This is a genomic window from Pantoea sp. BR_17, assembly GCF_041955125.1.
Lineage (GTDB): Bacteria > Pseudomonadota > Gammaproteobacteria > Enterobacterales > Enterobacteriaceae > Pantoea > Pantoea stewartii.
The window spans coordinates 115,344-173,014 of sequence record NZ_JAVAXT010000005.1 but is presented as its reverse complement, the minus strand read 5'-3'; the positions used below and the strand labels follow the sequence as shown (position 1 = coordinate 173,014).

The 57,671-nt window shown below is 55.1% G+C and carries 53 protein-coding genes (2 of these 53 cut by a window edge); 40 read left to right on the top strand and 13 right to left on the bottom strand.

Going from position 1 to position 57,671, the window contains the following annotated elements:
• Both RAC60_RS10380 and RAC60_RS10375 read left to right on the top strand, forming a co-directional pair.
• Positions 1-30 carry the end of a type II toxin-antitoxin system RatA family toxin gene (locus tag RAC60_RS10380; RefSeq protein ID WP_006120491.1) on the top strand. The gene continues 405 nt to the left of window position 1, outside the view, so the window shows 30 of its 435 coding nt (coding positions 406-435); its start codon lies off the left edge, out of view; the stop codon is at positions 28-30.
• Positions 23-316 (top strand): RnfH family protein, encoded by a 294-nt coding sequence (locus RAC60_RS10375; protein WP_006120493.1) that lies wholly within the window; start codon positions 23-25, stop codon positions 314-316. Before RAC60_RS10380 ends, RAC60_RS10375 begins: the two co-directional genes overlap by 8 nt.
• Before the next feature lie 97 nt (positions 317-413).
• On the opposite strand, the gene bamE is transcribed toward RAC60_RS10375, so the two are convergent.
• The 3 genes from bamE to nadK all read right to left on the bottom strand — a co-directional run bounded on the left by bamE (position 414) and on the right by nadK (position 3,572).
• On the bottom strand, positions 414-761 hold the full coding sequence (bamE, locus tag RAC60_RS10370) for an outer membrane protein assembly factor BamE (RefSeq protein WP_033740942.1): 348 nt from the start codon (positions 759-761) through the stop codon (positions 414-416).
• Between the two features lie 186 nt (positions 762-947).
• Positions 948-2,609, bottom strand: a complete 1,662-nt coding sequence (recN, locus tag RAC60_RS10365; protein WP_058701191.1) for a DNA repair protein RecN — start codon at positions 2,607-2,609, stop codon at positions 948-950.
• Positions 2,610-2,693: 84 nt separating this feature from the next.
• Positions 2,694-3,572 (bottom strand): NAD(+) kinase, encoded by an 879-nt coding sequence (gene nadK, locus RAC60_RS10360; protein WP_006120497.1) that lies wholly within the window; start codon positions 3,570-3,572, stop codon positions 2,694-2,696.
• A 122-nt stretch (positions 3,573-3,694) separates the two neighbouring features.
• Here nadK and grpE point away from each other — a divergent pair, with 122 nt between their 5' ends.
• Positions 3,695-4,276 carry a nucleotide exchange factor GrpE gene (grpE, locus tag RAC60_RS10355; protein ID WP_006120499.1) on the top strand — a complete coding sequence of 194 codons (582 nt, stop codon included), beginning with the start codon at positions 3,695-3,697 and terminating at the stop codon, positions 4,274-4,276.
• A gap of 47 nt (positions 4,277-4,323) precedes the next feature.
• Here the strand turns inward: grpE and ung are convergent, their stop codons facing one another.
• A complete protein-coding gene (ung, locus tag RAC60_RS10350; protein ID WP_058701193.1) occupies positions 4,324-5,013 on the bottom strand; it encodes a uracil-DNA glycosylase in 690 nt (229 codons plus the stop codon).
• 257 nt (positions 5,014-5,270) lie between these two features.
• On the opposite strand from ung, the gene grcA reads away from it, so the two are divergent.
• The gene (grcA, locus tag RAC60_RS10345) at positions 5,271-5,654 is read left to right on the top strand and encodes an autonomous glycyl radical cofactor GrcA (RefSeq protein ID WP_039340033.1); all 384 of its coding nucleotides are present in this window, start codon (positions 5,271-5,273) and stop codon (positions 5,652-5,654) included.
• Positions 5,655-5,862: 208 nt separating this feature from the next.
• On the opposite strand, the gene srmB is transcribed toward grcA, so the two are convergent.
• The gene (gene srmB / locus RAC60_RS10340) at positions 5,863-7,191 is read right to left on the bottom strand and encodes an ATP-dependent RNA helicase SrmB (protein WP_033740936.1); all 1,329 of its coding nucleotides are present in this window, start codon (positions 7,189-7,191) and stop codon (positions 5,863-5,865) included.
• Positions 7,192-7,358: 167 nt separating this feature from the next.
• On the opposite strand from srmB, the gene RAC60_RS10335 reads away from it, so the two are divergent.
• A complete protein-coding gene (locus RAC60_RS10335) occupies positions 7,359-8,108 on the top strand; it encodes a tRNA1(Val) (adenine(37)-N6)-methyltransferase (protein WP_185199094.1) in 750 nt (249 codons plus the stop codon).
• Here RAC60_RS10335 and nadB read toward each other — a convergent pair.
• The gene (nadB, locus tag RAC60_RS10330; protein ID WP_375093563.1) at positions 8,093-9,754 is read right to left on the bottom strand and encodes an L-aspartate oxidase; all 1,662 of its coding nucleotides are present in this window, start codon (positions 9,752-9,754) and stop codon (positions 8,093-8,095) included. The genes RAC60_RS10335 and nadB overlap by 16 nt on opposite strands.
• A gap of 360 nt (positions 9,755-10,114) precedes the next feature.
• Between nadB and rpoE the strand changes: the two genes are divergently transcribed.
• The 11 genes from rpoE (at position 10,115) to acpS (ending at position 19,478) form a co-directional block, all read left to right on the top strand.
• On the top strand, positions 10,115-10,693 hold the full coding sequence (rpoE, locus tag RAC60_RS10325) for an RNA polymerase sigma factor RpoE (protein WP_006120509.1): 579 nt from the start codon (positions 10,115-10,117) through the stop codon (positions 10,691-10,693).
• Between the two features lie 26 nt (positions 10,694-10,719).
• A complete protein-coding gene (rseA, locus tag RAC60_RS10320) occupies positions 10,720-11,373 on the top strand; it encodes an anti-sigma-E factor RseA (RefSeq protein WP_375093560.1) in 654 nt (217 codons plus the stop codon).
• Complete coding sequence (gene rseB, locus RAC60_RS10315; protein WP_006120511.1) at positions 11,373-12,329, top strand: sigma-E factor regulatory protein RseB; 957 nt, start codon at positions 11,373-11,375, stop codon at positions 12,327-12,329. The genes rseA and rseB overlap by 1 nt, the downstream gene beginning before the upstream one ends.
• Positions 12,326-12,790 (top strand): SoxR-reducing system protein RseC, encoded by a 465-nt coding sequence (gene rseC / locus RAC60_RS10310; RefSeq protein WP_039340029.1) that lies wholly within the window; start codon positions 12,326-12,328, stop codon positions 12,788-12,790. The genes rseB and rseC overlap by 4 nt, the downstream gene beginning before the upstream one ends.
• A gap of 219 nt (positions 12,791-13,009) precedes the next feature.
• Positions 13,010-14,809: a translation elongation factor 4 gene (gene lepA, locus RAC60_RS10305; RefSeq protein ID WP_039340027.1), complete on the top strand. Its 1,800-nt coding sequence runs from the start codon at positions 13,010-13,012 to the stop codon at positions 14,807-14,809.
• Between the two features lie 9 nt (positions 14,810-14,818).
• Positions 14,819-15,793, top strand: coding sequence for a signal peptidase I (gene lepB, locus RAC60_RS10300; RefSeq protein WP_375093557.1), 975 nt, complete (start codon positions 14,819-14,821; stop codon positions 15,791-15,793).
• Positions 15,794-15,923: 130 nt separating this feature from the next.
• Positions 15,924-16,604, top strand: a complete 681-nt coding sequence (gene rnc, locus RAC60_RS10295; RefSeq protein ID WP_006120517.1) for a ribonuclease III — start codon at positions 15,924-15,926, stop codon at positions 16,602-16,604.
• A gap of 48 nt (positions 16,605-16,652) precedes the next feature.
• Entirely contained in the window at positions 16,653-17,558 is a 906-nt protein-coding gene (gene era, locus RAC60_RS10290) for a GTPase Era (RefSeq protein WP_033740928.1), read from the top strand.
• 4 nt (positions 17,559-17,562) lie between these two features.
• On the top strand, positions 17,563-18,294 hold the full coding sequence (gene recO, locus RAC60_RS10285) for a DNA repair protein RecO (RefSeq protein WP_039340024.1): 732 nt from the start codon (positions 17,563-17,565) through the stop codon (positions 18,292-18,294).
• 72 nt (positions 18,295-18,366) lie between these two features.
• Positions 18,367-19,098 carry a pyridoxine 5'-phosphate synthase gene (pdxJ, locus tag RAC60_RS10280; protein ID WP_006120524.1) on the top strand — a complete coding sequence of 244 codons (732 nt, stop codon included), beginning with the start codon at positions 18,367-18,369 and terminating at the stop codon, positions 19,096-19,098.
• Positions 19,098-19,478, top strand: a complete 381-nt coding sequence (gene acpS / locus RAC60_RS10275; protein WP_006120525.1) for a holo-ACP synthase — start codon at positions 19,098-19,100, stop codon at positions 19,476-19,478. Before pdxJ ends, acpS begins: the two co-directional genes overlap by 1 nt.
• On the opposite strand, the gene RAC60_RS10270 is transcribed toward acpS, so the two are convergent.
• The gene (locus RAC60_RS10270; RefSeq protein ID WP_033741000.1) at positions 19,475-19,723 is read right to left on the bottom strand and encodes a YfhL family 4Fe-4S dicluster ferredoxin; all 249 of its coding nucleotides are present in this window, start codon (positions 19,721-19,723) and stop codon (positions 19,475-19,477) included. The genes acpS and RAC60_RS10270 overlap by 4 nt on opposite strands.
• 513 nt (positions 19,724-20,236) lie before the next feature.
• On the opposite strand from RAC60_RS10270, the gene RAC60_RS10265 reads away from it, so the two are divergent.
• On the top strand, positions 20,237-20,614 hold the full coding sequence (locus tag RAC60_RS10265) for a hypothetical protein (RefSeq protein ID WP_033740924.1): 378 nt from the start codon (positions 20,237-20,239) through the stop codon (positions 20,612-20,614).
• Between the two features lie 113 nt (positions 20,615-20,727).
• On the opposite strand, the gene RAC60_RS10260 is transcribed toward RAC60_RS10265, so the two are convergent.
• On the bottom strand, positions 20,728-21,567 hold the full coding sequence (locus RAC60_RS10260; protein ID WP_006120655.1) for a MurR/RpiR family transcriptional regulator: 840 nt from the start codon (positions 21,565-21,567) through the stop codon (positions 20,728-20,730).
• A gap of 155 nt (positions 21,568-21,722) precedes the next feature.
• Here RAC60_RS10260 and yfhb point away from each other — a divergent pair, with 155 nt between their 5' ends.
• Together yfhb and tadA are read left to right on the top strand one after the other, a co-directional pair.
• On the top strand, positions 21,723-22,361 hold the full coding sequence (gene yfhb / locus RAC60_RS10255) for a phosphatidylglycerophosphatase C (RefSeq protein ID WP_039340020.1): 639 nt from the start codon (positions 21,723-21,725) through the stop codon (positions 22,359-22,361).
• 72 nt (positions 22,362-22,433) lie between these two features.
• A complete protein-coding gene (gene tadA, locus RAC60_RS10250; protein WP_375093552.1) occupies positions 22,434-22,928 on the top strand; it encodes a tRNA adenosine(34) deaminase TadA in 495 nt (164 codons plus the stop codon).
• Here the strand turns inward: tadA and mltF are convergent.
• Positions 22,925-24,382: a membrane-bound lytic murein transglycosylase MltF gene (gene mltF, locus RAC60_RS10245; RefSeq protein WP_033740922.1), complete on the bottom strand. Its 1,458-nt coding sequence runs from the start codon at positions 24,380-24,382 to the stop codon at positions 22,925-22,927. The two genes, tadA and mltF, sit on opposite strands and share 4 nt — an antisense overlap.
• 270 nt (positions 24,383-24,652) lie before the next feature.
• On the opposite strand from mltF, the gene purL reads away from it, so the two are divergent.
• The 6 genes from purL to glnB all read left to right on the top strand — a co-directional run bounded on the left by purL (position 24,653) and on the right by glnB (position 32,975).
• A complete protein-coding gene (purL, locus tag RAC60_RS10240; protein ID WP_058701199.1) occupies positions 24,653-28,543 on the top strand; it encodes a phosphoribosylformylglycinamidine synthase in 3,891 nt (1,296 codons plus the stop codon).
• Positions 28,544-28,595: 52 nt separating this feature from the next.
• Positions 28,596-28,886, top strand: a complete 291-nt coding sequence (locus tag RAC60_RS10235) for a hypothetical protein (RefSeq protein WP_164482465.1) — start codon at positions 28,596-28,598, stop codon at positions 28,884-28,886.
• A 223-nt stretch (positions 28,887-29,109) separates the two neighbouring features.
• Positions 29,110-30,537 (top strand): HAMP domain-containing sensor histidine kinase, encoded by a 1,428-nt coding sequence (locus tag RAC60_RS10230; protein WP_185199095.1) that lies wholly within the window; start codon positions 29,110-29,112, stop codon positions 30,535-30,537.
• 3 nt (positions 30,538-30,540) lie between these two features.
• Positions 30,541-31,212 carry a two-component system QseEF-associated lipoprotein QseG gene (gene qseG / locus RAC60_RS10225; RefSeq protein WP_033740913.1) on the top strand — a complete coding sequence of 224 codons (672 nt, stop codon included), beginning with the start codon at positions 30,541-30,543 and terminating at the stop codon, positions 31,210-31,212.
• The gene (gene glrR, locus RAC60_RS10220) at positions 31,212-32,546 is read left to right on the top strand and encodes a two-component system response regulator GlrR (protein ID WP_006120648.1); all 1,335 of its coding nucleotides are present in this window, start codon (positions 31,212-31,214) and stop codon (positions 32,544-32,546) included. Before qseG ends, glrR begins: the two co-directional genes overlap by 1 nt.
• A gap of 90 nt (positions 32,547-32,636) precedes the next feature.
• Positions 32,637-32,975, top strand: a complete 339-nt coding sequence (glnB, locus tag RAC60_RS10215; RefSeq protein WP_003848647.1) for a nitrogen regulatory protein P-II — start codon at positions 32,637-32,639, stop codon at positions 32,973-32,975.
• A 44-nt stretch (positions 32,976-33,019) separates the two neighbouring features.
• Here glnB and hmpA read toward each other — a convergent pair whose 3' ends face one another.
• Positions 33,020-34,204: an NO-inducible flavohemoprotein gene (hmpA, locus tag RAC60_RS10210; protein ID WP_375093548.1), complete on the bottom strand. Its 1,185-nt coding sequence runs from the start codon at positions 34,202-34,204 to the stop codon at positions 33,020-33,022.
• Positions 34,205-34,528: 324 nt separating this feature from the next.
• On the opposite strand from hmpA, the gene glyA reads away from it, so the two are divergent.
• A complete protein-coding gene (gene glyA / locus RAC60_RS10205; protein ID WP_033740908.1) occupies positions 34,529-35,782 on the top strand; it encodes a serine hydroxymethyltransferase in 1,254 nt (417 codons plus the stop codon).
• A gap of 127 nt (positions 35,783-35,909) precedes the next feature.
• Entirely contained in the window at positions 35,910-37,058 is a 1,149-nt protein-coding gene (locus RAC60_RS10200; RefSeq protein ID WP_110268117.1) for a 3-phenylpropionate MFS transporter, read from the top strand.
• On the opposite strand, the gene csiE is transcribed toward RAC60_RS10200, so the two are convergent.
• Positions 37,040-38,308, bottom strand: coding sequence for a stationary phase inducible protein CsiE (gene csiE, locus RAC60_RS10195; RefSeq protein ID WP_375093545.1), 1,269 nt, complete (start codon positions 38,306-38,308; stop codon positions 37,040-37,042). The genes RAC60_RS10200 and csiE overlap by 19 nt on opposite strands.
• Positions 38,309-38,463: 155 nt before the next feature.
• Here csiE and RAC60_RS10190 point away from each other — a divergent pair, with 155 nt between their 5' ends.
• From RAC60_RS10190 to RAC60_RS10180, 3 genes are all read left to right on the top strand, one after another.
• Complete coding sequence (locus RAC60_RS10190) at positions 38,464-39,090, top strand: DUF1007 family protein (RefSeq protein WP_006120642.1); 627 nt, start codon at positions 38,464-38,466, stop codon at positions 39,088-39,090.
• The gene (locus RAC60_RS10185) at positions 39,081-40,061 is read left to right on the top strand and encodes a nickel/cobalt transporter (RefSeq protein ID WP_039340000.1); all 981 of its coding nucleotides are present in this window, start codon (positions 39,081-39,083) and stop codon (positions 40,059-40,061) included. Before RAC60_RS10190 ends, RAC60_RS10185 begins: the two co-directional genes overlap by 10 nt.
• A 190-nt stretch (positions 40,062-40,251) precedes the next feature.
• Positions 40,252-41,265 (top strand): hypothetical protein, encoded by a 1,014-nt coding sequence (locus tag RAC60_RS10180; protein WP_375093543.1) that lies wholly within the window; start codon positions 40,252-40,254, stop codon positions 41,263-41,265.
• Positions 41,266-41,311: 46 nt separating this feature from the next.
• Here the strand turns inward: RAC60_RS10180 and suhB are convergent, their stop codons facing one another.
• Positions 41,312-42,115, bottom strand: a complete 804-nt coding sequence (suhB, locus tag RAC60_RS10175) for an inositol-1-monophosphatase (protein ID WP_006120639.1) — start codon at positions 42,113-42,115, stop codon at positions 41,312-41,314.
• 119 nt (positions 42,116-42,234) lie between these two features.
• On the opposite strand from suhB, the gene trmJ reads away from it, so the two are divergent.
• From trmJ to sseB, 5 genes are all read left to right on the top strand, one after another.
• A complete protein-coding gene (gene trmJ, locus RAC60_RS10170) occupies positions 42,235-42,984 on the top strand; it encodes a tRNA (cytosine(32)/uridine(32)-2'-O)-methyltransferase TrmJ (protein ID WP_006120638.1) in 750 nt (249 codons plus the stop codon).
• A 133-nt stretch (positions 42,985-43,117) separates the two neighbouring features.
• Positions 43,118-43,615, top strand: a complete 498-nt coding sequence (iscR, locus tag RAC60_RS10165) for a Fe-S cluster assembly transcriptional regulator IscR (protein WP_375093542.1) — start codon at positions 43,118-43,120, stop codon at positions 43,613-43,615.
• Between the two features lie 89 nt (positions 43,616-43,704).
• Positions 43,705-44,859, top strand: a complete 1,155-nt coding sequence (locus tag RAC60_RS10160) for an IscS subfamily cysteine desulfurase (protein ID WP_375093540.1) — start codon at positions 43,705-43,707, stop codon at positions 44,857-44,859.
• Positions 44,860-44,987: 128 nt separating this feature from the next.
• Complete coding sequence (pepB, locus tag RAC60_RS10155) at positions 44,988-46,274, top strand: aminopeptidase PepB (RefSeq protein ID WP_033740899.1); 1,287 nt, start codon at positions 44,988-44,990, stop codon at positions 46,272-46,274.
• Positions 46,275-46,326: 52 nt separating this feature from the next.
• On the top strand, positions 46,327-47,091 hold the full coding sequence (gene sseB, locus RAC60_RS10150; protein ID WP_172677643.1) for an enhanced serine sensitivity protein SseB: 765 nt from the start codon (positions 46,327-46,329) through the stop codon (positions 47,089-47,091).
• Positions 47,092-47,126: 35 nt separating this feature from the next.
• On the opposite strand, the gene sseA is transcribed toward sseB, so the two are convergent.
• The gene (gene sseA, locus RAC60_RS10145) at positions 47,127-47,969 is read right to left on the bottom strand and encodes a 3-mercaptopyruvate sulfurtransferase (RefSeq protein WP_185199099.1); all 843 of its coding nucleotides are present in this window, start codon (positions 47,967-47,969) and stop codon (positions 47,127-47,129) included.
• A 145-nt stretch (positions 47,970-48,114) separates the two neighbouring features.
• Between sseA and RAC60_RS10140 the strand changes: the two genes are divergently transcribed.
• The 5 genes from RAC60_RS10140 to pilW all read left to right on the top strand — a co-directional run.
• The gene (locus RAC60_RS10140; RefSeq protein ID WP_375093537.1) at positions 48,115-53,010 is read left to right on the top strand and encodes an alpha-2-macroglobulin; all 4,896 of its coding nucleotides are present in this window, start codon (positions 48,115-48,117) and stop codon (positions 53,008-53,010) included.
• 12 nt (positions 53,011-53,022) lie between these two features.
• A complete protein-coding gene (pbpC, locus tag RAC60_RS10135) occupies positions 53,023-55,347 on the top strand; it encodes a peptidoglycan glycosyltransferase PbpC (protein WP_375093535.1) in 2,325 nt (774 codons plus the stop codon).
• A gap of 176 nt (positions 55,348-55,523) precedes the next feature.
• Positions 55,524-55,955: a nucleoside-diphosphate kinase gene (gene ndk, locus RAC60_RS10130; protein ID WP_003848684.1), complete on the top strand. Its 432-nt coding sequence runs from the start codon at positions 55,524-55,526 to the stop codon at positions 55,953-55,955.
• A gap of 174 nt (positions 55,956-56,129) precedes the next feature.
• Positions 56,130-57,299 carry a bifunctional tRNA (adenosine(37)-C2)-methyltransferase TrmG/ribosomal RNA large subunit methyltransferase RlmN gene (locus tag RAC60_RS10125; RefSeq protein WP_375093533.1) on the top strand — a complete coding sequence of 390 codons (1,170 nt, stop codon included), beginning with the start codon at positions 56,130-56,132 and terminating at the stop codon, positions 57,297-57,299.
• Positions 57,300-57,380: 81 nt separating this feature from the next.
• Positions 57,381-57,671, top strand: partial view of a type IV pilus biogenesis/stability protein PilW gene (gene pilW / locus RAC60_RS10120; protein WP_033740890.1) — the 5' portion only. Its footprint extends 441 nt past the window's final position; 291 of the gene's 732 nt are visible here — the first part of the coding sequence; its start codon is at positions 57,381-57,383; its stop codon lies beyond the right edge, outside the window.

Below are 57,671 nucleotides of genomic sequence, written 5' to 3'. Positions count from 1 at the left end.
CAACGCGCCAAAGAGGTTTACAGTGCCTGATATCTCGGTTGAGGTGGTGTACGCCCTGCCTGAAAAACAGTATCAGCAGTACGTAAAGCTGGAAGAGGGCAGTACGGTCGAGCAGGCCATCAAAAAATCAGGTTTGCTTGAGCTGCGGCCTGATATCGACCTTGCCAGCAATAAAGTGGGCATTTACAGCCACCCGGTGAAACTGACGGATATCGTGCAGGAAGGCGATCGGGTTGAGATCTACCGTCCGCTGATTGCCGACCCGAAAGAACTGCGTCGTCAACGCGCAGAACGCGCGGCCAGCAGCAAGAAATAACCGGTCAGATCGAAGAACATGAAAAAGGCGCTGATGAGCGCCTTTTTGCTTTCTGCGGGTTAATCACCGCCGCGATGGCGACGGTCAGAATCAACCGTTAGCCTTCTTGCGAGGACAGGGCAGGTTTATTGTCGATGTTGGTCAGCACACCGCTGCGGTCGAAGGTCAACGTCAGTGTCTGCTGTTTGACCTTCTCATGGCCAGGTTCCTGACGGAATACGTAGTACCAGACATTGCTACCAAACGGATCTTTCATCATCGGCGTACCCAGTGTATAGGCCACCTGCTGCTGAGTCATGCCGGTATGAATCTTGGCAACATCATTGGCAACCAGATAGTTTCCCTGATTGATATCGGGACGATAAACCACGCGCTCTAAAGTGGAGCATCCGGCGGTCATCATCAACATTACCACTGCCGCGGCAGTCAGCGTTTTACAGCGCATCTATACATTCCTTTTCTGGGGCCAAACGCCTTTTACAGGCTGTTCTTCTGCCATCAAATTCTGAACTCTGCCTGCGGCAGGCTTTATTATTCAGGCGACAATAGCTGTCGATGATAATAAACCTTTTCGCTATTGGAAACCTCTACAGAGCATGCATATGACCACGCTGTGTTAAAAAAGTGCATATCAGGCGGCTAAAAGTTCTTTAGCATTAGCCAGCGTGTTGCGGGTGACCTCGCTGCCGCCCAGTAAACGCGCCAGTTCCTGCAAACGTGCGCGCTTGTCCAGCGGCTGCATATGGGTTTCCGTCATTTCGCCGTCAGTCTCTTTGCTGACAAAGAAGTGCTGATGTCCGCAACCGGCGACCTGCGGCAGATGCGTAACGCACATCACCTGTGTTGATTCGCCCAACTGGCGCAACATCTTGCCGACGACGGCGGCGGTAGGGCCGCTGATGCCCACGTCAACTTCGTCAAAGATCATCGCCGGGGTTTCCATCTTGCGGGCCGTAATCACCTGAATGGCCAACGCAATACGTGACAGCTCACCGCCGGAAGCAACTTTGCCCAACGGCTGTAAAGGCTGCCCGGGGTTGGTCGTCACCTGGAAATCAATGCGGCTTGCGCCATCCGCCGTTAACTGATCGGGATTAAACACCAGTTCGATGGCAAAGCGGCCGTGCGGCATCGAAAGCAAATGCATGCTCTGGGTAATTAACTGCTGAAGCTCATCCGCAAAGCGGCTACGTTGTTCGTGCAGTCGTTCCGCGCACTGTAAGGCCGCCTGATAATGTTCGGTGACCAACGTTTGCAGACTTTCCTGATCGCTTTCCTGCTGGGATAACAACTCTGCTTCATCCAGCAATTGCTGATGGAGAGCGGGTAAGCCTTCCGGCGTGACATGGTGCTTACGCGCCAGCGCGATTTGCCGCGAGATACGCTGTTCCAGTTCATAAAGGCGATTGGGATCCAGATCGAGGCTGTCGCAGTAGTGACGCAGTTCGTCGCTGGCTTCGCTCAACTGAATGGCCGCTTCTTCCAGCAGGTTATAAACCCCGCTGACCTTGTCATCCAGTGCGGTAAGCTCTGACAGCATCTGGCGTGCGCTGTACAGCATACTGTTGAGGTTGGTGTCATCGCTGTCCGCCAGAAGCTGAAGTGCCTGCTGGCTGGTTGAAAGCAGCTGTCCGCTGTTGGCCAGGCGTTTGTACTCTTCGTCGATCTGCTCGAACTCACCTGCCTGCGGGGCAAACTCGTTCAGTTCTTTGAGCTGGTACTGCAGTAATTCGCGACGGGATTCACGTTCCTGCGCCTGCTGCTGATGCTGCGCCAGAGTACGGCAGCTCTGATGCCAGGTCTGATACGCCGCACGCATCTCAACCAGCAGCGCGTCATGCCCGGCATAGGCATCCAGCAGGTGTTTTTGATGGTCGGGCTTGAGCAGCAACTGGTGCGCGTGCTGGCCATGAATCTGAATCAGCAACTGGCCTAAATCGCGAAGCTGTGAAAGCGGAACCGCCGTGCCGTTAATAAAACCGCGTGAGCGGCCATCGGCACTGATCACGCGGCGCAACAGGCACTCATTGCCATCATCCAGTTGGTTGTCGCTGAGCCAGCGCTGAGCGGAAGGCGAGGCTTTGATTTGAAAGCGCGCGCATAAATCTGCGCGGTTGGCACCCTGACGCACCATATCGGCATCCGCGCGACCGCCGAGGCACAATCCGAGCGCATCGATAGCAATAGATTTACCGGCACCGGTTTCACCGGTAATGGCCGTCATGCCACGTTGAAAATCAATGTCGAGCTCACGAACGATAGCGAAATTGCTGATGGTCAGTTGTGCCAGCATAGCGTCACCTGTATGAATAAACACATATGGTTTTTCATACAGTATAAACTGGTTTTTTATCCAGTAAAGAGGGTGCGCTCACTTTCAGAACAATTTTTTTGACCAGCCCAGTTTGGAACTCAGCGTGTTGAAATAGCTGTAGTTTTTGGGATGGATAAGATTGAGATGGTTTTCGCTGCGGCGGACCAGCACATCTTCCCCTTCCTGAATAGGCAGCGCAATCTGGCTGTCGCAGCTGATTTCCAGGTCGTTGCGGCGGGCCGAAAAGCGCAGGCGAATGGTGCTGCTGCTGTTAATCACCAGAGGCCGGGCCGATAAGGTGTGCGGAAACATCGGCACAATCGTTATCGCGTCCAGCGACGGCGTTAAGATCGGGCCCCCTGCGGACAGGGAATAGGCTGTAGATCCGGTCGGCGTAGAAATGATCAGGCCGTCTGAGCGCTGTGAAAAGGCAAACACCTCATCAATGTACACTTCAAACTCGATCATGTGGGCGACTTTGCCCGGATGGAGTACCACTTCATTAATCGCGCTGCCGATGCGGGGTGAGCAGTCGGTTTTGCATACCTGCGCTTCCAGCAGAAAGCGGCTTTCCACAAAATAATTGCCGTTCAGCACGTCATCAAGCTGATGGTGCGCGTTATCCGGATCCAGATCCGTCAGAAATCCCAGATTGCCGCGGTTGATGCCAATCACTTTTATGTCATACCGCGCCAGTACTCTGGCTGCGCCTAGCATATTACCGTCACCGCCGACCACGACGGCTAAATCCGCCTGCTGGCCGATTTCTGCCAGCGTGCCAGTCTGGACATCGTCCAGTGAGAGTTCCTGCGCAATCTGCTGTTCGACAATGACACGGTAGCCCTTACCGGTCAGCCAGCGGCACAGCATTTCATGCGTGGTGAGCGCGGTGGGGTGGCGTGGATGGCCCACAATTCCAATGCAGTTAAAGTGTTTGTTCATCGAGTGGGTCTTCCTCATAAGCCAAATCGGCACGATGATGTGACGTGTTCCCTTGAAACCGCCAAACCAATCCCCATAATAAGCCAACCAGCGAAGTGAATGTGCAAAACGCGGAGAAATTCATGAGTAGTAAAGAACAGAACACCCCAAACGAGCAAGTCTCAGACGAAATTCAACAGGAACAACAGCAACCTCAGGACGCGGAGACAGCAGGTGAGGTGGATCCGCGTGATGAGCGCATCGCTCAGCTCGAAGCTGAGTTAGCGCAGTTGCAGAACGGCGTGCGTGACGCGCAGCTGCGTGCACAGGCAGAGATTGAAAATGTGCGTCGTCGTACCGAGATGGACATTGAAAAAGCGCACAAATTTGCGCTGGAGAAGTTTGCCAACGAGCTGCTTCCGGTGATTGACAGCCTGGAGCGTGCGCTGGAGCTGGCGAACAAAGAAGATGAGAAATCCGCTTCGATGGTGGAAGGCATTGAGCTGACGCTGAAATCGCTGCTGGGCGCAGTGCGTAAATTCGGTGTTGAAGTGGTCGGTGAAACCGGCGTGCCGTTCAACCCTGAAGTCCATCAGGCGATGTCGATGATGGAATCTGACGAGGTCGAGCCTAACCACGTGATGATGGTGATGCAACGCGGTTATACCCTGAATGGGCGTCTACTGCGTCCGGCCATGGTTGCAGTGGCCAAGGCGAAAGCCTGATTGTAGCCTCATCTCACAACGGCCGCGCACTGACGCGGCCGTTGTGTTCAGGCTGCCGGGTTAGGTAAAACTGGTGTCCAGTCAACAGGATCTCTGCCGCTTTCTTTTAACAGGGCGTTAGTTTTTGAGAAATGCTGGCAGCCAAAAAAGCCGCGGTGTGCCGAAAGGGGAGAAGGATGCGGCGCCTGCAACACATGATGGCGCTGGCGATCAATGATGCTGCCTTTCTTCTGCGCATGCGAACCCCACAGTAAAAAGATTACCCCTTCACGCTGCGCGTTAATCGCGTCAATCACCCTGTCGGTAAAGGTTTCCCAGCCCAGCCGGGCATGAGAATGCGCTTTGCCCGCTTCCACCGTTAACACGGTATTCAGCAACAGCACGCCTTGCTCTGCCCAACTGGCCAGATAGCCATGACTGGGTTTCTCAAAGCCCGGAATATCCTGCTGCAGCTCTTTATACATGTTCTGAAGGGAAGGCGGAATGGGCACGCCCGGCAATACAGAAAAAGCCAGACCATGTGCCTGATTCGGCCCGTGGTAAGGATCCTGACCCAAAATCACCACTTTCACATCGCCTAACTCCGTTAAGCGAAAGGCATTAAAGACGTCTTTCTGCGGCGGATAAACGGTCACGCCTGCAGCCCGCTGGTTAGCGACCTGTTTCAGGGTTTCAATGAAATAGGGCTTCTCTTTCTCTTCAGCCAGCACATCGTGCCAGGTCAGCTTTGCAGCCATAATCAACTCCCTTGTGTTCTGAACGCTAAGCTTAGCTGTTCAGTATCCAGACATGAAGCCTAAAATTATTTTAAAAATTCAATAAAATTTAGTCCCGCTACGTTTTAAAAATCAATCGCTTAGCAATGTGGCCAAAAAGTGCCCGATTGTACTTGATTCAGGTCAAAACTAACGTTATGAGCGAGTGATATACCAGTTGCTCATCATTGATTTATTGACGGTATTGGTCCAGCCAATGCCTTGCAGGAGAAACTGAGATGATCACAGGTATTCAAATTACCCAGTCACACAATCCGGCCTTAGTGAATTCGTTCTGGCTGTTAGATGAAGAAACCGCTCAGGCACGTTGTCTGTGTGCCGTAGCAGGCTATCAGGACGATCAGATTGTCGCGATTGGTGAGTTAGGGGACATGGCTTACCGTGAAGTACCGGTCGAGATTAAACCCCAGGTGCGCGTGGAAGGCGGGCAGCACTTAAACGTTAACGTCCTGCGCCGTGAAACGCTGGAAGACGCCGTGAAACATCCTGAGAAGTATCCGCAGCTGACCATTCGTGTTTCCGGGTATGCCGTGCGCTTTAATTCGCTGACGCCTGAACAACAGCGTGACGTCATTGCCCGTACCTTTACGGAAAGTTTATAAACTGCCTGTGTGCTGAAATAAAACGCAGCGCCAGAAGGACAAATTTCTATGCGTTAACAGACAGATAGAACATGAGTGTCGTCGGGTGAAATATCCAGCCGGGCAGCTTTATGATGTTTGATGCTGAATGGAGACGAAACCGGGCTTTACCCACCTGAACAATGAAAAATCGCCTCTCAGGAGGCGATTTTTTTAGAAGCGTGCTGTTTTATTCCGCATTCTCACTGCCGGATGAGCTGCCACTTGGCTTGCGGCGTTTACCGACATTTTTAAGATCGCGATGGCGTTTTTTCACCCGCGGTTTCTCTTCTTCTTTGGCTTTTCGCTCTGCACGCTTCGCAAGCGCCTTCTTCGACGGTTTTCCGGTGGTTTTTGGCGAAGGCGCACGCGTGACCGGACGCAGTTCATCAATCACCCGTGCTTTAATCGGCTCGTCAACGTAGCGGCTGACTTTACCCAGCAGCAGATGGTCATGGGCTTCGACCAGCGAAATGGCGATGCCTTTACGACCGGCACGGCCCGTACGGCCGATGCGGTGCAGATAGGTATCCGCCGTGCGTGGCATATCGAAGTTAATCACGTGGCTCACATCCTCCACGTCAATCCCGCGTGCGGCGATATCGGTGGCGACCAGCACGTTTACCCGACCTTCCACCAGACGTTTAATCGCCTCATTGCGTTTAGCCTGGACCATTTCCCCTTCCAGGTAGCTGGTGCGGATTCCGGCATCATGCAGCCAGCTGACCAGTTCATGCAGGCGTTCACGTTTACGCACAAACACAATGGATCGGGTCACTTCCGGCTGCTTTAACAGGTGAACCAGCAGTTTGGTTTTGTGCTCAAGATCGTCGGCGCGGTGATACCACTGCTGAATTTTCTTACGCTCGCGACGGCTGGGATCGGCTTCCAGTTCAACCGGTTCGTTCAGCAGGCGCTCGGCAAAATCTTTAATATGCTCGCCTTCCAGCGTAGCGGAGAACAGCATTGTCTGTTTACGCCAGCGCGTTTCACCCGCGATGGTTTCGATATCCTGGGCAAATCCCATGTCCAGCATGCGGTCTGCTTCATCCAGGATCAGCGTTTCCACTGCGCGGCAGTCAAAGTTTTCTTCTTTGATGTACTGCAGCAGACGGCCGGTGGTGGCAACCACAACGTCCTGATTTTCGCTGAACACTTCGGCGTGGTTCATAAAGGCCACGCCGCCGGTGATAGTGGCGATATCCAGATGCGTATGTTTCGCCAGTTCCCGCGCCTGGTCGGCAACCTGCATCGCCAGTTCACGGGTGGGCGTTAAAATTAAAATACGTGGCGGGCCAGACTTCTTGCGTGGAAAATCGAGCAGGTGCTGCAACGCCGGTAATAAATACGCGGCGGTTTTCCCGGTCCCGGTAGGTGCCGAACCCAGAACGTCGCGGCCCTCCAGCGCGGGGGGAATGGCAGCAGCCTGAATTGCTGTCGGGCGCGTATAGCCTTTCTCCTGCAGCGCTTCAAGCAGGCTTTCGTCGAGTTCAAGTTCGGAAAATGTGGTTACGGTCATGTTCTACCTCAGTTTGGGGCGCTGATTATAGACAGATCGGACATAATCTTCATCTGTTTATCGGTATTGACTGCGTCAGATTACGTCAACGGCGTGAATTCCCCAACCTGGCACGTTACACTTGGCGCCAGCTATACGGCAGAAAAACAGGTGAATGGTCGCTGAGTATGATGCAGGACAAGCCGCAGGCGCGGCCGCAGTTAAAAAAGAACGGGTTTACCTTCAAGCAGTTTTTTGTCGCACACGACCGCTGTGCAATGAAGGTCGGTACTGATGGCATTCTTCTGGGTGCGTGGGCACCGGTCGCCGGGGTAAAGCGCATCCTTGATATCGGTACCGGTTCGGGTCTGATTGCGCTGATGCTGGCCCAGCGAACGCATGCTGATGTGGTGATCGATGCGGTGGAGCTCGATGCCGACGCTGCGCAACAGGCCAGCGAGAATGCCTGTCAGTCACCCTGGGCTGCGCGTATTCATGTTCATCAACAGGATATCGCGCAGTGGGCGGAAAACAGCAATACGCGCTATTCACTGATCGTCAGTAATCCGCCTTACTTTGCACCTGGCGTGGCCTGCTCAACGTCGGCACGCGACAGCGCACGCGCGACCGGTACCTTAAACCATCAGACCTTATTACGTTGCGCAGCGTTACTCATAGAAGAAGAGGGCTTCTTTTGTGTGATATTGCCTGAGACGACAGGGCAGGAGGTGATTGCGCAGGCACAATCGGAGGGCTGGCATCTGCGCTTTCGCTTCGATGTGGCGGAATATGCTCACCGTCCGCCGCATCGTGTATTGCTGGGGTTTTCACCCAGTCCGGGTGAAACCCTGTTTGAACGCCTGGCTATCCGCGATGCCGACCGGCAGTATTCTGACGCCTGGCAAAGCCTGACGCGTGACTTCTATTTGTTTATGTGATCGCCGGGCTGCAGGACGGTCGGTTGCGCTTCCGCCAGCGTATCGGGATAGTCGCGAATAAAATGCAGTCCGCGGCTCTCTTTGCGTTGCAGCGCACAACGCACCATCAGCTCTGCCACCTGTACCAGGTTGCGCAGTTCCAGCAGGTTGTTTGACAGCCGGAAGTGGCGATAGTACTCGTCGATTTCCTGTTGAAGCAGGCTGATGCGGCGCAACGCGCGTTCCAGCCGCTTAGTGGTACGGACAATGCCGACATAATCCCACATAAACAGCCGTAGCTCATGCCAGTTATGCTGAATGACCACGCGCTCATCGGCATCATCCACCTGGCTTTCATCCCATGCCGGTAAACGATCTACGGTCTCCGTTTCAGGTAAGATCCGCATCAGATCCTCCGCGGCAGACCAGCCATATACCAGACACTCCAGGACAGAATTTGAGGCGAGGCGGTTGGCACCGTGCAGCCCGGTATAACTGACTTCACCGATTGCATATAAACAATCGATGTCGGTGCGGCCATGCCGATCGACGACCACGCCACCACAGGTGTAATGCGCGGCGGGCACCACAGGGATTCTGTCCTTTGTCAGATCAAAGCCAAAGGTCAGCAGTTTTTCGTAAATCATCGGGAAGTGGGAACGGATGAAGGCCGGCGGCTGGTGGCTGATATCCAGATACATGCAGTCTACGCCCAGCCGTTTCATTTCATGATCGATGGCGCGGGCGACGATATCGCGCGGGGCCAGCTCCGCGCGTTCGTCGAAGTCAGGCATAAACCGCGAACCATCGGGCCGCACCAGCCAGGCGCCTTCGCCGCGCAGGGCTTCCGTCAGCAGAAAGTTTTGCGCCTGCGGATGAAACAGGCAGGTAGGGTGAAACTGGTTAAATTCCAGGTTAGCGACCCGGCATCCTGCTCGCCAGGCCATCGCAATGCCGTCACCAGAGGCGACATCGGGATTCGTGGTGTACTGATAAACTTTGGCCGCGCCGCCCGTGGCCAGCACGACGGCGCGCGCCTGGCAGGTTTCGACCCGTTCGCGATTGCGGTTCCAGATCCAGGCCCCCATTACCCGGCGGGGGCCCGGTAAGCCCAGTTTGTCTGACAGGATCAGATCCACCGCGTTAGTGCGTTCCAGGATGCGGATATTCGGATGACGCAACGCCTGGCCGACCAGCGTGGTTTCCACTTCCCGGCCGGTGGCGTCGGCGCTGTGCAGAATACGGCGATGGCTGTGGCCGCCTTCTCGCGTCAGGTGGTAACGCATTTCACCGCCGGCCTGAGGATCGGTATCAAACGCCACGCCATGATCGATCAGCCACTGCACGCAGTGCCGCGCATTGCTGGCGACAAATGAAACAGCCTCACGATCGCACAAGCCCGCCCCGGCAATCAGCGTGTCTTCAACGTGAGAATCCACGCTGTCAGTTTCATCAAACACTGCCGCAATGCCGCCCTGCGCATACAGCGTTGAGCCTTCATTAACCTGCGCTTTACTGAGCACAGTGACCCGGTAATGCGAGGCCAGCCGCAACGCCAGTGACAGTCCCGCCGCACCGCTGCCCACAATAAGCACATCACACTGATAATCTGAGGGGGAGAATATTGTCATAGTGTTTAATTTACTAAACAAGAATGACCCGAGCATAAGCCTTTGATGGTTTTTTGTGAAGTATTTTGAACACGCAAGCAGGCGTAATAGCGGGCTAAATCTAATTTATGAGATATATCAAATGGTTAGTTGTTTAACCGTTTAAAATCCGTTTTTCATACCAAACTTAATCGAATACAAGGATTTAAAGATGAAAAAGCGGCTGTCATAGGTTACTCTGCCTGCGATTTGCGCGTGTTACATTGAACGAAAATCAACAAACTGTGTAATCCTGCAGCAAAGCGGCCGAAAATGAACTTTTCGCCACGTAATGACTCAAAGCGCATGCTTGCTCAATAGCTGTGTGCTGGCAGTTCCTTAACGCATAAGAAAGTATTTGGGGAGACTTTACCTCGGATGAGCGAGCAGTTAGCGGACCAGGTTCTGGTTGAACGGGTTCAGAAGGGGGATCAAAAAGCTTTCAACTTACTGGTGATCCGTTACCAGCATAAAGTCGCGAGCCTGGTCTCACGGTATGTGCCTTCAGGCGATGTGCCTGACGTCGTTCAGGAATCATTTATTAAGGCGTATCGGGCACTGGATTCTTTCCGTGGCGATAGCGCGTTTTACACCTGGCTGTATCGGATTGCCGTGAATACAGCCAAAAACTATCTGGTTGCTCAGGGACGCCGTCCGCCTTCCAGCGATGTTGATGCAATTGATGCGGAAAATTTCGAAAGTGCGGGTGCGTTAAAAGAAATTTCGAACCCTGAGAACTTAATGTTGTCTGACGAACTGAAACAAATCGTCTTTCGTACCATCGAGGCGCTTCCTGAGGACTTGCGAATGGCAATTACCCTCAGGGAACTTGACGGTCTGAGCTATGAAGAGATCGCCGTCATTATGGATTGCCCGGTGGGCACGGTAAGGTCACGTATTTTCCGTGCACGTGAGGCTATTGATAATAAAGTTCAACCGCTTATCCAACGTCAGTGATAACGGCTACTGGAAGGGTATTAGGCATGCAGAAAGAAAAACTTTCCGCTTTAATGGATGGTGAGGCTTTAGATAACGCGCTGATTTCAGCCCTGTCTAAGGATGCAGATCTACAAAAAAGCTGGGAACGCTACCATCTGATTCGCGATATCATGCGTGGCGATGTTGGTGAACACCTGCATTTTGATATTTCTGCTCGCGTTGCAGCTGCCATCGAAAACGAGCCACAGCGTAATGTGACGTCCCTGATTCCTGAAGCACAGCCCGAGCCTTCTCGCTGGGAAAAAATGCCGTTCTGGCACAAAGTTCGCCCCTGGGCGGCCCAGATTACGCAGGTCGGCGTCGCAGCCTGTGTTTCCCTGGCGGTAATTGTGGGTGTTCAGCACTATAACCAACCCACCAACGGCAGCGTGGAAAGCTCTGACTCACCGGTATTCAACACCTTGCCAGTGATGGGCAAAGCGTCACCTGTCAGTCTGGGTGTCCCCTCGGATATGTTTGGTTCAGGCAATGCCTCACAACAGGTGCAGGACCAGCGTCGCCGCGTGAACGCCATGCTGCAGGACTACGAACTTCAGCGTCGTCTGCACGCCGATCAGCTGCAGTTCGAAACCAATGCGCCAAAACAAGCGCAGGCCAATGTACCGGGTAATCAGTCATTAGGAATGCAGCAGCAGTAATGAAGCCGCTATGGTATGCCGTTAGTCTTCTGACGGGCAGCCTGTTGTGGTCCACTGCCGCCCCAGCGCAGGTTTCTGCGTCTGGGGCGTTATTACAGCAGATGGAGCAGGCAAGTCAGACGCTCAACTACGAATTCGCCTACATCAACGTTTCCCGTCTTGGTATGGAATCGCTCCGTTATCGTCACGCAGTAATCGACGATCGCGTCTATGCACAGATTCTGCAGATGGACGGTCCGCGTCGCGAAGTCATTCAGCGCGGCAACGACATCAGCTATTTCGAACCGGGTATTGAGCCTTTCTCGCTTCCCGGCAATCACATCGTCGATGCGTTGCCATCGATTATCTACGCCGACTTTGCCAAGCTTGATGCGGCTTATGACTTTATTACCGTCGGCCGTTCCCGCATTGCCGATCAGATGTGTGATGTGGTGCGCGTAGTGTCGCGCGATGGCACGCGCTACAGCTATGTTGTATGGCTGGATGTGGATACCAAGCTACCGCTGCGCGTGGATCTGCTGGATCGTGACGGTGAAACGATGGAACAGTTTCGCGTGATCAGCTTCGCGGTGGATGATGGCGTACGCAACCTGATGCAGGGCCTTGAAAAAGCCAATCTGCCGCCGTCGCTCTCATTAACCAAATCAGACAACGCGACGCTGGACTGGGAGCCCGCCTGGCTTCCCGCAGGGATGACGCTCGTTTCCCAAAGCCGGCGTATGCTTCCCGCGTTAAATAAATCCCTTGAATCCCGGCTGTACAGCGATGGTCTGTTTAGCTTTGCTGTAAACGTTACGCCGGCAGATAAAAACAGCGTCGCACAGACATTGCGCACGGGACGTCGTACGGTGGAAACCGTAATACGCGATAATTACGAAATTACGGTCGTTGGCGAGTTACCGCCTGCGACGGCCAAACGTATCGCGGACAGTGTTAATCCTGGGGCAAAAAAATGATGAGAGAATGGGCCACCGTGGTGGCATGGCAGGATGGTATCGCCACACTGCATACCGAAGCCAAAACCTCCTGCAACAGCTGCCAGGCACGCAAAGGCTGTGGCAGCCATATGCTGAATAAGCTGGGGCCAAAGAATGCGCATGTGATGCAAATCGCCAGCAGCAAACCCCTGGCTCCGGGCCAACGTGTCGAACTGGGCATCAAAGAGAGCAGCCTGCTCGGTTCGGCACTGTTGGTATACATGACGCCGCTGTTTGGCCTGTTTCTGTTCGCGGGGCTGTTCCAGGCCCTGTTCGGCAGCGACCTGGCCGCCGCCTGCGGCGCGCTGTTAGGCGGAGTTGGCGGCTTTATCGTCGCCAAAGGCATTTCCATGAAATTTGGCGATCGTGAGGCCTTCCAGCCGGTTATCCTCAATATCGCCTTGCCCCCAGATGCGCTTCGTGTTGAAAGCGAAGCCTGACCCCTGCTTAAGCCGCACCTGTTGCGGCTTTTGTCTTAAGCCTGACGCGCAAAAAACTGTTTCGTTTCCACGACGTTCCATTCTTTTATGCGCGGCCTTAACAGTGTAATATGCGTCGTCATTAATGAGGCTGACAGGATTGTGGGTTAAGAGCGATCTTCCTGAATGTGTCTGTGCTCAGGTTTCTAACTGATTCTCTACGTGAAGATATCTCTATAAATGAAGCACATAAGAAATTTCTCCATCATCGCCCACATTGACCACGGTAAATCCACGCTTTCTGACCGCTTGATTCAGATCTGTGGCGGATTAACTGACCGCGAGATGGCCGCGCAGGTTCTGGACTCAATGGACCTTGAGCGTGAACGTGGTATTACCATCAAAGCACAGAGCGTGACGCTCGATTACAAAGCCCAAGACGGTGAAACTTACCAGCTCAATTTTATCGATACGCCGGGACACGTTGACTTCTCATACGAAGTTTCCCGCTCACTGGCCGCCTGTGAGGGTGCGCTGCTGGTGGTGGATGCCGGACAGGGCGTTGAAGCGCAAACCCTGGCTAACTGCTACACCGCGATTGAGATGGATCTGGAAGTCGTGCCGGTGCTGAATAAAATCGATTTGCCTGCCGCCGATCCTGAACGTGCTGCACAGGAAATCGAAGATATTGTCGGTATTGATGCCACCGATGCCGTGCGTTGCTCGGCGAAAACCGGTGTCGGCGTACCTGAAGTGCTGGAGCGCCTGGTGCGCGATATTCCGCCGCCAGAAGGCGATCCGGAAGGGCCGCTGCAGGCACTGATTATCGACTCCTGGTTCGATAACTACCTGGGTGTTGTCTCGCTGGTTCGTGTGAAAAACGGCACCATGCGTAAAGGCGATAAAATCAAGGTACTGAGTACCGGCCAGGTTTATAACGCCGATCGACTGGGCATTTTCACGCCGAAACAGGTTGACCGCACTGAACTGAACTGTGGCGAAGTCGGCTGGCTGGTCTGCGCCATTAAAGACATTCTGGGCGCGCCGGTGGGCGATACCCTGACAACAGCACGTAACCCGGCGGACAAAGCGCTGCCTGGCTTTAAAAAAGTTAAGCCACAGGTTTACGCCGGTCTGTTCCCGATTAGTTCTGATGACTACGAAGCGTTTCGTGATGCGCTGGGCAAGCTGAGCCTGAACGATGCTTCTCTGTTCTACGAGCCAGAGAGTTCAACCGCGCTGGGCTTTGGCTTCCGTTGCGGCTTCCTGGGTCTGCTGCACATGGAGATCATTCAGGAACGTCTGGAACGTGAGTACGATCTCGATCTGATCACGACCGCACCGACGGTGGTGTACGAAGTGGAAACCACGGGCGGCGAAGTCATTTATGTGGACAGCCCCTCGAAGCTGCCACCGCTCAATAACATTGAAGAGTTGCGTGAACCGATTGCGGAGTGTCACATGCTGCTGCCGCAGGAATACCTGGGCAACGTCATTACGCTGTGCATCGAGAAACGTGGCGTTCAGACAAATATGGTTTACCACGGCAATCAGGTTGCGCTGACCTATGAGATTCCAATGGCTGAAGTGGTGCTCGACTTCTTTGACCGTTTGAAATCAACATCGCGCGGCTATGCTTCACTGGACTACAATTTTAAACGTTTTCAGGCCTCTGACATGGTGCGCGTCGACGTGCTGATTAACTCAGAACGTGTTGATGCGCTGGCGCTGATTACCCACCGTGATAACGCACCTTATCGTGGACGTGAGCTGGTTGAGAAAATGAAAGACCTCATCCCACGTCAACAATTTGATATTGCGATTCAGGCGGCAATCGGCAACCACATTATCGCTCGCTCAACCGTCAAACAGCTGCGTAAGAACGTCCTTGCCAAGTGTTACGGCGGTGACGTCAGTCGTAAGAAAAAGCTGTTGCAGAAGCAGAAAGAGGGTAAGAAGCGAATGAAGCAGGTCGGTAACGTTGAACTGCCGCAGGAAGCATTCCTCGCCATTCTGCATGTCGGAAAAGACAGCAAATAAGGATCTTAAATGGCTAATATGTTCGCGCTAGTCCTGGCGATAGCGACATTGATTACTGGTATTCTCTGGGTGATCGATCGTATCAAGTTGGCACCACAGCGCCGGGCGCTGCAGGCGGCGGCACAGGCGCAGTCAGGCGACACGCTCGATAAAAAAACGCTGGCAAAAATGGCACCTAAGCCGGGCTGGATTGAAACCGCTGCCTCCGTATTTCCGGTGCTGGCCGTGGTATTCTTTGTGCGCTCATTTGTGTATGAGCCTTTCCAGATCCCGTCAGGCTCGATGATGCCCACGCTGCTGATTGGTGACTTTATTCTGGTCGAGAAGTTTGCTTACGGCATTAAAGACCCGATTACGCAAACCACGCTGATTCCTACCGGGCATCCTAAGCGTGGCGATATTGCGGTCTTTAAATACCCAAAAGATCCCAGCCTGGACTACATCAAGCGCGTGATTGGCCTGCCGGGCGATCGTGTAACCTATGATCCCTACAGTAAAACGCTGACTATTAATCCGGCCTGCGATAATGGCAAGCCTTGCAGCAAAGCGTTGCCCGTCACCTACAGCAACATTGAGCCAAGCAAGTTTGTTCAGACGTTTAGCGGGTTTGATGGTAACGAAGCCGGTAACGGGTTCTACCAGGTGCCGCTGAATGAAACCATGCGCGGTGGATTACGTCTGGCCATGCGCAAAGAAACGCTGGGCAATGTGACGCATGACATTCTGTTGGTGACGGAAGCACAAAGCCAGGCGAGCATGTACTATCAGCAGCCCGGCCAGCCGCAGGCGAGCTGGGTTGTGCCGCAGGGGCAGTATTTCATGATGGGTGATAACCGTGACAACAGCGCCGACAGTCGCTACTGGGGCTTTGTTCCCGAGCGCAATCTGGTCGGTAAAGCGGTCGCCATCTGGATGAGCTTTGAAAAACAAGAAGGCCAGTGGCCAACCGGCGTACGACTGAGTCGTATCGGCGGTATCCATTAAGCCAGCCTGAGAGTCAGGCAAAATAGGGTGGCCTCCGTCATGGGGGCCACTGCACACCAAACAGAATGTGTTGGATTCTCAGCCCTGTTTGGTATGCAGAGTGACAGACGCAAAACAGAACTGGAATCGCATGAACCCCATCCTGATTAACAAGCTTCAGCGCAAACTGGGCTACACTTTTACACATTCTGAACTTTTACAGCAGGCGTTGACGCATCGCAGCGCCAGTAGCAAGCATAACGAACGCCTGGAGTTTTTAGGCGATTCGATTCTGAGCTACGTGATTGCAAATGCGCTCTACCACCGTTTTCCGCGTGTGGATGAGGGCGACATGAGCCGCATGCGCGCGACGCTGGTGCGCGGTAATACGCTGGCAGAGATGGCGCGTGAATTCGATTTGGGTGAATGCCTGCGTCTGGGGCCCGGCGAATTAAAAAGCGGCGGCTTCCGTCGTGAATCTATTCTGGCGGACACCGTGGAAGCGCTGATTGGTGGTGTCTTCCTCGACAGTAATATTCAGACTGTCGAAAAGCTGATCCTTGACTGGTATCAGACGCGCCTGGACGAAATCAGTCCGGGTGATAAACAAAAAGATCCGAAAACGCGCCTGCAGGAATACCTGCAGGGCCGTCATCTGCCGCTGCCAAGTTACTTAGTGGTGCAGGTTCGTGGCGAAGCCCACGATCAGGAATTTACCATTCACTGTCAGGTGAGTGGCATGGCAGAACCGGTGGTGGGCGTGGGCTCCAGCCGCCGTAAAGCTGAACAAGCAGCGGCTGAACAGGCGCTGATTAAACTTGGTCTGGAATAACAGTATTATCCCGGCGTCGCAACCGGCGCTGAAAACCTCAGGACTCGAATGAGCGAAAATGTTACATACAGCGGCTTTGTCGCGATAGTTGGCCGGCCTAACGTCGGTAAATCCACCTTACTGAACCAGTTACTGGGGCAGAAGGTTTCAATTACGTCGCGTAAGCCGCAAACCACCCGTCACCGCATTATGGGCATCCATACGGAAGGCGCTTATCAGGCGATTTACGTGGATACGCCCGGCCTGCATATGGAAGAGAAGCGGGCGATCAACCGCCTGATGAACCGTGCGGCCAGCAGTTCTATCGGTGACGTTGAACTGATCATCTTTGTGGTTGAAGGCACGCGCTGGACGCCCGACGACGAGATGGTGTTAAACAAGTTGCGCGATGGCAAAGTGCCGGTTCTGCTGGCGATCAATAAAATCGACAACATCCAGGATAAAAGCGTCCTGTTACCGCACCTGCAGTTCCTCAGCGAGCAGATGAACTTTATTGATATCGTGCCGGTTTCGGCCGAAAGCGGTAAAAATGTCGACACCATCGCCGCCATCGCCCGCAAGCATCTGCCGGAATCTGACCATCACTTCCCGGAAGATTACATTACCGATCGCTCACAGCGCTTTATGGCATCCGAAATTATCCGTGAAAAGCTGATGCGTTTCCTCGGTGCGGAACTGCCTTACTCGGTCACAGTCGAAATCGAACAGTTTGTGTCTAACGCGCGTGGCGGTTATGACATCAACGGTTTGATTCTGGTCGAGCGCGAAGGGCAGAAAAAAATGGTGATTGGCAATAAAGGCGCCAAAATCAAAACCATTGGTATTGAAGCGCGTAAGGACATGGAAGAGATGTTCGATGCCAAAGTGCATCTCGAACTGTGGGTTAAAGTTAAATCCGGCTGGGCAGATGACGAACGTGCGCTGCGTAGTCTGGGTTACACAGACGATCTCTGAATAAATGGAAGGCTGGCAACGCGCCTTTGTGCTGCATAGTCGTCCTTTCAGCGAAACCAGTCTGCTGCTTGACCTGTTTAGTGAAAGTGAAGGCCGTGTTCGTGTCCTGGCAAAAGGAGCACGATCACGGCGTTCTCAGTTAAAAGGCACACTTCAGCCTTTTACCCCGCTGCTGGTGCGCTGGAGCGGTCGTGGTGAGGTGAAAACGCTGCGCAATGCCGAAGCGGTTTCGCTTGCTCTCCCCCTCAGTGGTATCACGCTTTACTGCGGCCTGTACGTCAACGAGCTGTTGTCTCGGGTACTGGAACAGCACATCCCCTTTTCCGACCTGTTTTTTGACTATCTGCAATGTATCCAGACGCTGGCCGCCGCCGAGGGTTCACCCGAACCTGCACTGCGTCGTTTCGAGCTGGCGCTGTTGGGGCACCTTGGCTATGGCGTGGATTTCCTGCACTGCGCAGGCAGTGGTGAACCGGTCAGTGAAGACATGACCTACAGCTACCGGGAAGAGAAGGGCTTCATCGCCAGTCTGGTGCTCAATCAGCGCAGCTTTACAGGTAAACACCTGCAGGCGCTCTCCACGCGTGAATTTCCCGATGCGGATGCCCTGCGCGCGGCGAAGCGCTTTACCCGCATGGCGCTAAAACCCTACCTGGGGGGCAAACCGTTAAAAAGTCAGGAGCTTTTCCGTCAGTTTACACCGAAAAAAAAGCCCGATATTGCCGGCGAGCCCTGATGCGGGTCGTAGCGGAATCGCATCAGGGCGCGTTACACTCCATACAATGACCATAATGAACCGAGGATTGTCATGGCTGAGTTACTGTTAGGCGTTAACATCGACCACATTGCTACCGTCCGCAACGCGCGTGGCACCCATTACCCTGATCCGGTCCAGGCGGCTTTTATCGCCGAACAGGCGGGCGCGGATGGGATCACGGTGCACCTGCGGGAAGATCGCCGCCACATTACCGACCGCGACGTGCGTATTCTGCGTAATACCATCGAAACGCGGATGAATCTCGAAATGGCGGTCACCGATGAGATGCTGAATATCGCGTGTGACATCAAACCGCATTTCTGCTGCCTGGTGCCGGAAAAGCGTGAGGAAGTGACCACCGAAGGCGGACTGGATGTCGCCGGACAACAGGAAAAACTTAATGCCGCGGTAAAAAAACTCAGTGAGGCGGGCATTTTGGTATCCCTGTTTATCGATCCCGATCACCGGCAAATCGAAGCGGCTGTCACCAGCGGCGCGCCTTATATTGAAATTCATACCGGTGCCTATGCTGAAGCCCCTGAAGGCCCGGCACGCGACGCTGAGCTGGCCCGGATCCGTCAGGCGGCCACCTTTGCGGCCAGCCGCGGATTAAAAGTTAACGCCGGTCACGGTCTGACTTACCACAACGTCCTGCCGATTGCCGCGCTGCCGGAAATGCATGAGCTGAACATCGGTCATGCGATCATTGGTCGGGCGGTGATGAGCGGCCTGCCTGACGCCGTCAAAGCCATGAAACAGCTGCTGCGAGAAGCGCGTCGCTAATGGCTATTCTGGGACTGGGCAGCGATATCGTCGAAATAGAGCGGATTGCCGATGTGATTTCTCGCTCTGGCGATCGACTGGCGCGTCGCGTGCTGAGTGAGGCCGAATGGCAGCAGTATCAGCAGCATCGTCAGCCGGTGCGTTTTCTGGCTAAACGTTTCGCCGTTAAAGAAGCGGCAGCCAAAGCGTTTGGCACCGGCATTCGCGGTGGACTGGCATTCAATCAGTTTGAAGTTTACAACGATGCGCTGGGTAAACCACTCCTGCGTTTTTTCGATCATGCTGCTGAGGTGGCGCAGCGACTGGGTGTACAGCATGTCCATGTCACCCTGGCCGACGAGCGCCACTATGCCTGTGCTACGGTCATTATCGAAAGCTAACCGTGCAGGGCAACAAACTTATCCCACAGCGCATCGCGTGATTCGATGTGCTGGGGATCCGTCACAATGGTGTTATCAATAGGGCAAACCCGCTGGCAGGTCGGCACATCATAATGTCCCACACATTCGGTACAGCGGCTCACCTCAATCTCATAAATCATCTCACCCATCGAAATAGCCTGGTTCGGGCATTCGGGTTCACACATATCGCAGTTAATGCATCGTTCTGTAATCAGTAAAGACATCGAGGTTTCCCAATCGATAAATACTTTTTGTCGTTTTGGCGACATAATCTGTTGCGGTAGTAAATATTCCTGATGAGATATGTCGAACCCTTAGACGACTTTTGTAACTTTCAAATTGCAAGCCTGGCTGGTCATTAACATAAAGTTGGAATGTTAAAGCTTATGCGGAGTCGGCTGACAGTAGCATATTCTTTCAACGTCAAACATGATGCGAATAACTAAAAAAAGTGATACGCACCATTAATGTTCGTTACTTGCTGATTATTCGATAATTTAACTCTATATAGTCTTCATGGAGAGTAAGCATAAAAGTATAACTTTTAGCAAATTCAGCGAGACACGTGCGGGGACAGCGCCGCGTGTAGAAAAAACCACCACAGCGAGAATTGTAAGGATTATGCAGAAAAAAGGGGTGATAGAAATATTTTGTCATAAAAATGACAGAGATCAGGTGCGTGATTAAGAGTTTTCCGATAATATGCATTCATCAATAATATCGATGGATTGTGTCAGGTGAAAAAAAGAATTTTTTTGATAGCCGGCGTGGCTGTTCTGGCTGCAACAACCGCTTATGGAAGCTTATCCGCGGGTGGATCTCGGCCTGATTTCGTTACAGCAGCAGAAAATAAAACGAATAACTTCCTGCAATACAGCTATGGTAAGGGTAAATGTAAAGCCGCGCCCGGAACGGCATTGAGCTGGGACATGGAATGTAAGTATGACGGTGGCAAGAAAGTGGTTAAATTCGCTCTCTACTCCGCTGAGCATGCAACAAAAAAATCTGTTGATACCTTTTATCTCGTTGCAAAAAATCAGGCTGCAGTCGACTCAGCCAGCACAGGTATGGGGCAATATTTGCCTATTTCTACGCAAGATATAAGCAGTAGTTAGTCGGCCTTAATACACAGCTAATACTCAATTCAGTTTTAGAAGCCAGCGATATCGCTGGCTTCCTTCATTGTACTTTACAACAATCGCAATATCAGATGCGTTTTCCCTTCTTCCTAAATCAGCTTCTTCACCAGCGCCTCGCTGTGGCGAATATGGCTGGACGCGCGCTCAGGATCGTTCTGTACCAGCGCCATAAAGAGCAGGTCCGTTAACGCCAGCTGGGCGGTAGTCGAGGAGATCGCGGCGCTGCGCGTACTCTGTTCTTCTGCAACGGTGTACAGGCAGTGCGTGGCGCACTGCTGCAAAGTGTTAGGCGTAAAGCCGGTAAAGGCCAGCACGTCCGCGCCCACCCGCACTGCTTCCTGCGCGGCCAGGTTAATCTCACGACGTTCACCCGTGTAAGAGATCGCCAGCAGCACATCGCCGGATGACATGGCCTGTACGCTGGCCAGCAGCGCGTGCATGTCCTGCTCCGCGACGGCATTGATGCCAATCTTCATCAGCTTCCAGGAAAAATCTTTTGCCACCAGGCCGGATGCGCCGATTCCGACCAGTAAAATACGGCGTGCGCGCTTAAGCAGCTGCAAGACGGCATTCAGCTTCTCTTCGCTGTTGATATCCAGGGTCGCGCGAATGGCTGACAGCTTTTCTGTCAGTAATTTTTCGCCCACAGCCTTAAGGGGATCGTCACTGAGGATCTGATTATGCACGGTGATGGCATCTTTATCGGCCAGCGATTCGCTCAGTGCCAGCTTGAGTGCCGGAAAACCTTTATATCCCAGTTTTTGCGCAAACTTAACGACGCTGGACTGACTGACGCCAGCTTCTTCTGCCAGCTTTTGTGAACTTAAATGCCGTGCCCGATCCGGTTGTGACAGTAAAAAATCCGCCAGCCGGCGTTCGTTCAGCGCCAGTGAAGGATAAAGCTGGCGAATGCGCAGCAATGAACTCATGCCCAGTCCTCATGATGTAGCGGTGCGTCCGCAAGGAATAAATGATTCTAAAAGCATTGTAGCCACTGGAATAAAAAATGACAGTCATCGCCTCGCTGCGCGAAGATGACTACAATAGAGGCTGTTGATGCATATTCGTTAAAAAGGAGAGCTGTTTGACCAACGAGAGACAACGTCGCGTGGTGTTTTTCGACCTTGATGGCACATTGCACCAACAGGATATGTTTGGCACTTTCATGCGCTATTTGCTGCGCCGCAAGCCCCTGAATCTGCTACTGGTCGTGCCTTTGCTGCCCGTCGTCGGCGCGGGGCTGCTGTTCAAAGGGCGTGCGGCCCGCTGGCCGATGAGCCTGTTGCTCTGGTCAATCACCTTTGGCCGATCTGAAACCACCCTGTTACGACTGGAGGCCGAGTTTGCTCAGTGGTTTCGCCAGCGCGTGAAAGCGTTTCCGGTGGTGCAGAAGCGTCTCAGCGAGTACCTCAGCAGCGATGATGCGGATGTGTGGCTGATTACGGGCTCGCCGCAGTCGCTGGTGGAGCAGGTCTATTACGATTCGGCGTTTCTGCCCAGAGTAAAGTTGATTGCCAGCCAGATGCAGCGCGGCCTGGGTGGGCGCGTGCTGAAATTGCGCTGTCTGGGCCACGAAAAAGTGGTGCAGTTAGAAGAGCACATCGGCACACCACTGCAACTCTATAGTGGTTACAGCGACAGCAAGCAGGACAACCCGTTATTGTTCTTTTGTCAGCATCGCTGGCGCGTCACGCCGGCGGGTGAATTGCAGCAGTTAGAATAACCTGTACTGTGCTTCGGTTTTGCCGGCATGCCCGGTATAATGCGCCGCTTTTTGCTGCCGGGAGTGGTTCGTGTGACACAAGAACAAGATGAATACTGGATGCGCCGGGCGCTGACGCTGGCGCAACGCGCATGGGATGAGGGCGAGGTGCCGGTAGGCGCCGTCCTGGTTCACGGCGACCGCGTCATTGGCGAAGGCTGGAACCGGCCTATCGGTCAGCATGATCCCACCGCGCACGCAGAGATTATGGCGCTTCGTCAGGGCGGGAAAGTACTGGAAAATTACCGTCTGCTGGATACCACGCTTTATGTGACGCTGGAGCCGTGCGTCATGTGCGCCGGCGCGATGGTGCATAGCCGGATAGGTCGTCTGGTTTATGGCGCGAACGATGTGAAAACCGGCGCAGCCGGTTCGCTGATTGACGTGCTGGGTCATCCGGGGATGAACCATCAGGTAAGGTTAGATCACGGCGTGCTGGAAGACGCGTGCGCGGCGCTGCTGAGCGACTTTTTCCGCATGCGTCGTCAGCAACAAAAAGCGCTGCGACAGGCGCAGCGCGAAAGCTAATTCATTGCCACTTGTGGCGAAACGGCAGGATAGCCTTTGCCCATCTCCGCTTCCAGCGCGGCCTGCTGGGCAAGGCGCTTTTCCTGCTCCTGCAAATAGCCCACCAGGCTAATCTCATATTTACGAATATTTTCCACGTAGTTATACGCTTCCTGGCCCCGCGCGTAGCCGTAGGTCGTTTGCGCGTAATAACGCTTCTGGCTCAGCATCGGCAGGCGCAGTTTCACATCAGCCCAACTGTCCGGGTTGCCACCCTGTTTTGCCGTGAGCTTACGGGCATCCAGCATATGAGCATAACCCATGTTGTAGGCGGCCAGCGCAAACCAGATACGTTCGTCTTCCGGAATGGACTGCGGGACTTTATCCATCATATTTTGCAGATACTGGCTGCCGCCGCGAATACTTTGCTCAGGATCGGTTCGATCGCCCACTTCCACGCTGTCGGCGGTATTGCGCGTCAGCATCATCATGCCGCGCACGCCGGTCGGTGATGTCGCCTGCGGATTCCAGTGTGATTCCTGATAGGAGATAGCGGCCAGCAAACGCCAGTCGATATTACTGGCGTATTTCTCGAATAACGGTTTGATATCAGGCAGAACCGTATCAATCGCACGCAGGAAGGTGCGCGTATCCACATAATCAAAGGTGCCAACGTGCCCGAGGTATTTCTCTTCCAGCCGCGCCATTGCGCCTTCTTCGCCCATGCCATTAAAGAAATCCAGCATGGCTGCGTTCAGGCTGTCGTCGCTTTCGCGGGGCATATACCACGTCACCGGCTCTTCATCCGTGACGTCAAAGGCGACCGCCAGTTGTGGATGGATGCGCTGAAGCAGTGCGATGGTGACGGAATCGCCAATCGTATAATCCAGCTTGCCCTCGGCGACGGCCTCAAGTAGCGCTTTCGGGCTTTGATCGGTCGAGATAGCCCAGTCAAGGTCGGGATAGTGATCCGCTCTGGCGCTCTTGAGTGTAGACAGATAAGCCGATCCGGAGGCAACGACGAGCCGTCCCTTTAAATCGCCCAGGTTTTTCGGGCGAGTTTTATCCACACGATAAACCAACTGCTGGGAAACGCTGTAATAGCTGGGGCCCGTCTGATAGCGGTTCAGTCGCTCATTATTATAGATAAGGCCTGCGGCCAGCAAATCGGCTTTGCCGTCGTCAAGCGCATCAAACAGGTCGCTGATATTCGCGCGCACCGTGATTTCCAGCCTGACGCCCAGATAACGGGCGAAACGCTTCGCCAGCTCGTAATCCATCCCGGCCGGTGCTTTATTCACGGTGTAGTAAGTCAACGGTGAGTTTACGGTACTGACCCGTAGCACTCCCCGTGATTTAATCTGTGAAATCGTATCCTGCCCGCTCCCATGCCAGGGAATGGACGGCCACAGTGCCAGTGCTAACAGCACGGTGAGCAGACCGATAAACAGATAATTTAATTTCAGGCGTTTCAAATAGTTATCTCTCGATGGCTCCAAGGCCTCTGTCTTTTAAGGCAGTATTGATTTTGTTTTAACTCCCAGAGCGAGGGGCATTTTGCGCAACAAACTGAGGCAGAGCAACTTATAAAGCAATTTTTGCGCAATTATCAGCCAAATCTTGTTGGCCATAAATTTTGCGCAAACGGTTTCGTCGCGGAGTGGCTTTCTCTATAATACGCCCCGTTTTCCCCCTGTTGCGCCCAATGAAGCGTCGCACCCGGCGTTTCAAAGACGAGAGATCTTATGATGGAAATTCTGCGTGGTTCGCCCGCCCTGTCGGCATTTCGTGTAAACAAACTGCTGGCCCGCTTTCAGGACGCTCATCTGCCGGTGAGTGATATTTACGCTGAGTACGTCCATTTTGCCGATGTCAGCGCGCCGTTGAGTGAGGATGAAAAATCCCGTCTGCAGCGCCTGCTCAAGTACGGTCCTTCTCTCGCTGAACATGCGCCACAAGGGCGTTTGCTGCTGGTCACGCCACGTCCAGGCACCATTTCGCCATGGTCTTCAAAAGCGACAGATATTGCGCATAACTGCGATCTGTCACAGGTCCGTCGACTGGAGCGCGGTCTGGCGTTTTATGTTCAGGCACCCCAGTTGACGGAAACCCAGTGGCAAACGCTGTCAGCGCTGCTGCATGACCGCATGATGGAAACGGTGTACAGCGACCTCCATCAGGCCGAACAACTGTTTGCCCACCACGAACCTCAGCCGGTCAAAAGCGTTGATGTGTTGGGTGAAGGCCGTCAGGCACTGGTTCATGCCAATACATCGCTGGGCCTGGCGCTGGCAGACGACGAAATTGACTACCTGCTGGCAGCCTTTACGAAGCTGGGCCGTAACCCTAACGACATCGAACTCTATATGTTTGCTCAGGCGAACTCCGAGCACTGTCGTCACAAGATTTTTAACGCCGACTGGATTATTGACGGCGAAAAACAGCCGAAATCGCTGTTTAAAATGATTAAGAACACCTTTGAGCAAACGCCGGATTATGTCCTGTCGGCTTATAAAGACAATGCGGCGGTGATGGAAGGCTCTGAAGTAGGACGCTTCTTTGCGGATGCCGAAAACGGGGAATATGGCTACCACCAGGAGGCGGCGCATATTCTGATGAAGGTCGAAACGCATAACCATCCTACGGCGATTTCGCCGTGGCCTGGCGCGGCAACCGGCTCCGGCGGCGAAATTCGTGACGAAGGGGCGACCGGACGGGGCGCGAAGCCGAAAGCCGGTCTGGTCGGCTTCTCGGTGTCGAACCTGCGTATTCCGGGCTTTGAGCAGCCGTGGGAAGAGGATTTTGGCAAGCCCGCGCGCATCGTCAGCGCACTGGACATTATGACTGAAGGCCCTCTGGGCGGCGCGGCGTTTAACAACGAGTTTGGCCGTCCTGCATTGAATGGCTATTTCCGTACCTATGAAGAACAGGTCAACAGCCACAACGGCACCGAACTGCGCGGTTACCACAAGCCGATTATGCTGGCGGGTGGCATCGGGAACATCCGTGCCGATCACGTCCAGAAAGGCGAGATTACTGTCGGGGCAAAGCTGATCGTACTGGGCGGCCCGGCAATGAATATCGGTCTGGGCGGCGGGGCGGCCTCATCTATGGCGTCGGGCCAGTCTGACGCTGATCTCGACTTTGCCTCCGTACAGCGTGATAACCCGGAAATGGAACGGCGTTGCCAGGAAGTGATTGACCGCTGCTGGCAGTTAGGCGACGACAACCCGATTCTGTTTATCCACGATGTCGGTGCGGGCGGGCTGTCGAACGCCATGCCTGAGCTGGTCAGCGATGGCGGTCGCGGTGGACGTTTCAACCTGCGTGATATCCTCAGCGATGAGCCAGGGATGAGCCCGCTGGAAGTCTGGTGTAATGAATCGCAAGAGCGTTACGTCATGGCGGTGGCACCCGAAAAGCTGGCTGAATTTGCGGCGATTTGCGAGCGTGAGCGCGCGCCTTTTGCGGTTATCGGTGAAGCCACAGAAGAGCAGCATCTGACGCTCAACGACAGCCACTTTGATAACAGCCCAATTGATATGCCGCTGGATGTGCTGTTGGGGAAAACCCCGAAAATGACGCGCGATGTCGTCAAACAGCAGGCGCAGGGCACACCGTTACACCGTGATGGCATCGTCTTAACGGAGGCGGTGAATCGCGTTCTGCACTTACCGACCGTGGCGGAAAAAACCTTTCTGATCACCATCGGCGATCGCAGTGTGACCGGCATGGTGGCACGGGATCAGATGGTAGGACCCTGGCAGATCCCTGTAGCCAATTGTGCGGTCACGACCGCCAGCCTCGACAGCTATCATGGTGAAGCGTTCGCTCTGGGTGAACGCGCGCCGGTGGCGCTGCTCGACTTTGCCGCCTCAGCACGACTGGCGGTTGGTGAAGCGCTGACAAACCTTGCCGCCACGCCCGTGGGGTCATTGAAGCGTGTAAAACTCTCGGCAAACTGGATGTCAGCCGCGGGTCATCCGGGCGAAGATGCGGGCCTGTATGACGCCGTGAAAGCTGTCGGTGAGGAGCTGTGTCCGGCACTGGGCATTACTATCCCGGTGGGTAAAGACTCCATGTCGATGAAAACCCGCTGGCAGGAAGGCACTGAACAACGCGAAATGACGTCGCCGCTGTCGCTGGTGATTACCGCCTTTGCGCGTGTCGAAGATGTTCGTCGCAACGTGACGCCTCAACTGATGGCGGATCAGGACAACCTGCTTCTGCTGATCGATCTGGGTAACGGTGCCAATACTCTGGGCGCAACCGCGCTGGCGCAGGTGTATCGTCAACTGGGCGACAAGCCTGCCGATGTACGTGATGCACAGCAGCTGGCAGGCTTCTTTAATGCGATGCAGGCGCTGGTCAGCCAACAGAAACTATTGGCCTACCATGACCGTTCCGATGGGGGCCTGCTGGTCACGCTGGCAGAAATGGCCTTTACCGGTCACTGCGGTGTAGATGTTGATATCGCGGCGCTGGGCAGTGATGCGCTGGCGGCGTTGTTTACTGAGGAACTGGGCGCAGTCATTCAGATCAAGGCCGCCGATCGTGAAGGTGTCGAGCAGATTCTGGCTCAACATGGACTGGCGCAGTGCAGTCATGTGCTGGGCAGCGCACAGCCGGGCGATCGCTTCGTGATTCGTTCAGGCGACAGTGCTGTGTACAGCGAAAGTCGCACCACGCTGCGTACCTGGTGGGCGGAAACCACCTGGCAGATGCAGCGTCTGCGTGATAACCCGGCCTGTGCTGATCAGGAACATCAGGCAAAACAGGACGACAACGATCCGGGTCTTAACGTCAGCCTGACCTTCAGGCCGGAAGAGGACGTTGCCGCGCCGATGATTGCGACAGGTGCCCGTCCGCGCGTGGCCGTGTTGCGTGAGCAGGGTGTTAACTCTCATGTGGAAATGGCCGCAGCCTTTGACCGCGCAGGCTTTACCGCCGTGGACGTTCATATGAGCGATCTGCTGGCAGGACGCATCGATCTGGAACGTTTCCAGGCGTTAGTGGCCTGTGGTGGCTTCTCTTACGGTGACGTACTGGGAGCCGGTGAGGGCTGGGCGAAATCTATCCTGTTCAACCCGCGTGTGCGCGATCAGTTCGAAGCCTTCTTCCATCGTCCGCAAACGCTGGCGCTGGGTGTTTGCAACGGTTGCCAGATGATGTCCAACCTGCGCGAGCTGATTCCTGGCAGCGAACTGTGGCCGCGCTTCGTGCGTAATCAGTCTGAGCGCTTTGAAGCGCGCTTCAGCCTGGTTGAAGTGGCCGCCAGCCCGTCATTACTGCTGGATGGCATGGCGGGTTCGCGGATGCCTGTTGCGGTATCACACGGAGAAGGTTTTGTAGAAGTGCGCGATGGTACTCACCTGGCGGCGCTGGAATCCAAAGGGCTGGTGGCGCTGCGCTTTGTGGACAATAGCGGTAAGGTGACGGAAACCTATCCGGCCAACCCGAACGGTTCGCCAAATGGCATCACTGCCGTGACCAACGAAAGTGGGCGCGTCACCATTATGATGCCGCATCCTGAGCGTGTTTTCCGTACGGTCAGCAACTCCTGGCATCCGGCGGAGTGGGGGGAAGACAGCCCATGGATGCGCATTTTCCGTAACGCGCGCAAACAACTGGGTTAATTGCCGTAAAAAATGGGGAGGCCAGGTGCCTCCCTTTTTTTATGGGCACGAGATGTTGGCAAAAGGAGACAGCCGTCACCTTTTGTTGTCGCTGATTGGTGACATCTATCTCTATGATTTTATTATACGGCAGAGGTACGATGAAAATGTGTTGGCATTTGGCGACACATTTGCCAGACCAGATGGTCTGAACGGGCCGTTTTCACTGCTCGCTTACCTGCAAGAGCCTGAACAGAAAGGGGCTTTTAATATTGGCATGATCTTTGCTATAATTATCGCGCTGCTCATTCACTTGTTTATGAATGCCACCGCACTGCGGTCAGAGCTCATAAAGCCCGAATGACGCACCAAACGGAGCCTGCCGTCCACCACACCGATAATCGTATGCATTGCATCGTTATCAAGCATCGGACGTAACGTTGAGTTAGGCTCCACCCATTCTCACGCGCGGCTAAGGCGGCGCGTCTGCGGCAGGCCAGATGGTCTGCCGTTTTCTTTTCTGCCTCTTCCTTCTCCGGGCCGACTCCGCTAGCATCCGGTAAGCGTATCTTTATGGAAGCCGTCGCGTGAAAAAATGGCGTTTTTTCCCCCAATCTCTGCGTCAGCTGGTGCTGATGGCCTTTTTGCTGGTGCTCCTGCCCTTACTGGTACTGGCCTGGCAGGCATGGGAAAGCCTCTCCGCACTCAGCAATCAGGCGGCGGACACTAACCGCAACACCTTTACCGATGTCCGGCGCAGCGAAGCCATGGCACGAACCGCCATTGAGCTGGAGCGCAGCTATCGTCAGTATTGCGTACTGGGTGATGCCTCGCTGGCGAAGCTGTATCAGACGCAGCGGATTCGTTACAGCCAGATGCTCAGCTCCCATGCTGATAATCTGCCCGATTTACCGGCTTTTAAGACGCTACGGGACACGCTGCCGCTGTTGGAAACCCTGCAGTGCCAGAACGGTAATCCGATGGGCAGTGCTGCGCAGGCGCTTGACCGTTTTTCCGCAACCAACGCACAACTGGTGCACGACACGCGGGAGGTGGTATTCGCCCGCGGCTTACAGCTTCAGCGCGAAATCGCCGATCGCGGTCAGTTCTTTGGCTGGCAGGCGCTGATTCTGTTCATTATCAGCCTGACACTCACGCTGCTGTTTACCCGCATGATCATCGGTCCGGTCAAAAGTGTCGAACGGATGATTAACCGCCTTGGCGAAGGGCGGGAACTGGGCAGCAGCATGGTGTTTCGGGGGCCACGGGAATTGCGTTCGCTGGGGCAACGTATTGTCTGGCTGAGCGAGCGGCTGCACTGGCTTGAATCTCAGCGACACGAATTTTTACGCCACCTTTCACACGAACTGAAAACCCCGCTGGCCAGTTTGCGTGAAGGTACGGCGCTTCTGGCGGATGAAGTCGCGGGCGTGCTAAATCCGGAGCAGAAAGAAATCGTCTCCATACTCGATACCAGCAGCCGTCATTTGCAGCACCTGATTGAACAATTGCTCGACTACAACCGCAGGCTCGCTGATGGGCCAATCACGCTTGAGGCGGTCAAACTGGACGATATCGTGCATGACGTTGTAAATGCCCACGCCCTTTCGGCGCGTAACAAACAGATGCATGTTGAGATCGATCTGAAGGCCACAGATTGCCTGGCTGAGCCTATGCTATTAATGAGCGTAATTGATAACCTCTACTCTAACGCCGTGAACTATGGCAATGAATCCGGTAACATCTGGCTTCGTAGCCAGCAGCAGGGCGATACAGTCATCATTGAGGTCGCTAACAGCGGTACGCCCATTCCCGAGCATGAGCAGGCAATGATTTTTGAGCCCTTTTTTCAGGGTAGCCATCAGCGCAAAGGGCCGGTTAAAGGCAGTGGGCTGGGGTTAAGTATCGCAAAGGATTGTCTGCGCCGCATGCACGGCAACCTGCAACTGGTCAGCCGCGATGACGCGGATGTTTGTTTTCGCATTGAACTGAATACCACCGCCGGGAAAGTCTGAAGTATGAAATTTTTTGCCGCGATTCTTATAAGCGCACTGAGCACCCTGATGCTCAGCGGCTGTGCCTCCTCACCGGCGACCTCGGCATCCCAGCCCGCACCAAACTCTGTCGCGGTGCCTGAAACGCGCCTGGTGGATTATCTGACAACCCGCTGTAGCGATATCTGGCATATTGAAAACACTGCCGCGCTTGCCAATCCCCTTTACTGGATGCGCAGTATTGACTGCGCCGAACGACTTTCGCCCGCGGAAGCCCGCGCCGAGGCGCACCGCTGGCCAGTAGACAGCTGGTCGCGAGCCTTTAAACAGGGCGTACTCATGGCAAATGGCAACGTAACGCCACTGGAACGGCGCGACTATATCACCGAGCTGGACAGCTACAGTGAGCAGTTCCCGCAAAACCTGCGGGCACTCATCCAGCTCTGGCGCAGTAACCAGGCGGCACAGCTGGATTTAAGTGCGCTACGTTCGCGGTACGTCCATCTGCAGCAGAGCAGCGATGCGCAGACGGATGCGCTGCGTCAGCAGCAGATAAAATTACGGCAGCAGTTAAGCGATACGCAAAGCAAGCTGGAGCGGTTAACCGATATCGAACGCCAGCTTTCGTCGCGCAAAACCTCAGAGATGCCAGAAGGCAGTCATGGAACGGCGTTGCCACAAGAGGAAGAGCAGTAATGATAAAACATGCGGCACATCTGCTGCTGGTGGATGATGATCCCAGCCTGCTGAAACTGTTAGGGATGCGGCTGAGCAGCGAAGGCTATCAGGTGACCACCGCAGCCAGTGGGCCTGACGCGCTTCGGCTGTTGCAGAAAGAGAAAATCGATCTGGTGATAAGCGATTTGCGCATGGATGAGATGGACGGCCTGGCGCTTTTTGGCGAAATCCAGAAACGCCATATGGGCTTGCCGGTCATCATTTTAACCGCACACGGTTCGATTCCAGAGGCCGTCGCGGCAACCCAGCAGGGCGTATTTAGCTTTTTAACCAAACCGGTCGATCGCGATGCGCTTTATAAGGCAATCGATGAAGCGCTCGCGCAGCGCGTCCCGGTCAGCGACGACCGCTGGCGGGAAGCCATCGTAACACGCAATCCTCAGATGCTGCGCTTACTTGAACAGGCGCACATGGTTGCTCAGTCGGATGTCAGCGTGCTGATCAACGGGCAAAGCGGGACGGGTAAAGAGGTGCTGGCGCAGGCTATCCATGCGGCCAGTCCGCGCGCCGACAAGCCGTTCATCGCGATCAACTGTGGTGCCTTGCCCGAGCAGTTGCTGGAATCGGAGTTATTTGGTCACGCGAAAGGTGCCTTTACCGGTGCGGTCAGCGCGCGCGACGGCCTGTTTAAAGCGGCCGAAGGCGGGACGCTGTTTCTGGACGAAATTGGCGATATGCCGCCCGCGCTGCAGGTGAAACTGCTGCGGGTCATACAGGAGCGTAAAGTCCGGCCGCTTGGCAGCAACAACGATATTGATATCAATGTGCGGATTATCTCCGCCACGCACCGGGATTTGCCGAAAGCGATGGAGAAAAACGAATTCCGTGAAGATCTCTTTTATCGCCTGAACGTCGTTAACCTGAAAATACCGGCGCTGCATCAACGTACCGAGGATATTCCGCTGCTGGCTAATCATCTGCTGCGCCAGGCCGCGGACCGTCACAAACCGCAGGTGCGCAGTTTTTCGGTGGATGCGATGAAGCGCCTGATCTCTGCCAGCTGGCCCGGTAACGTGCGTCAGTTAGTGAATGTGATTGAACAGTGCGTGGCGCTCAGTTCCTCGCCGGTGATCAGCGATGCGCTGGTAGAGCAGGCACTGAGCGGCGAAAACAGCGCATTACCAACCTTTGTCGAGGCGCGTAATCAGTTTGAACTCAATTACCTGCGCAAGCTGTTGCAGATGACCAAAGGAAATGTGACCAACGCGGCGCGTCTGGCTGGACGTAACCGTACTGAATTCTATAAGCTGCTGTCACGTCACGAACTGGACGCCAGTGACTTTAAAGAGTAATTTTCTGCCGCACCAGCCTGCAGCATGGCCAGCGACATTTATACTTAAAAAATCCCTCTGACCACGGAGGGCGCGAGGAAAGGGTCTGACATGAAAAAGATCGATGCAATAATTAAACCATTCAAACTTGATGATGTGCGCGAAGCGCTTGCTGAAGTCGGCATCACCGGGATGACCGTAAGCGAAGTGAAAGGCTTTGGCCGTCAGAAAGGGCACACGGAACTCTACCGTGGGGCAGAGTATATGGTGGACTTTCTGCCGAAGGTAAAAATTGAAATGGTGGTAGGCGATGATATCGTGGACACCTGCGTCGAAACCATCATGCGCACCGCGCAAACCGGCAAAATTGGCGACGGCAAAATCTTTGTTTTCGATGTCGCTCGCGTGGTGCGTATCCGTACCGGTGAAGAAGACGAGGAAGCGATTTAATCGTGTCCTTGTCGAAAGCCCGCCTGTCGCGGGCTTTTTTATTATTACATCACCTTATGCGGACCAAACACCTCATAGTAAATCCTGTCCGCCGTCACGCCGACCGCCAGCAGCTGCTGAACGACGAACTGCATAAAGCCCAGCGGCCCACAAAGATAGAAGTGGGTATTCACCTCCTGCAGACGTGGTGAAACGCTCGCCAGATCCATAAGGCCTTGCGCATCATAACGACCTGCATCACCCTGATTTGGCTCGCGATACCAGATATGTTGGGCAAAATCAGGCAACAGGTCACCGGCCGCGCGCACTTCATCTGCAAAGGCATGCTGCTGGCCGTTTTCAGCGGCATGTAACCAGTTGACCGCTGCCGGGTGCTGCCGGGTAGCCAGCGCATGCAGCATGGCCAGCATCGGCGTTTGCCCTACGCCCGCTGAAATCAATGTGACCGGCGTCGTCGGACTTGCCTGGAGAAAAAAATCCCCGTGTGGAGGCGTCAGCTGAATCTCATCGCCTGCTTTGGCCTGTTGATGCAGCCAGCCTGAGACTGTTCCCCCGGCTTCCTGTTTTACCGCAATTCGGTAGGTCTGCGCATCGCTGACGGTGGTGAGTGAGTACTGACGAATTTGCTGATAGCGGAAGCCCGCTGGCTGCAGATGCAGTGACACATACTGCCCCGGCCTGAAGGACGCAATGGGTTTACCATCAACAGGAGCGAGGGTAACGCTTTTGATCACGTCACTTTGTTGCTCAATCGCGCTGATGAAGAAGGCTCTCGTGCCGCGCCAGCCGCCTTGCTGGTGTGCCGATGCCTGATAAAGGGCTTCTTCACGCTGGATAAAGATATCGGCCAGCACTGTGTAGGCGCGTCTCCAGGCGGCGAGCACCGCTTCGCCAGGATTCAGCATGGCGTCGATAGAGGCGAGTAAATACTCACCCACAATTTTATATTGCTCAGGCTGGATAGTCAGGCTGGCGTGCTTTTGGGCAATTTTTTCGACGGCTGGCCGTAGCGCCGTCAGATTGTCCAGATTGACCCCGTAGGCGCAAATCGCATTAAACAGCGCTTCACGCTGTGCGCCATTGCGCTGGTTGGCCCTGTTAAAGACATGCTTTAACTCTGGATGATGAGAGAGCATCTGACCGTAAAAATGGGCCGTCAGATCGGGGCCGCATGCCGCAATCGCGGGAAGGGTGGATTTCACAATGTGAATCGTCTGGGCATCAAGCATGGCAATACCTTACTTAAAGTTGCATTTTAAATGCATCTTATAGCCGGGCGTTTTGTTCTGTAAATAGCGTTGTGGTTTACAGGAAGACTGAGCGGCAAATTTTCAGACGGAGAAATGGAAAATTTCCGTTACAGGGTGCGGGGAAAAACAGCGGAAAACCGCTTGCAAATCGAGCCAAAAACACATCGCCAATGCGAAGCCAAACGTTTGCGTAAAAAGAGGGGATTGGCCCTACCGTCCCCTGGTAAAAGGGTTTACACTGTCTGCCTTCGCCCTTTGGGGGCGTAATTTGCCGATTTAAAGATAGCCAGTCAGGAGATGCGGATGTTAAAGCGTGAAATGAACATTGCCGATTATGATGCCGAGTTGTGGCAGGCGATGGAGCAAGAGAAAGTGCGTCAGGAAGAGCACATTGAACTGATTGCTTCTGAAAACTACACCAGCCCGCGTGTAATGCAGGCGCAAGGTTCACAGCTCACCAACAAATATGCTGAAGGCTATCCTGGCAAACGTTATTACGGCGGCTGCGAGTATGTAGATATTGTTGAGCAGCTGGCTATCGATCGTGCGAAAGCGCTGTTTGGTGCAGATTATGCCAACGTACAGCCGCACTCAGGTTCACAGGCTAACTTTGCTGTGTTTACCGCCCTGCTGCAGCCAGGCGATACCATTCTGGGTATGAACCTCGCGCACGGTGGTCATCTGACGCACGGTTCGCCTGTTAACCTGTCGGGCAAACTCTACAATGTCGTGCCTTATGGTATCGATGAAACCGGTAAAATTGACTACAACGAACTGGCTGAGCTGGCAAAAACGCACCAGCCTAAGATGATCATTGGCGGTTTCTCTGCGTACTCGGGTATTTGCGACTGGGCCAAAATGCGCGAAATCGCAGACAGCGTTGGTGCCTGGTTGTTTGTGGATATGGCGCACGTTGCTGGTCTGATTGCGGCTGACGTTTACCCGAACCCTTTACCGCACGCGCACGTTGTGACTTCTACAACCCACAAAACGCTGGCCGGTCCGCGTGGCGGCATCATTCTGGCGAAAGGTGGCGACGAAGAACTGTACAAAAAGCTTAACTCTGCGGTTTTCCCTGGCGGCCAGGGCGGCCCGCTGATGCACGTCATTGCGGGTAAAGCCGTGGCGTTCAAAGAAGCGATGGAACCCGAGTTCAAAACCTACCAGCAGCAGGTGGCAAAAAACGCGAAAGCGATGGTCGAGGTCTTACTGGAACGCGGTTATAACATCGTGTCAGGCGGCACTTACAACCACCTGTTCCTGATTGATCTGGTGAGCAAAAACCTGACCGGTAAAGAAGCGGATGCGGCACTGGGCCGTGCCAATATCACCGTGAACAAAAACAGCGTGCCGAACGATCCGAAAAGCCCGTTTGTCACCTCCGGTGTACGTATCGGTACCCCAGCGGTCACACGTCGTGGCTTTAAAGAAGCGGACGTGCGTGAACTGGCCGGCTGGATTGCTGACGTGCTGGACGATGTGAACGACGAAGCCACGATTGAACGCACGAAGCAAAAAGTGCTGGATATCTGTGCGCGCCTGCCGGTTTACGCCTGATCCCGTCAGGTGAGTCAACGGTGGAAAAAGGATGGCCCCGGCCATCCTTTTTTATTGCCCGTCTCACGTGGCTCTGACAAAGTATCGACCTCTTAACACGACCGGTCACACTATTGCTGGAGGGAACATGGCAATCGGCTCCGCCAGATGGCTTGGATTAAGCTATTTCACCTACTTTTTTTGTTACGGTATTTACCTGCCTTTCTGGGGCGTCTGGCTAAAAGGCGTGGGACTGAACCCCGAACAAATTGGCCTGCTGCTTGGCTGCGGCATGGTGGCGCGTTTTGTAGGCAGTTTGTTCATCGCCTCGCAGGTTAAACATCCTTCTCAACTGATTACGGCGTTGCGGCTGCTGGCGCTGCTGACCTGTCTTTTTGCCGTGGGATACTGGACTGGACAACAGTGGTTGTGGCTGCTGTTAGTGATGACCGGCTTTAATCTGTTTTTCTCCCCGCTGGTGCCTTTAAGTGATGCGCTGGCGGCGACCTGGACGCAACAAATTGGTCTGGCCTACGGGCCGGTGCGCCTCTGGGGTTCTCTGGCCTTCGTCATCAGTTCGTCGTTGACCGGTATGCTGGTGACGGCTTTTTCATCCCAGGCGATTTTAATGCTGCTGTCAGCGGGCGTCATAAGTATGCTGGCGGGCATGTTGCTGACGCCGCAAACACACCCTCAGGGCAGCGAACGCAAGAGCAACGTCAGCGGTGGCTGGCAGGCCTGGCGCGATCTGATACGGGAAAACGCGGTCTGGCGTTTCATGGTGTGCGTCACCCTGCTGCAGGGAGCGCATGCGGCCTATTACGGCTTCAGCGCGATCTGGTGGCAGGAAAGTGGCTATTCCGCCTCGTGCATTGGTTATCTGTGGTCGCTTGGCGTGGTGGCAGAAATTGTGATCTTTGCGCTGAGTCACCGTCTGTTTCACCGCTGGCAGGCGCGCGATTTACTGCTGCTGTCCGGCGTTTGCGCGTTAATTCGCTGGAGCCTGCTGGGGGCCAGCACGGCACTGCCGGTGTTGATTGTGGCGCAAATTCTCCACTGCGGTACGTTTACGGTCTGCCACCTTGCAGCCATGCGTTTCATTGCTTCACGGCAGGGTGCGGAGGTGATTCGGTTGCAGTCGCTCTATTCGGCGCTGGCGATGGGCGGCGGTATCGCCGTGATGACGATGATTTGTGGCGTGCTGTTTACCCATCTTCATGGACAGCTGTTTTGGGTGATGGCGCTGGTGGCGCTGCCTGCGCTGTTTCTGCGCCCGCGTCAGGACTCCAGCAAATAGCGAATGCGTTGCTGATGATATTCGGTCAACGGCAATTCTGCATGGATCAGCGGGGGCGAAAACAGCGGCAGGGAGGTGACATAAGGCGAGATAATCAAATCAACTTCGCGCGGCGCGCCGTCGCGCTGAAAGTCATCCACATGCTGATAGGTGATATTAACGGGTAATAAGGTGATTTCCCGGATCTGCTGCTCAACGTCCTGTTCCAGCGCCGGATCGTCACCGGTCAGGAGCAGCACCTGTTTTTCCTGAAGGGCGCTGCTCTGCATCAGCCAGGCACCAAAAATAATGGTTATCAGACTGACTTCTTCCGGTTTAAAACAAATCGCGTATTCCTGCTCAAACGCCACCAGCGCCTGCTGAGTGGTTCGCAGCAGGCGCGGATAAAGCCTGGTTACGTCTTGTGCCACACTGTCATCAATGCCAATAGTAAAGTAAGTGCGATCCAGCGCCTGCGCCAGGTGCGTATACAGTTGCTGCTGGAGTTCGGCACGTTCAGGAAAAGGGGTGCCTGACGAAGCCTCGAAGTCATCGATCAGCTGATGCGTGGCGCGCATGAGCCGCTGTTCACTGGCGTGACGGATGCCGTCCGGATGCGGCGCGTGGATGAGGCTGAACAGTAATGTCCAGAAGTCGGTTTCACTCGCATCCGGTGCGAGATGGCACCGTTTTTTCCAGTGACGAATGACATCAGTGGCCGCGCGGCGCTCCGCCTTCATCGCCAGCCAGGCCTGCTGTTGTGCAGTAAAGAGGGCAGGCTGGCGCTGGCACAGGCCGTATTTCATAAATATTTGTAAAAAGAGTTGATCGCGTGTACTGAAAGGGCGATCAAGGCACAGGCTGCAGTGCTGGATGAGTGCCTGTAGATTGGTTTCATCGTAGAGCGCCTTCTCAATTTTCATTTGCTTAAGGCGCTGGCGAAGCGGTGTCGCAAAATGCTCACAGACAAACGTCTGCGACAGACGCAAACTGCGCCGCAGGTTATGTATAAGACAAATTCGTCTGTCCAGCTCTGTACCATGAATGCGCAAGCTGCCATCCACCATTTGGTGAAGTTCCAGTTGATGATAGCGCTGTATCTCATCACCCACGGCGGCAATATCTTGCCTGGCGGTGGCAGCATCCACGCCGTTAAGCAGGCTTAACCGCGTGAGCGTCAGCACGGGAGTGGGCAGAAACAGCAATAACAACAGGTTGCAGCGGCGCTGAGAAACGGTGAAGAGTGGTGCTGAAGATGTAGCAGAACTCATCAATCAATATTCCCGCTGGCTATTTTTAGCTAAGAATAGTCAACTGCCCTGACCGGTGAAGGGTTTACCCGGTTTTTTGTTCAGAGGTTTAAGGCGGGTCACAAAATTTTGTTACTTATGAAACCTTTTTATCAGGAACGTTACTTTATAACATTATGAAACGCATGTTTTTCGCACTGCTAACCCTGATAAGTTCGTCAGCACTGGCACATCCTCACAGCTTTATTGATATGAAAACGGAACTGGTTGCTGACGGCGATCGGTTTACGGGCTTGAAAATGATCTGGACCATGGATGAGATTACCTCCGCCGATCTTCTTTACGACGCGAGCGATGCGAAACCGGGCACCGTGGTCTGGAAAAAACTGGCAGCCGGCGTAATGGCGAATGTGCTGGGACAACATTATTTTTCTGAAATCTGGCATAACAAGCAGCGGGTGAAGTTCTTGAATCTACCAAAAGAATACAATCTGTCACGCAGTGGCAACAAAGCGGTGCTGGAGTTTGTGTTGCCGCTGGCCGAGCCACCTACATTAACCGGTCAGCGCTTTGAGATTCTCACCTTCGATCCCACGTATTTCGTCGACATGTTCTATGACAAGCCTGACGCCTTGACCGTGCCGCCAGCGTTGCAGTCACGCTGCGCCTTCACCTTGCATACGCCAAAGCCGAATGACTCGTTGAAGCAGTATGCCTTATCGCTCGACAAGGCCGATGCGCCACCCGAAGAGATGGATCTGGGCAGGCAGTTCGCGCAAACGGTGATTCTGACATGTCACTGACGACCATAGCGCGGCCCAAAAAACGGCTGTGGCCACTGGCAGTATTCATGGTCGGGCTGGTGACGGCGGTCAGCGCGATCTGGCTGTACTGGCCGCAAATTCTGCTGCAAAGTGTGCTCTGGCAAAAAATTCTCAACCGCGAGATGACGCAGCTCCTGCAACAGGTCGCCGAACATCCGCACCGGGCTGGCCTGTCATTACTGGCGTTTAGTCTGGTGTACGGCATCCTGCATGCGTTAGGACCTGGGCACGGTAAGGTTGTTATCACCACTTTCCTGGCCACTCATCCGGCAAAACTGAAAACCAGCATGAAGCTGACGCTGCTGGCATCGCTGTTACAGGGTTCAGTCGCGATTGTTCTGGTAACCCTGATGCTGGTGGTATTGCACACCTCATCACGCCAGTTGCATCTGAGCAGTTTCTGGCTGGAGAAGGGCAGTTATCTTCTGGTGATTGCCCTGGGAATCTGGACAGGTTATCGGGCGGTCAACTCTCTGTGGCGACTGTTCCGACCGAAACCGGCGATGAACATTCGTGCTCTGCATCCACACCATCATCATGATGATCAGTGCGGCTGCGGTCATGCTCATCTGCCCAGTGCACAGCAGGTAGCCGGTGCCGTTAACGTGAAAACCCAGTTACTGGTGGTTCTGTCGATGGGGCTGCGGCCCTGTTCAGGAGCCATCATGATGCTGCTGTTTGCTAAGGTGATTGGCGTTTACCTCTGGGGCGTCCTCTCGGCGGCGGTGATGGCGATGGGAACGGCCCTGACCATTTCGGCGATTGGTCTGCTGGTGCAGCGATCGCGTTCGCTGGCGCAACGGCTGAGTGCAAACAGCCACATAAGCGATCGCGCACGCAGTCTGTTGCCTCTGTTGGCTTTGCTGGGAAGCGTCATGTTAATCGTTGCGGGCTGTGCGTTATGGCAATCTGCTCAGCCGGGGTTGGCGGGCGGCATCCGGCCTTTCTGATTTCTATAGCAGCGAAAAGCGTTTTTCGCTGCTCATTCTGCAATATATTCCTCACTATTTTTTATTTTTCTGCTGACTGTTTAGTGGTGAAATTTGTTTTCACTGTCTACGCTGTTAATAGTTAAATCACCTCCCAATAATGGGATGAATAAAAACGGAACGATTCCGTGCTTTGCGAGGAAAATATCTCATGGCTGATACCCGTATTAATAATGGCTACACCGATCCGCTGGTAACTGGAACAGCGGGTTTGCCCCTAAAACGTATTTCATGGAGTGCCGTTTTTGCCGGTGTTATTTGCGCACTGATAATTCACATATTATTAACTCTGCTGGGAACAGCTATCGGCGCGACGACTATTGATCCCCTGCAGGAAGGCAATCCGTTTAAACATCTGGGCACCGGTGCGCTGGTGTGGACGGCGATTGAAATGCTTCTCGCCATCGTCGCGGGCGCCTATGTTGCCGGACGTCTGGCACAGCGCGAAGGCGCGCTGCATGGGTTACTGATGTTTGGCATAAGCACGGTGATAACGATTTATTTAGCCATCAGTCTTGCCAGTAGCGTATTAGGCGGTGCGATGAACATTCTGGGCACGGGCTTCCAGGCTGTCGGTCAGGGTATTTCAGCCGCTGCGCCATCTGTTACCCAAATGGCAAAAGACAAGCTGCAGGAAAACAATATTAATTTAAATGACATGCAGCGTGAGCTGGAAACGACGCTGCGTCAAACAGGCAAGCCTGAATTACAACCTGAAAAACTGAAGCAGGATGCGAATAATGAAGCGCAGAATGCAGAGAACCAGGCAAATAACACCGCTAATCATCCGCAAACCGCAGACACGGATTTAGCTAACTGGTTTAAAGGCGTTATTGATCGTCATGCTGATACATTACAGGCAGCCGATCGTGAGGCGTTGAAAAATATTATTAAAGCGCGCACCGGCAAAAGCGATCAGGAAGCAGAGCAGATCGTTAATCAGGCAGAGCAGAGCTATCAGCAGGCTATGCAGAAATATCAGGAGCTGAAACAGCAGGCTGAGCAGAAAGCCCGTGAAGCCGGTGAGCAGGCGGCTAAAGCGACAGCGAAAGCCAGCTGGTACGCCTTCTTTATCCTGATTATTGAAGCAATCCTGGCAGGCGTGATGGGCATGGTGGGACGTCGTACTCAGCCACGTCAGGTGTTGGCGAACGAACGTCGCTAACCGAAAGGCGTTAAAAAAGGCGGCACAGAATGTGCCGCCTTTTTCTTTAGCGCTTCAGCGCTTCGCTCAGTTCATCGCGCATGGACGACAGCAGCGCTTTAACCACACGAGGATTACCGGCCACAATGTTACCTGAATGCAGGTAACCATGATTGCCGGTGAAGTCAGTAACCAGTCCGCCCGCTTCACGCACCAGCAGTTCACCCGCGGCAAAATCCCACGGTTTCAGACCGATTTCAAAATAGCCATCCACACGACCTGCGGCAACATAGGCCAGGTCCAGTGCGGCAGAGCCGGTACGACGGAAGTCCGCACACTGTGTGAACAGTTTGGTCATGATGTTCATGTAAGCCGGCGCGTGCTGTTTTAGCTTGAACGGGAAACCGGTCGCCAGAATGGTGCCATCCAGATCGCGAGCGATGCTGCCGCGCAGACGGTAGCCGTTAAGCTGCGCGCCCTGGCCACGTACGGCACTGAACAGTTCATTACGCATAGGATCATATACCACCGCCACTTCAGTACGGCCTTTAATGCGTACGGCGATAGAAACAGAGAAGTGGGGCAGGCGTTTGATAAAGTTGGTCGTGCCATCCAGCGGATCGATTACCCATTGAATGTCCTGATCTTCACCTTCAAGTTCACCACTCTCTTCAGTAATAATGGTGTGCTTCGGGTAGGATTTACGAATCACTTCGATAATCAGGCGTTCTGCGTCGCGGTCAACATTGGTTACGAAGTCGTTACTGCCTTTCTGGCTGGCTTCGACGGCGTCCGGGGTTTCATAATTCTTGGCAATTAAATTTCCGGCCTTGCGCGCTGCGCGCACGGCAATGTTGAGCATTGGATGCATCGGTATCTCTCGCTGGATGTTAAAGAACGGGGAAAACGGCGCGGAGTATAGCAGGGTGTTCGGTAAATGTCCTGCTTTATGTTAGAGTACGCGTCATCATTTTCTGACCGATCCCAATTATGCTGCAAAATATTCGTATCGTACTGGTAGAAACTTCTCACACCGGCAACATGGGCTCCGTCGCGCGCGCGATGAAAACTATGGGCTTAACTAACCTCTATTTGGTCAATCCGTTAGTGAAGCCGGATTCACAGGCTATCTCGCTGGCTGCCGGGGCCAGTGACGTGATTGGCGAGGCGAAAATTGTCGACTCACTGGATGACGCGATTGCCGGATGCAGTCTGGTGGTCGGCACCAGTGCACGTTCCCGCTCGCTGCCGTGGCCGATGCTGGATTCACGTGAATGTGGCCTGAAAAGTATTGAAGAGGCCCGGCAGGCCCCCGTCGCCCTGGTGTTTGGTCGTGAGCGTGTCGGGCTGACTAACGATGAATTGCAAAAGTGCCATTATCATGTGGCCATCCAGGCGAACCCGGAATACAGCTCGCTTAACCTGGCGATGGCGGTGCAGATCATTGCCTATGAAGTCCGCATGGCCTGGCTGCAGGCGCAGGACAACGCCAGTCCCAAACCGCAGTACGAGGAATCACCTTATCCGCTGGTTGACGACCTGGAGCGTTTCTACCAGCACATGGAACAGATGATGCTGGAAAGCGGATTTATCCGTGAAGCCAATCCCGGCCAGGTAATGAGCAAGCTGCGTCGTCTGTATACGCGTGCCCGTCCTGAGCGCGACGAACTCAATATTCTGCGCGGGATGCTCGCCTCGTTCGAGAAGCGTAAAGGACCGAAACAAAACGGCCCTGAATAGTTGAGTAAAACGCCAGGTTAAATAGTTGAGTAAATTACTTGGTTAAATAGTTGACCAAATTACTCGGGAATGTCAGACTTGCCGTCATCTTCGCTAATCCTCCGATAACCGGACGCTATTGAGGTTGTATGCTATGAGACTGACATCCAAAGGACGTTACGCTGTTACCGCTATGCTGGACGTTGCCCTGCATTCTCACCAGGGCCCTGTTCCACTGGCTGACATCTCTGAACGCCAGGGTATATCGCTCTCTTATCTGGAGCAGCTGTTCTCGCGGTTACGTAAGCACAATCTGGTATCCAGCGTTCGTGGTCCGGGTGGCGGTTATCTGCTGGGCAAAGAAGCCAGCGCGATTGCGGTGGGTGAAGTGATCTCCGCGGTTGATGAATCTGTGGACGCCACCAAATGCCAGGGCAAAGAAGGCTGTCAGGGTGGCGAGCGCTGTCTGACCCATGTGTTGTGGCGTGACCTGAGCGTCCGTATTAGCGAATTCCTGAACAACATTACGCTGGCTGAGCTGGTGAATAATCAGGAAATCCTGGATGTGGCCGACCGCCAGAATGCTAACGACAATCGTCGTTTCCAGCACGCCCGCGCACAGGAAATCAACGTTAACCTCCGCGCCTCCTAATCCTCTGCTTCTCCGGCCCTTACTGCTAACGCGGCAGGGGCTGAATCTGCTATAAATACGTATGATTTTTTATACGGAGCTGTAGCGCAATGAAATTACCGATTTACCTGGATTATGCCGCCACGACGCCGGCCGATCCGCGTGTGGCCAGCAAAATGATGCAATTCCTGACGCTGGATGGCACGTTTGGTAACCCGGCCTCCCGTTCGCACCGTTTCGGCTGGCAGGCAGAAGAGGCGGTGGACGTTGCGCGCAATCAGGTCGCGGAGCTGGTCAATGCTGACCCACGTGAAATCGTCTTCACCTCCGGGGCCACCGAATCCGACAATCTCGCCATTAAAGGCGCAGCCCATTTCCACCAGTCGCGTGGTAAACACATCGTCACCAGCGTAACCGAACATAAAGCGGTCATTGATACCTGCCTGCAACTTGAACGTGAAGGCTTTGAGATCACCTGGCTGACGCCAGCAGCGAATGGCCTGATCGCGCCTGACGACCTGCGCGCCGCGCTACGTGACGACACGGTGCTGGTTTCCATCATGCACGTGAATAACGAAATCGGTGTGATTCAGGATATCGCTGCGCTGGGCGCCCTGTGCCGGGAGCGGGGCATCCTGTTCCACGTCGATGCGACGCAAAGCGTCGGGAAACTGGCTATCGATCTCGCTGAACTGCCTGTTGATCTGATGTCGTTTTCCGGTCATAAAGTTTATGGTCCTAAAGGCATTGGCGCGCTCTATGTCCGTCGTAAGCCGCGTATCCAGATTGATGCGCAGATCCACGGCGGCGGTCACGAGCGCAATATGCGATCGGGCACCTTACCGGTGCACCAGATTGTCGGCATGGGTGAGGCTTACCGCATTGCCAAAGCGGTGCGTGAAGAAGAGATGGCCCGCTTGTCGCTGTTGCGTGACAAACTGTGGCACGGCATCCGTGAGACAGGCGGCGTAACGGTGAATGGTGATTTGCAACACAGCTGCGCCAACATACTTAACGTCAGTTTTGCTGATGTTGAAGGTGAGTCGTTGATCATGGCGCTGAAAGATCTTGCGCTGTCGTCCGGATCGGCCTGTACTTCCGCCAGTCTGGAACCTTCCTATGTTCTGCGCGCACTCGGTCTGAACGAAGAACTGGCCCACAGTTCACTTCGCTTCTCACTGGGGCGGTTCACCACTGAAGAAGAGATCGATTATGCCATTGCGCTGGTGCAGAAGTCCGTGACGCGCCTGCGTGAACTCATGTAGTCATAATCAGGCCTGAAGAGGCTGACCACTGCGCACCGGCAACGCCTGCGGTGTGCGGCGTAACATCTGTATGAAAAGCCATCGCAAAACAGGCTGGATGAAACGAATAACGAATACGGAGCCCTACAATGAGTACACAACCGATGAATATCACGCTCAGCAACCAGCCCGCCGATGCGCGCTGGGGTGAAAAAGCACTGTTAAGCAGCAATGAAAACGGTATGACCGTGCACCTGCGTGAAGCCGATGCGTTGATGAGCATCCAGCGTGCCGCGCGTAAGCTGGATGGGCAGGGCATTCGTCATGTTGCCCTGACGGGCGAAGGCTGGCATCTGGAGCAGTGCTGGGCCTTCTGGCAGGGCTATCGCAGCCCGAAAGCCAAAAACAGCGTTGACTGGCCGCAGTTGGGTGAACATGAACAGGCGGAATTTGATCGCCGCCGTAAGATCGTAGGCTGGGTGCGCGATACGATTAACCTGCCTGCAGATGATTTAGGGCCAGAGACGCTGGCACACAGTGCCGTAGATTTACTGAGCGAGTTAGGTGGCGAAGCGGTCAGCTATCGCATTACCAAAGGCGATGATTTACGTGAGCAAGGCTATATGGGCCTGCACACGGTAGGACGGGGCTCAAACCGTCCGCCGGTTTTCCTGGCACTGGATTTTAATCCCACCGGCGATAGCGAAGCGCCGGTTTACGCCTGCCTGGTCGGTAAAGGGATTACCTTCGATACCGGTGGCTACAGCCTCAAAACCAGTGCCACCATGGACTCCATGAAGTCAGATATGGGCGGTGCCGCGACGGTGACCGGTGCACTGGCCATGGCCATCGCGCGCGGACTGAAAAAGCGCGTCAAACTCTACCTGTGCTGCGCGGATAACATGGTCAGCAGCAACGCCTTTAAGCTGGGTGACATCATTCGTTACCGCAATGGCAAGTCGGTAGAAGTGATGAACACCGATGCGGAAGGTCGTCTGGTCCTGGCAGATGGTCTGATCGATGCCAGCGAGCAGAATCCGACGCTGCTGATCGATGCGGCAACGCTGACCGGCGCCGCGAAAACGGCGGTGGGCAACGATTATCACGCCTTGTTTACCTTCGACGATGTGCTGGCGCAGTCGGTGATGGGCAGTGCGGTCAGTGAAAACGAACCGTTCTGGCGTTTGCCGCTGGCAGAGTTCCATCGCAGTCATCTGCCGTCAAACTTTGCCGATCTGAATAACATCGCCAGCCCGGCACATTCTGCCGGTGCCAGCAGCGCGGCGGCGTTCCTGTCCTATTTCGTCAGCCACTATCAGCAGGGCTGGTTACATATCGACTGCTCGGCGACGTACCGTAAGAGCGCGGTCGATCAATGGTCGGCAGGCGCAACCGGCTTGGGCGTGCGCACTATCGCCAACCTGTTACTGAAATAAATGCAATCTCCGCGGTGACCTGGTCACCGCTTTTTGAAGGTAGAAGTGAATGATGAACCGTCTTGAAGAGGTGCTGAAGCTGGCCGCCACGGAGCCTGCCCATCGTCCTGAGTTTTTTCAGCTACTGCTGGAGGCGGATGCATGGGTGCCGGGGGAAAGCACCCAGCAGCAGTTGGATGCCAGCACGCCTGTCGACCTGCAGCACTGGGAAAAAGAAGATGGCAGCAGTGTGATCCCGTTTTTTACCTCCGAACAGGCGATGAGCGAGGCGATCAACGATGAGCAGCCTTATGTGCGGCTGCCGGTACGTACGCTGTTTGAAATGACCCGTGGCGAAACGCTGTTTCTTAATCCAAAGTTGCCCACGGGCAAAGAGTTTTCTGCGGCGGAAATCAGTCATCTGCTGGGGGAAGAGGGCAGTGCCCTGATGCAGCAAACGGTGCTGGAAGGCGGTCAGTCACTGCTGCTGTCAGAAATCGCGGAACCGCCCGCGCAGATGATCGACTCGCTGACGCAGTTGTTCAGCAAATACAAGCAGGTTAAACGCGCTTTCATTGCCAGCATTCGTGAACAGGCGGATGATGTGCCTAATCTGTTGATTGGTATTGAAGCGGACAGCGATATTGAGGCAATTATTCAGGCGGCCGGCAGCGTAGCCACCGATACATTACTGGATGATGCACCCATTGATGTGTGTGAGATTACGGCAGAGGACCGCGGAATCAGTCACTTCTTTACCGCGCACATTACGCCCTTTTATGAACGCCGCTGGGGCAGTTTCCTGCGTGAGTTCAAAGGTGGTCAGCGGATCATCTGACACACTGCGCGGCCTGTTCGGCCGCGCGTTTACCGTTACTTCGCAATCGGCAAATCATCCCGGCTGCCCCATTCGGACCAGGATCCGTCATACAGCGTCACTTCCCTTGCACCCAGGGCCGTCAGCGCCAGAATCAACACCACCGCAGTCACGCCAGAGCCACAGCTGGCTACGATGGGTTTGCTGATATCCACACCGGCTTCCGCAAAGCGTGAACGAAGTTCGGCTTCCGGCTTGAGTGCGCCCTGCTCGACCAGGCTATTCCAGGGCAGATTAAGGCTGTTAGGAATGTGCCCACGGTGCAATCCCGGACGCGGTTCATCGACCTCAGCATTAAAACGGTTCGCCGCGCGCGCATCGACAATTTGCGCGCCGCCTTCATGGCTAATCAGCAAGACATCCGTCAGGCGTTTCACCAGGCCTTCATCGAACTGTGCATCAAACTCACCTTCCGGCAGACTGACCTCGCCCTCAGCCAGCGCATAACCCGCCGTTTTCCAGCCCTGCAGACCGCCAGCCAGAATGGAGACCTGTGCCACGCCAAAGGCGCGCAGCATCCACCATGCGCGGGGCGCAGAAAACAGATTGCCTTCATCATAAACAATCAAATGCTTATCACTGTTGATGCCCAGTTCGCGCATCGCCACCGCGAAGCTTTCGGCCCGGGGTAACATGTGGGGATAAGGGCTGGTGTGATCGGAAAGCGTTTCAATATTGAAAAAAGGCGCACCAGGCAAATGCTCCGCCAGATATTCTTTTTGAATATCGCGCGTGGCTTCCATGCCCGGCGGCAGCATACGCGCATCCAGAACCTGGAGCGTGCCGTCATTAAAATGTTCTTGTAACCAGTCGGCGGACACAAACAGTGGCGTCGTCATAACAACCTCTTCTCTGCAATCTGTGATGCCAGTGTCGGGCAATGTGCCCACCATCTCAAGAGAAGCGTTGATTAAATGCGAAGGTTGATGTGAAATCGTGCAGCATTATAAAACAATTCCCCTGGGGCACGGTGAAGGATTTACCATGAAACAACGCATTAACCGGCTGCTGTTCAGCATGCTGATCGGCGGCGCGCTGCTGTCTGCCGCCACGTTACCTGCTTTTTCCGTCAGCGCTGAAACGCCTGCCGCCAGTGCGCAGGTCAGTAAGCCGTTGAGCATTATCGACCTCTCCGAGCTCCAGCTCGAGGGTGCCGCCGCACTGGTGTTAACGTTCAATCAGCCGCTTGATGATAAGCAGGACGTGGCCAAAAAAGTCCGGCTGACGGACGATCAGCGCGGCAAGGTGGATGGCGGTTGGGAGCTGTCCGGGAATCGCAAGGCGCTGCGTTTTCGCCATCCTGAACCCTCACGGCACTTTACTGTGACCGTCGATCCGGGCTTGCGCGCCGCCAATGGTGAAACGCTGACCGCGGCTTACAGCCAAAAAATCACCACGCGCGACATTGAGCCGATGGTGGGCTTCGCCAGTCGCGGTTCTTTGCTGCCATTGCGTATTGCGCAGGGCCTGCCGGTGCTGGCCTTGAATGTCGATCAGGTGGATGTCGATTTTTTCAGGATTAAAAACGCGGGCCTGGCGCAATTCCTGTCCCAGTGGAATAACGGGAGTAATCTCTCAACCTGGCAATCTCAGGAGCTGCTTAAAACCAGTGAGCTGGTTTACAGCGGCCGCTTTGAGCTTAACCCGGCACGCAATACGCGGGAAAAACTGCAGCTGCCGCTAAAAGACATCAAGCCGCTTCAGCAACCGGGCGTTTATCTGGCCGTGATGAAACAGGCCGGCACGTATCATTACAGTATGCCAGCCACGCTCTTCACCCTGAGCGATATCGGCCTGTCACTGCACCGTTTTCCGGGCCAGTTTGAGCTGTTTGCCCAGAGTCTGGAAAACGGCGATCCGCTCTCAGGCGTCAATGTCAGAGTCCTGAACGATAAAGGGCAGGTCCTGCAAAACGGCACCAGCGACAGCAGCGGGCATGTGCGTCTGAAAGCCGAAGACAAGGGCAAGTTCCTGTTGGCAATACAGGGCGATCAAACCTCCCTCATCGATCTGGCTCGCCCGGCATTAGATTTAGCCGAATTTCCCGTGGCGGGACCGGAGGGCTATGACAAGCAGCTGTTCGTGTTTGGCCCGCGCGATATCTACCGTCCCGGCGAAACGGTGATCGTCAATGCGCTGCTGCGTGATGCTGATGGCAAACCGTTACCGGCCCAGCCGGTTAAAGCCGAAGTGGTACAGCCCGACGGTGAAGTGGTGCGCACCTTTGTCTGGCAACCGCAGGACGGGTTGTATCAGCAGCGATTCAGCCTGCCCACGACCGCCATGACCGGTGGCTGGATGCTGCGGCTGAACACCGGTGATAACCTGCCGCGTCAGTGGCATTTCCGCGTCGAAGATTTCCTGCCAGAGCGCATGTCGCTGACGCTGAAAAACGATGAGCAACCTCAGCCTGCCGATGCGGATATCACCTTTAACGTTGAGGGGCGTTATCTCTATGGTGCGCCTGCGGCGGGGAATGCGCTGCAGGGGCAGCTCTATCTACGTCCTGCCCGGGACGCGGTGGCAGCGCTGCCTGGCTATCAGTTTGGGGATATCACTGAGGAGGGCGTCAAACGCAGCCTGGGTGATGTGGATATCAAACTGGATGCGAACGGCAAAGCCCAGCTAACCGTCGAGAATCAGTGGGACCAGCTTCACTCGCCGCTAAACCTGATTTTACAGGCCAGCCTGCTGGAAACGGGTGGACGGCCTGTGACCCGACGTGCCACTCAGGCGATCTGGCCCGCGGAGGCGCTGCCGGGCATTCGTCCCCTGTTCGGCAACAAGTCGATCTACGATTACCGCAGTGACAGTTATCGCGATGAGCCGACCGTGCCGGAAAACAGCCTGGCCGATTTTGACATTGTTTACGCCAACAGTCAGGGCGAAAAGCTGGCGGCAGAAAAGCTGAATGTGCGCTTGATTCGCGAACGTCGTGACTACTACTGGAGCTTCTCTGACAGTGAAGGCTGGCAGTCACGCTACGACGCGAAAGATCTGCAGGAAGATGAGCGATCGATTACGGTGCCCGCTGAGGGCAGTACCAAAGTCAGCTTCCCGGTCGAGTGGGGCAGCTACCGACTGGAAGTGCAGGCGGGTGAAAAAATTGTCAGCAGCGTGCGTTTTCAGGCGGGCTATGACTGGCAGGATAATACCAATGGTACGGGCGCTCTGCGCCCGGATCAGGTCAAACTCCGCTTAGACAAAGCCGCTTATCAGCCCGGAGAAACCGTGCATCTGCAGGTGGAATCGCCCACGGCCGGTAAGGGCTATCTGATGGTTGAGTCCAGCAGCGGCACGCTGTGGTGGCAGCCGCTGACCGTTCCGCAGGGCGGGACGACGGTGGATGTGCCGATTGCCAACAGCTGGCAGCGTCACGATCTCTATTTTAGTGCCATCGTCGTACGGGAAGGGGACAAAACCAGCGGCGCTACGCCAAAACGTGCCGTCGGACTGCTACATCTGCCGATGGCGACCGACGCGCGCCGCCTGACCCTGACGCTGGATGCGCCCGAAAAGGTTCGCCCTGAGCAGAATCTGACGGTCAATGTGCAGGCCAGTCGTGAAGGCGGCCCGCTGCCGGATAAGGTGCATGTGCTGCTGTCGGCGGTGGACAGCGGGGTTTTGAGCGTGACGGATTACAAAACCCCGGATCCCTGGCAGGCCTTTTTCGGCCGCAAACGTTATAACGTCGACCAGTACGATGTGTTTGGGCAGTTGATTGAAGGCGGCGGACGCCTGGCAGCGCTGCGCTTTGGCGGCGACGGCGAAGACGACACGCTGACGCGCGGCGGCAAGAAACCCATTACCCACGTCAACATTGTGGCGCAGCAGCTACAGGCTGTTACGCTGGATAAAAACGGCAAGGGCTCGATCACGCTCCCTGTCCCGGCATTTAACGGTGAACTGCGCCTGATGACGCAGGTCTGGAGCGATGACAGCTTTGGCGCGGCAGAGCGCAAGCTGGTTGTGGCGGCGCCGCTGGTCAGTGAACTGGCCACGCCGCGCTTCCTGGCCAGCGGCGACAGCGCATCGCTGGCGCTGGATATCACCAACCTGACTGATTTACCGCAAACGCTGAAGGTGGATCTCGCAGCCCGGGGGCTGATTGCGCTGTCCGGCGCGGCCACGCAAAACGTGACGCTGGCCAAAGGTGAGCGGAAAACGCTACAGGTGCCGGTCACCGCGCAAAATGGTTTTGGTGACGGTAACGTTCAGGTCACGATTTCAGGCCTGAATCTGCCGGGTGAGCAGGTGCGGCCCAGCCAGCAGCAGTGGAAGATTGGCGTCAGGCCCCCTTATCCGGCCCAGACGCTCAGTTTTGACGCGGTGATCAACGGCGAGCAGCCGTGGCAGGTGACGGCGGCAGCCTTTGCCGGCCTGGACGCGGCTACGCTCAGTGGACAACTGACGCTGAGTAATCGCCCACCGTTGAATATTGCGCGCTATATCAGTGCGCTTTATGCCTATCCCTACGGTTGTCTGGAGCAAACGGCGAGCGGGCTGTGGCCATCGTTGTACACCAGCCAGGCGCAACTTACCGCCATGGGTATCAAAACCAGCTCTGATGAGGTTCGCCGGGCAGCGGTGGAAACCGGTATTGCCCGGTTGGCGGGCATGCAGCGCGCGGACGGCAGCTTTGGTTTATGGGGCAAACAGAGCGAAGAAGAATTCTGGTTAACGCCTTACGTGACGGATTTCTTACTGCGCGCCAGTGAGGCGGGCTATGCGTTGCCTGATGAGGTCGTCAGCCGGGCGAACGCGCGCCTGCTGCGTTATCTTCAGGACCCGGCGCAGATCACCGGAGGCGGCAGCCAGCACGTCGAAGCGTTACGTTTCAGCGTGCAGGCTTATGCCGGACTGGTGCTGGCGCGCCAGCAGCGGGCACCGCTGGGTGCCTTACGTGCGCTGTATGAAAAGCGTGACAAGGCCCAGTCGGGCCTGGCGCTGATGCAGTTGGGCATTGCGCTGAAGCTAATGGGTGATGAACAGCGTGCGCAACTGGCAGTGATGCAGGGGACAACGCTGCCACGCGCTGAGAACCGCTGGTTTGGCGACTACGGCAGTACCGTGCGCGATCAGGGCATGATGATTGCGCTGCTGGCTGAAAATCAACTGCAGCCGGACCTGCAAAACAGCCTGCTGCTGTCACTGTCTAAAGAGGTGACGGGCAAGCGCTGGTTCTCCACTCAGGAGAATAATGCCCTTTACCTGGCGGCCCGGACGCTGCAAACCGCCAACGGGCAACGCTGGCAGGCGCAACTTTCGGGTAGCGATCAGCCTGTGAGTGGAGATGCGCCGCTAAATAAAGGACTGGATCATCAGCAACTGACTCAGGGCGTTGACGTACGTAATGTCGGCAGCACGCCGCTGTACGCCAGTCTGAACGTGGTCGGCTATCCGCTGAGTCCGCCTGCGCCAGTCAGCCATATGATGGCGATTAAACGCGAGTACTTTACGCTGGATGGGCAGGCTGCCGATTTGAATAATCTGCGCAGCGGAGAACTGCTGGTGGTGCGCCTGACGATCTCGGCCAAACGCAGCATTAGCGATGCGCTGGTGGTGGATTTATTGCCCGCCGGTCTGGAGCTGGAAAATCAGAACCTGGCGGACAGCAGTGCCAGTCTGGGGGACAGCGCCGATGCCTTAAAAGAGAGCATGATGGATATGCAACAGGCCAGCATCAGGCATATTGAGTTCCGTGATGACCGCTTTGTTGCCGCTCTGGCCGTCGATACGTATCGTCCCACCACGCTGATTTATCTGGCGCGGGCAGTCACACCGGGGCGCTATCATTTGCCCCCGCCGCAGGTGGAATCCATGTACGTGCCCGAATGGCGCGCCATTGGCAGCACACCGCAGCAGCTGCATGTACAGTAATCGGGTGCGTGCGTGATCAGGCACATCAGAAAGCGGTGGCTGCTGGCGCTGCCGCTTTGTGTTCTGGGGCTGCTGCTTGCGCTGCTGATACTGGACCGGCTGTCGCCACTGCCGCTTAAAGCGGTCCAGCCTGCGCGAGTGGTGGTCGCGGAGGACGGTACGCCGCTGTGGCGATTTGCCGACAGTCAGGGGATCTGGCGCTATCCGGTCACGCCCGAAGAGGTTTCGCCCGCCTATATCCAGGCGTTGCTGACCTATGAAGATCGCTGGTTCTGGTATCACCCTGGTATTAATCCGCTGTCTGTGCTGCGGGCCGCCTGGCAGAATCTTCGCTATCGTAGTGTGATTTCCGGTGGCAGCACCTTAACGATGCAGGTGGCACGGCTTATCGACCCGCAGCCGCGGACGCTGCGCGGCAAGCTGATTCAGACATGGCGAGCCCTCCAACTGGAGTGGCACCTGTCAAAACGCGACATCCTGACGCTTTATCTTAATCGCGCGCCCTTTGGCGGCACGCTGGAAGGCATTGGCGCAGCCAGCTGGAGCTGGCTGGGCAAAGCCCCGTCGCAGTTAACCCGCGGGGAAGCCGCCTTGCTGGCCGTGCTGCCGCAGTCACCCAGCCGCCTGCGGCCCGACCGCTGGCCGGAACGGGCTGAGGCGGCACGTAATAAAGTGCTGGACCGTCTGGCGCAATATCACGTCTGGTCTGCGCGTCAGGTGGCCGAGATCCGCCAGGAACCGGTCTGGCTGCCACCACGGCAAATGCCGCAGATGGCACCCTTGCTGGCCCGGCGGCTGTTGTCGATCAGCACTCACGAAAAAATCGTCTCAACGCTGGACCCGTCGCTGCAGCGTGAGCTGGAAAGTATGACGCTGAACATCAAAAATCAGCTGCCGCCGCGCACCTCGCTGGCCATTCTGGTGGTCGATCACACCACCATGGCCGTACGTGGGTATGTTGGTTCCGTTGACTTTGCTGACGACAACCGCTTCGGGCATGTCGATATGATTGCCAGCGTACGCTCACCGGGATCGATCTTAAAACCCTTTGTTTATGGCATGGCGCTGGATGACGGGCTGATTCATGCCGAGTCGCTGCTGCAGGATGTGCCGCGCCGTTTTGGCGACTACCGTCCGGGTAACTTCGATACCGGTTTTCATGGGCCGGTCAGCGCCAGCGAAGCGCTGGTGCGTTCCCTTAATCTGCCTGCGGTGCAGGTGCTGGAAGCGCTGGGTCCCAAAAATGTCGCGGCCCGCCTGCGCAATGTCGGGCTTAACCTGCGCTTTCCGCCCGGCGCCGAGCCGAATTTGTCATTGATCCTGGGGGGCACCGGCGCGCGCATGGACGAGATCGTTGCGGCGTACAGCGCTTTCGTGCGTCGGGGCAACGCCGCGCAACTGCGCTGGATGCCCGATCAACCGTTGCAGCAGCGGCCTCTGCTTTCGCCCGGCGCGGCGTGGATTATCCGCCGTGTCCTGGCGGGTGAAGCGCAGCCTGCGGGCAAAGGGAACCTGCCTGCGGTTGTACCGCTGGCGTGGAAAACCGGCACCAGCTATGGCTATCGCGATGCCTGGGCGGTGGGCATGAATCCCCGCTATCTGATCGGCGTCTGGGTTGGCCGTCCCGATGCAACGCCCGTCGCAGGGCAGTTTGGTTTTGCGTCTGCCGTTCCCGTGATGAATCAGGTAAACAGCGTACTGATGAACCGTTTAGGCGGACAGGAGGTGCCCGTTGATCCTCGTCCCGCATCGGTTACGGTGGCCAGCATCTGCTGGCCGGGCGGACAACCGCTGCCTGTGGGCGATGAAAACTGCCGCCAGCGCCGCCAGAGCTGGGTGTTGAATGACACATTGCCGCCCACTTTGCTGGCATCGGGCCAGGAAAGCCTCAGCGGTTTACGGTTGCGCTACTGGCTAAATGACCAGGGCCGCCGCGTGGCGGCTGACTGTCCGCACGCTGTCAGCCACGATCGTTTACTGTGGCCCTTACCGCTGGAAGCCTGGCTACCGTTGCAGGAGCGACGGCGTCAGCGGTTACCGGCTATCGACAGTCAGTGCCCGCCACTCACGCAGGGCAGCAGTGCGCCGCTGATTGTCACAGGCGTCATTGACGGGCAACGGGTGCAGCCGTTGCCGGGTAATTCCACCCTGGTCATGCCGGTTGCGGCACAGGGCGGGCAGGGTAATCAGCGCTGGTGGTTTTTGAACGGTGAACCCGTGACGGCGGAAAACCAGAACGGCACGCTGTCGCTGCGTCTTGATCGCTCAGGTGACTATCAACTGGTGGTGATGGATGAAGCCGGGCAGCTTGCGACCGTTAACTTCACACGGGGATGATGGTTTTTTGCGCTAAATCAGATTTGAAAGCCTTCCGCATCGACACAGATCAAGATTTTTCAAGAAATTATGGGTTCTGTGATAGGCAACGTCACACTCAACCCCTATAATCGGCGCCGTTTCTTAGCCGGGGCGTGCGCCCTCGGTTTCTTCAGAACGTCAAGACAGAGGTCATCATGGCAATCGAACGTACTTTTTCTATCATCAAGCCAAACGCCGTCGCGAAAAACGTGATCGGTGCTATCTACAACCGTTTTGAAAGCGCAGGCTTCAAAATTGTTGGCGCAAAAATGCTGCAGCTGAGCAAAGAGCAGGCTGAAGGTTTCTACGCAGAGCACCAGGGCAAGCCGTTCTTCGACGGTCTGGTTGAATTCATGACCTCTGGCCCGGTTGTGGTTTCTGTACTGGAAGGCGAAAATGCCGTTCAGCGTCACCGTGACCTGATGGGTGCAACTAACCCAGCCAACGCACTGGCCGGTACACTGCGTGCTGACTATGCTGACAGCTTCACCGAAAACGCTACTCACGGTTCTGACTCTGCAGAGTCTGCAGCCCGTGAAATCGCGTACTTCTTCGGCGAAAACGAAATCTGCCCACGTACCCGTTAATTACTGACGCGTACACGGCTTTACAAAAATCTGCTGACCCGCGGTCACTCGCACCTGTTATCGGGCAGCAGATGTTGTACAATATTGCGCCTTCATTGAGCCAGCTTAGTGAAGGCGTAATTTTTTCTTTTCCCAACCGCGCCATAACGTGTAACAACGAGGCCAGAGAACACTATGTCCGAACAGATTGTGACGCCCGCGTCCACCTCACCGCTTTCCGTTTCGCCCAAAAGCCAAAAAATTAACCTGCTGGATCTTAACCGTCAGCAGATGCGCGAATTCTTTGTGTCCCTGGGTGAAAAACCGTTCCGTGCCGATCAGGTGATGAAGTGGATTTACCACTACTGCTGCGACGATTTCGAGCAGATGACCGACATCAATAAAAAGCTGCGTAACCGCTTAATGGAACTCACCGAAATTCGCGCGCCGGAAGTGGTCGAAGAGATGCGTTCAACGGACGGCACCATTAAGTGGGCTATTCGCGTGGGCGATCAACTGGTGGAAACGGTATATATCCCGGAAGGCGACCGTGCCACGTTGTGCGTGTCCTCCCAGGTGGGCTGTGCACTGGAATGTAAATTCTGCTCAACGGCGCAACAGGGCTTTAACCGCAATCTGCGCGTCTCCGAAATTATCGGCCAGGTCTGGCGTGCGGCAAAAATTGTCGGTGCAGCCAAACTGACCGGCCAGCGTCCTATCACTAACGTCGTGATGATGGGCATGGGCGAACCTCTGCTCAACCTTAATAACGTCGTCCCGGCAATGGAAATCATGCTGGATGATTTCGGTTTCGGTTTATCAAAACGCCGTGTGACGCTGTCGACCTCGGGCGTGGTTCCGGCTCTCGACAAGCTGGGTGACATGATTGACGTGGCGCTGGCTATCTCGCTGCATGCGCCCAATGATAAACTGCGCGATGACATCGTGCCGATTAACAAGAAGTACAACATCGAAACCTTCCTGGCGGCAGTCAAACGCTATATTGGTAAATCCAACGCCAACCAGGGACGTGTCACGATTGAGTATGTGCTGCTGGACCACGTGAACGACAGCACCGATGATGCGCATGAGCTGGCGGCACTGCTCAAAGAAACACCGTGCAAAATTAACCTGATCCCCTGGAACCCCTTCCCGGGCGCACCTTATGGTCGCAGCTCAAACAGCCGCATTGACCGCTTCGCTAAGGTGCTAATGGACTATGGCTTTACCACCATTGTGCGTAAAACCCGCGGGGACGATATTGATGCCGCCTGTGGTCAGCTGGCGGGTGAAGTCATCGACCGCACCAAACGTACCCTGCGTAAGAAGATGGCCGGTGAAGCCATATCTGTGAAGGCGATCTGAAAGGCGGACGAACAGGGTTTCTGATCGGTTACCGGCGTGGCAGGCTGCAGCTCACCACACGGATGACAGGGAGGAAACCTTATGCGCAAAGGAGCAGGCGCGCGGCTACTGGCCGTTTTTGTTGTAAGCGGTTGTGTCAGTTCACCGTCGCAACCCGGGGCCGCAGAATTGCGTTTACAGCTGGGTATGCATTACCTTGCCGTAAACGATTACAGTGCGGCGCGCCGTAATTTCCTTCGCGCGCAGGCGGCAGCGCCAAAGGATTATCGGGTGCAGCTGGCCTTTGCCAGGCTCGCTCAGCGTCAAGGGCAAACTTCTGCTGCGCATCTTCATTTTTTACAGGCGCAGCAAATTGCCCCATATAATGGTTAC

What these genes read in the sequence shown, in the direction of transcription:
- glrR (WP_006120648.1), top strand. Translation starts at nt 31,212, where the DNA reads ATGATAAAACATGCGGCACATCTGCTGCTGGTGGATGATGATCCCAGC.
- grpE (WP_006120499.1), top strand. Translation starts at nt 3,695, where the DNA reads ATGAGTAGTAAAGAACAGAACACCCCAAACGAGCAAGTCTCAGACGAA.
- RAC60_RS10335 (WP_185199094.1), top strand. Translation starts at nt 7,359, where the DNA reads ATGATGCAGGACAAGCCGCAGGCGCGGCCGCAGTTAAAAAAGAACGGG.
- iscR (WP_375093542.1), top strand. Translation starts at nt 43,118, where the DNA reads ATGAGACTGACATCCAAAGGACGTTACGCTGTTACCGCTATGCTGGAC.
- nadK (WP_006120497.1), bottom strand. Translation starts at nt 3,572, where the DNA reads ATGAACAAACACTTTAACTGCATTGGAATTGTGGGCCATCCACGCCAC.
- acpS (WP_006120525.1), top strand. Translation starts at nt 19,098, where the DNA reads ATGGCTATTCTGGGACTGGGCAGCGATATCGTCGAAATAGAGCGGATT.
- srmB (WP_033740936.1), bottom strand. Translation starts at nt 7,191, where the DNA reads ATGACCGTAACCACATTTTCCGAACTTGAACTCGACGAAAGCCTGCTT.
- grcA (WP_039340033.1), top strand. Translation starts at nt 5,271, where the DNA reads ATGATCACAGGTATTCAAATTACCCAGTCACACAATCCGGCCTTAGTG.
- hmpA (WP_375093548.1), bottom strand. Translation starts at nt 34,204, where the DNA reads ATGCTTGATGCCCAGACGATTCACATTGTGAAATCCACCCTTCCCGCG.
- trmJ (WP_006120638.1), top strand. Translation starts at nt 42,235, where the DNA reads ATGCTGCAAAATATTCGTATCGTACTGGTAGAAACTTCTCACACCGGC.
- ndk (WP_003848684.1), top strand. Translation starts at nt 55,524, where the DNA reads ATGGCAATCGAACGTACTTTTTCTATCATCAAGCCAAACGCCGTCGCG.
- suhB (WP_006120639.1), bottom strand. Translation starts at nt 42,115, where the DNA reads ATGCATCCAATGCTCAACATTGCCGTGCGCGCAGCGCGCAAGGCCGGA.
- recO (WP_039340024.1), top strand. Translation starts at nt 17,563, where the DNA reads ATGGAAGGCTGGCAACGCGCCTTTGTGCTGCATAGTCGTCCTTTCAGC.
- RAC60_RS10180 (WP_375093543.1), top strand. Translation starts at nt 40,252, where the DNA reads ATGGCTGATACCCGTATTAATAATGGCTACACCGATCCGCTGGTAACT.
- RAC60_RS10160 (WP_375093540.1), top strand. Translation starts at nt 43,705, where the DNA reads ATGAAATTACCGATTTACCTGGATTATGCCGCCACGACGCCGGCCGAT.
- rseA (WP_375093560.1), top strand. Translation starts at nt 10,720, where the DNA reads ATGCAGAAAGAAAAACTTTCCGCTTTAATGGATGGTGAGGCTTTAGAT.
- sseB (WP_172677643.1), top strand. Translation starts at nt 46,327, where the DNA reads ATGAACCGTCTTGAAGAGGTGCTGAAGCTGGCCGCCACGGAGCCTGCC.
- csiE (WP_375093545.1), bottom strand. Translation starts at nt 38,308, where the DNA reads ATGAGTTCTGCTACATCTTCAGCACCACTCTTCACCGTTTCTCAGCGC.
- glyA (WP_033740908.1), top strand. Translation starts at nt 34,529, where the DNA reads ATGTTAAAGCGTGAAATGAACATTGCCGATTATGATGCCGAGTTGTGG.
- ung (WP_058701193.1), bottom strand. Translation starts at nt 5,013, where the DNA reads ATGGCTGCAAAGCTGACCTGGCACGATGTGCTGGCTGAAGAGAAAGAG.
- rpoE (WP_006120509.1), top strand. Translation starts at nt 10,115, where the DNA reads ATGAGCGAGCAGTTAGCGGACCAGGTTCTGGTTGAACGGGTTCAGAAG.
- nadB (WP_375093563.1), bottom strand. Translation starts at nt 9,754, where the DNA reads ATGCTCGGGTCATTCTTGTTTAGTAAATTAAACACTATGACAATATTC.
- rseC (WP_039340029.1), top strand. Translation starts at nt 12,326, where the DNA reads ATGATGAGAGAATGGGCCACCGTGGTGGCATGGCAGGATGGTATCGCC.
- sseA (WP_185199099.1), bottom strand. Translation starts at nt 47,969, where the DNA reads ATGACGACGCCACTGTTTGTGTCCGCCGACTGGTTACAAGAACATTTT.
- lepA (WP_039340027.1), top strand. Translation starts at nt 13,010, where the DNA reads ATGAAGCACATAAGAAATTTCTCCATCATCGCCCACATTGACCACGGT.
- lepB (WP_375093557.1), top strand. Translation starts at nt 14,819, where the DNA reads ATGGCTAATATGTTCGCGCTAGTCCTGGCGATAGCGACATTGATTACT.
- pdxJ (WP_006120524.1), top strand. Translation starts at nt 18,367, where the DNA reads ATGGCTGAGTTACTGTTAGGCGTTAACATCGACCACATTGCTACCGTC.
- bamE (WP_033740942.1), bottom strand. Translation starts at nt 761, where the DNA reads ATGCGCTGTAAAACGCTGACTGCCGCGGCAGTGGTAATGTTGATGATG.
- RAC60_RS10235 (WP_164482465.1), top strand. Translation starts at nt 28,596, where the DNA reads ATGTTGGCAAAAGGAGACAGCCGTCACCTTTTGTTGTCGCTGATTGGT.
- glnB (WP_003848647.1), top strand. Translation starts at nt 32,637, where the DNA reads ATGAAAAAGATCGATGCAATAATTAAACCATTCAAACTTGATGATGTG.
- era (WP_033740928.1), top strand. Translation starts at nt 16,653, where the DNA reads ATGAGCGAAAATGTTACATACAGCGGCTTTGTCGCGATAGTTGGCCGG.
- qseG (WP_033740913.1), top strand. Translation starts at nt 30,541, where the DNA reads ATGAAATTTTTTGCCGCGATTCTTATAAGCGCACTGAGCACCCTGATG.
- rseB (WP_006120511.1), top strand. Translation starts at nt 11,373, where the DNA reads ATGAAGCCGCTATGGTATGCCGTTAGTCTTCTGACGGGCAGCCTGTTG.
- purL (WP_058701199.1), top strand. Translation starts at nt 24,653, where the DNA reads ATGATGGAAATTCTGCGTGGTTCGCCCGCCCTGTCGGCATTTCGTGTA.
- RAC60_RS10270 (WP_033741000.1), bottom strand. Translation starts at nt 19,723, where the DNA reads ATGTCTTTACTGATTACAGAACGATGCATTAACTGCGATATGTGTGAA.
- RAC60_RS10140 (WP_375093537.1), top strand. Translation starts at nt 48,115, where the DNA reads ATGAAACAACGCATTAACCGGCTGCTGTTCAGCATGCTGATCGGCGGC.
- RAC60_RS10185 (WP_039340000.1), top strand. Translation starts at nt 39,081, where the DNA reads ATGTCACTGACGACCATAGCGCGGCCCAAAAAACGGCTGTGGCCACTG.
- rnc (WP_006120517.1), top strand. Translation starts at nt 15,924, where the DNA reads ATGAACCCCATCCTGATTAACAAGCTTCAGCGCAAACTGGGCTACACT.
- RAC60_RS10200 (WP_110268117.1), top strand. Translation starts at nt 35,910, where the DNA reads ATGGCAATCGGCTCCGCCAGATGGCTTGGATTAAGCTATTTCACCTAC.
- pepB (WP_033740899.1), top strand. Translation starts at nt 44,988, where the DNA reads ATGAGTACACAACCGATGAATATCACGCTCAGCAACCAGCCCGCCGAT.
- RAC60_RS10190 (WP_006120642.1), top strand. Translation starts at nt 38,464, where the DNA reads ATGAAACGCATGTTTTTCGCACTGCTAACCCTGATAAGTTCGTCAGCA.
- recN (WP_058701191.1), bottom strand. Translation starts at nt 2,609, where the DNA reads ATGCTGGCACAACTGACCATCAGCAATTTCGCTATCGTTCGTGAGCTC.
- RAC60_RS10260 (WP_006120655.1), bottom strand. Translation starts at nt 21,567, where the DNA reads ATGAGTTCATTGCTGCGCATTCGCCAGCTTTATCCTTCACTGGCGCTG.
- RAC60_RS10125 (WP_375093533.1), top strand. Translation starts at nt 56,130, where the DNA reads ATGTCCGAACAGATTGTGACGCCCGCGTCCACCTCACCGCTTTCCGTT.